The organism is Roseateles sp. (assembly GCF_039595595.1).
GTDB lineage: Bacteria > Pseudomonadota > Gammaproteobacteria > Burkholderiales > Burkholderiaceae_C > Roseateles.
The window spans coordinates 1-56,967 of record NZ_JBCNLG010000007.1; the positions used below are offsets into that span (position 1 = coordinate 1).

Annotated in this window: 47 protein-coding genes (1 of these 47 only partly in view); 20 read left to right on the plus strand and 27 right to left on the minus strand. The window is 69.6% G+C overall.

Annotated features, from left to right (window positions below; all coding sequences use genetic code 11):
• Window positions 1-177: 177 nt before the first annotated feature.
• The 8 genes from ABDW61_RS10765 to ABDW61_RS10800 form a co-directional block, all read right to left on the minus strand.
• On the minus strand, window positions 178-1,611 hold the full coding sequence (locus ABDW61_RS10765) for a DUF2325 domain-containing protein (protein ID WP_343638557.1): 1,434 nt from the start codon (window positions 1,609-1,611) through the stop codon (window positions 178-180).
• 13 nt (window positions 1,612-1,624) lie between these two features.
• A complete protein-coding gene (locus ABDW61_RS10770; RefSeq protein WP_343638558.1) occupies window positions 1,625-2,356 on the minus strand; it encodes an energy transducer TonB in 732 nt (243 codons plus the stop codon).
• Window positions 2,353-3,138 carry an ATP-binding cassette domain-containing protein gene (locus ABDW61_RS10775; RefSeq protein ID WP_343638559.1) on the minus strand — a complete coding sequence of 262 codons (786 nt, stop codon included), beginning with the start codon at window positions 3,136-3,138 and terminating at the stop codon, window positions 2,353-2,355. The genes ABDW61_RS10770 and ABDW61_RS10775 overlap by 4 nt, the downstream gene beginning before the upstream one ends.
• A complete protein-coding gene (locus ABDW61_RS10780) occupies window positions 3,138-4,211 on the minus strand; it encodes an iron ABC transporter permease (RefSeq protein ID WP_343638560.1) in 1,074 nt (357 codons plus the stop codon). The genes ABDW61_RS10775 and ABDW61_RS10780 overlap by 1 nt, the downstream gene beginning before the upstream one ends.
• Window positions 4,212-4,233: 22 nt before the next feature.
• Window positions 4,234-5,115 carry an ABC transporter substrate-binding protein gene (locus ABDW61_RS10785; protein ID WP_343638561.1) on the minus strand — a complete coding sequence of 294 codons (882 nt, stop codon included), beginning with the start codon at window positions 5,113-5,115 and terminating at the stop codon, window positions 4,234-4,236.
• Complete coding sequence (locus ABDW61_RS10790) at window positions 5,109-6,203, minus strand: ChuX/HutX family heme-like substrate-binding protein (protein ID WP_343638562.1); 1,095 nt, start codon at window positions 6,201-6,203, stop codon at window positions 5,109-5,111. Before ABDW61_RS10790 ends, ABDW61_RS10785 begins: the two co-directional genes overlap by 7 nt.
• Before the next feature lie 16 nt (window positions 6,204-6,219).
• A complete protein-coding gene (locus tag ABDW61_RS10795; protein WP_343638563.1) occupies window positions 6,220-8,409 on the minus strand; it encodes a TonB-dependent hemoglobin/transferrin/lactoferrin family receptor in 2,190 nt (729 codons plus the stop codon).
• 156 nt (window positions 8,410-8,565) lie between these two features.
• Complete coding sequence (locus ABDW61_RS10800; protein WP_343638564.1) at window positions 8,566-8,790, minus strand: hemin uptake protein HemP; 225 nt, start codon at window positions 8,788-8,790, stop codon at window positions 8,566-8,568.
• Between the two features lie 213 nt (window positions 8,791-9,003).
• Here ABDW61_RS10800 and bfr point away from each other — a divergent pair, with 213 nt between their 5' ends.
• The gene (bfr, locus tag ABDW61_RS10805; RefSeq protein WP_067068504.1) at window positions 9,004-9,480 is read left to right on the plus strand and encodes a bacterioferritin; all 477 of its coding nucleotides are present in this window, start codon (window positions 9,004-9,006) and stop codon (window positions 9,478-9,480) included.
• Between the two features lie 210 nt (window positions 9,481-9,690).
• The gene (locus ABDW61_RS10810) at window positions 9,691-9,924 is read left to right on the plus strand and encodes a (2Fe-2S)-binding protein (protein ID WP_343638566.1); all 234 of its coding nucleotides are present in this window, start codon (window positions 9,691-9,693) and stop codon (window positions 9,922-9,924) included.
• Between the two features lie 127 nt (window positions 9,925-10,051).
• On the opposite strand, the gene ABDW61_RS10815 is transcribed toward ABDW61_RS10810, so the two are convergent.
• Window positions 10,052-10,312, minus strand: a complete 261-nt coding sequence (locus ABDW61_RS10815) for a hypothetical protein (RefSeq protein ID WP_343638568.1) — start codon at window positions 10,310-10,312, stop codon at window positions 10,052-10,054.
• Between the two features lie 207 nt (window positions 10,313-10,519).
• Here ABDW61_RS10815 and ABDW61_RS10820 point away from each other — a divergent pair, with 207 nt between their 5' ends.
• The 4 genes from ABDW61_RS10820 to ABDW61_RS10835 all read left to right on the plus strand — a co-directional run bounded on the left by ABDW61_RS10820 (window position 10,520) and on the right by ABDW61_RS10835 (window position 15,926).
• Complete coding sequence (locus tag ABDW61_RS10820) at window positions 10,520-12,151, plus strand: gamma-glutamyltransferase family protein (RefSeq protein ID WP_343638569.1); 1,632 nt, start codon at window positions 10,520-10,522, stop codon at window positions 12,149-12,151.
• A 123-nt stretch (window positions 12,152-12,274) separates the two neighbouring features.
• Window positions 12,275-13,555: a hypothetical protein gene (locus ABDW61_RS10825; RefSeq protein ID WP_343638570.1), complete on the plus strand. Its 1,281-nt coding sequence runs from the start codon at window positions 12,275-12,277 to the stop codon at window positions 13,553-13,555.
• Between the two features lie 359 nt (window positions 13,556-13,914).
• A complete protein-coding gene (locus ABDW61_RS10830; RefSeq protein ID WP_343638571.1) occupies window positions 13,915-15,297 on the plus strand; it encodes an MFS transporter in 1,383 nt (460 codons plus the stop codon).
• A 23-nt stretch (window positions 15,298-15,320) separates the two neighbouring features.
• A complete protein-coding gene (locus ABDW61_RS10835) occupies window positions 15,321-15,926 on the plus strand; it encodes a GNAT family protein (RefSeq protein ID WP_343638572.1) in 606 nt (201 codons plus the stop codon).
• Between the two features lie 11 nt (window positions 15,927-15,937).
• Here ABDW61_RS10835 and ugpQ read toward each other — a convergent pair whose 3' ends face one another.
• The 5 genes from ugpQ to ugpB all read right to left on the minus strand — a co-directional run bounded on the left by ugpQ (window position 15,938) and on the right by ugpB (window position 21,009).
• On the minus strand, window positions 15,938-16,714 hold the full coding sequence (gene ugpQ / locus ABDW61_RS10840; RefSeq protein ID WP_343638574.1) for a glycerophosphodiester phosphodiesterase: 777 nt from the start codon (window positions 16,712-16,714) through the stop codon (window positions 15,938-15,940).
• 47 nt (window positions 16,715-16,761) lie between these two features.
• A complete protein-coding gene (locus ABDW61_RS10845) occupies window positions 16,762-17,859 on the minus strand; it encodes a sn-glycerol-3-phosphate import ATP-binding protein UgpC (protein ID WP_343638575.1) in 1,098 nt (365 codons plus the stop codon).
• Between the two features lie 62 nt (window positions 17,860-17,921).
• Entirely contained in the window at window positions 17,922-18,770 is an 849-nt protein-coding gene (gene ugpE, locus ABDW61_RS10850; RefSeq protein ID WP_343638576.1) for a sn-glycerol-3-phosphate ABC transporter permease UgpE, read from the minus strand.
• Between the two features lies 1 nt (window position 18,771).
• Window positions 18,772-19,659, minus strand: coding sequence for a sn-glycerol-3-phosphate ABC transporter permease UgpA (ugpA, locus tag ABDW61_RS10855; protein ID WP_343638577.1), 888 nt, complete (start codon window positions 19,657-19,659; stop codon window positions 18,772-18,774).
• A gap of 27 nt (window positions 19,660-19,686) precedes the next feature.
• The gene (gene ugpB / locus ABDW61_RS10860; RefSeq protein WP_343638578.1) at window positions 19,687-21,009 is read right to left on the minus strand and encodes a sn-glycerol-3-phosphate ABC transporter substrate-binding protein UgpB; all 1,323 of its coding nucleotides are present in this window, start codon (window positions 21,007-21,009) and stop codon (window positions 19,687-19,689) included.
• Window positions 21,010-21,451: 442 nt separating this feature from the next.
• Here ugpB and ABDW61_RS10865 point away from each other — a divergent pair, with 442 nt between their 5' ends.
• Window positions 21,452-25,336 carry an FAD/FMN-binding oxidoreductase gene (locus ABDW61_RS10865; protein ID WP_343638846.1) on the plus strand — a complete coding sequence of 1,295 codons (3,885 nt, stop codon included), beginning with the start codon at window positions 21,452-21,454 and terminating at the stop codon, window positions 25,334-25,336.
• Between the two features lie 78 nt (window positions 25,337-25,414).
• Here the strand turns inward: ABDW61_RS10865 and ABDW61_RS10870 are convergent, their stop codons facing one another.
• The 4 genes from ABDW61_RS10870 to ABDW61_RS10885 form a co-directional block, all read right to left on the minus strand.
• A complete protein-coding gene (locus ABDW61_RS10870) occupies window positions 25,415-27,349 on the minus strand; it encodes a Cache 3/Cache 2 fusion domain-containing protein (RefSeq protein WP_343638579.1) in 1,935 nt (644 codons plus the stop codon).
• Window positions 27,350-27,553: 204 nt separating this feature from the next.
• Entirely contained in the window at window positions 27,554-28,555 is a 1,002-nt protein-coding gene (locus tag ABDW61_RS10875) for a tripartite tricarboxylate transporter substrate binding protein (RefSeq protein WP_343638580.1), read from the minus strand.
• Window positions 28,556-28,688: 133 nt separating this feature from the next.
• Window positions 28,689-29,204, minus strand: a complete 516-nt coding sequence (locus tag ABDW61_RS10880; protein WP_343638581.1) for a hypothetical protein — start codon at window positions 29,202-29,204, stop codon at window positions 28,689-28,691.
• A gap of 412 nt (window positions 29,205-29,616) precedes the next feature.
• Entirely contained in the window at window positions 29,617-31,662 is a 2,046-nt protein-coding gene (locus ABDW61_RS10885; RefSeq protein ID WP_343638582.1) for a M13 family metallopeptidase, read from the minus strand.
• Window positions 31,663-32,071: 409 nt separating this feature from the next.
• Between ABDW61_RS10885 and ABDW61_RS10890 the strand changes: the two genes are divergently transcribed.
• From ABDW61_RS10890 to ubiE, 4 genes are all read left to right on the plus strand, one after another.
• Window positions 32,072-33,880 (plus strand): S8 family peptidase, encoded by a 1,809-nt coding sequence (locus ABDW61_RS10890; protein ID WP_343638583.1) that lies wholly within the window; start codon window positions 32,072-32,074, stop codon window positions 33,878-33,880.
• Window positions 33,881-34,193: 313 nt separating this feature from the next.
• On the plus strand, window positions 34,194-35,582 hold the full coding sequence (locus ABDW61_RS10895; protein ID WP_343638584.1) for a S8 family serine peptidase: 1,389 nt from the start codon (window positions 34,194-34,196) through the stop codon (window positions 35,580-35,582).
• An 85-nt stretch (window positions 35,583-35,667) separates the two neighbouring features.
• Window positions 35,668-36,087: a DUF971 domain-containing protein gene (locus ABDW61_RS10900; protein WP_343638585.1), complete on the plus strand. Its 420-nt coding sequence runs from the start codon at window positions 35,668-35,670 to the stop codon at window positions 36,085-36,087.
• A gap of 38 nt (window positions 36,088-36,125) precedes the next feature.
• Window positions 36,126-36,857 (plus strand): bifunctional demethylmenaquinone methyltransferase/2-methoxy-6-polyprenyl-1,4-benzoquinol methylase UbiE, encoded by a 732-nt coding sequence (gene ubiE / locus ABDW61_RS10905; protein ID WP_343638586.1) that lies wholly within the window; start codon window positions 36,126-36,128, stop codon window positions 36,855-36,857.
• Window positions 36,858-36,933: 76 nt separating this feature from the next.
• Here ubiE and ABDW61_RS10910 read toward each other — a convergent pair whose 3' ends face one another.
• A complete protein-coding gene (locus ABDW61_RS10910; protein WP_343638587.1) occupies window positions 36,934-37,188 on the minus strand; it encodes a hypothetical protein in 255 nt (84 codons plus the stop codon).
• 61 nt (window positions 37,189-37,249) lie between these two features.
• Entirely contained in the window at window positions 37,250-38,314 is a 1,065-nt protein-coding gene (locus ABDW61_RS10915; protein WP_343638588.1) for an NAD(P)H-dependent oxidoreductase, read from the minus strand.
• A gap of 301 nt (window positions 38,315-38,615) precedes the next feature.
• Here ABDW61_RS10915 and ABDW61_RS10920 point away from each other — a divergent pair, with 301 nt between their 5' ends.
• Window positions 38,616-39,338: a PEP-CTERM sorting domain-containing protein gene (locus ABDW61_RS10920; protein WP_343638589.1), complete on the plus strand. Its 723-nt coding sequence runs from the start codon at window positions 38,616-38,618 to the stop codon at window positions 39,336-39,338.
• 19 nt (window positions 39,339-39,357) lie between these two features.
• Window positions 39,358-41,829 carry a CehA/McbA family metallohydrolase gene (locus tag ABDW61_RS10925; RefSeq protein ID WP_343638590.1) on the plus strand — a complete coding sequence of 824 codons (2,472 nt, stop codon included), beginning with the start codon at window positions 39,358-39,360 and terminating at the stop codon, window positions 41,827-41,829.
• Between the two features lie 39 nt (window positions 41,830-41,868).
• Here the strand turns inward: ABDW61_RS10925 and ABDW61_RS10930 are convergent, their stop codons facing one another.
• Window positions 41,869-43,371, minus strand: a complete 1,503-nt coding sequence (locus ABDW61_RS10930) for a PLP-dependent aminotransferase family protein (protein ID WP_343638592.1) — start codon at window positions 43,369-43,371, stop codon at window positions 41,869-41,871.
• Window positions 43,372-43,571: 200 nt separating this feature from the next.
• Between ABDW61_RS10930 and ABDW61_RS10935 the strand changes: the two genes are divergently transcribed.
• Entirely contained in the window at window positions 43,572-44,393 is an 822-nt protein-coding gene (locus ABDW61_RS10935; RefSeq protein ID WP_343638594.1) for an MBL fold metallo-hydrolase, read from the plus strand.
• On the opposite strand, the gene ABDW61_RS10940 is transcribed toward ABDW61_RS10935, so the two are convergent.
• The 6 genes from ABDW61_RS10940 to ABDW61_RS10965 all read right to left on the minus strand — a co-directional run bounded on the left by ABDW61_RS10940 (window position 44,354) and on the right by ABDW61_RS10965 (window position 51,349).
• Window positions 44,354-45,892, minus strand: coding sequence for a TolC family protein (locus ABDW61_RS10940; RefSeq protein WP_343638848.1), 1,539 nt, complete (start codon window positions 45,890-45,892; stop codon window positions 44,354-44,356). The two genes, ABDW61_RS10935 and ABDW61_RS10940, sit on opposite strands and share 40 nt — an antisense overlap.
• Before the next feature lie 8 nt (window positions 45,893-45,900).
• Complete coding sequence (locus ABDW61_RS10945; protein ID WP_343638595.1) at window positions 45,901-46,785, minus strand: HlyD family secretion protein; 885 nt, start codon at window positions 46,783-46,785, stop codon at window positions 45,901-45,903.
• 68 nt (window positions 46,786-46,853) lie between these two features.
• Complete coding sequence (locus tag ABDW61_RS10950) at window positions 46,854-47,072, minus strand: DUF1656 domain-containing protein (protein WP_343638596.1); 219 nt, start codon at window positions 47,070-47,072, stop codon at window positions 46,854-46,856.
• Window positions 47,069-49,243 carry an FUSC family protein gene (locus ABDW61_RS10955; RefSeq protein ID WP_343638597.1) on the minus strand — a complete coding sequence of 725 codons (2,175 nt, stop codon included), beginning with the start codon at window positions 49,241-49,243 and terminating at the stop codon, window positions 47,069-47,071. Before ABDW61_RS10955 ends, ABDW61_RS10950 begins: the two co-directional genes overlap by 4 nt.
• Window positions 49,244-49,268: 25 nt before the next feature.
• Window positions 49,269-49,775, minus strand: a complete 507-nt coding sequence (locus ABDW61_RS10960) for a MarR family transcriptional regulator (RefSeq protein WP_343638598.1) — start codon at window positions 49,773-49,775, stop codon at window positions 49,269-49,271.
• Window positions 49,776-49,990: 215 nt separating this feature from the next.
• Window positions 49,991-51,349: an MFS transporter gene (locus ABDW61_RS10965; protein WP_343638600.1), complete on the minus strand. Its 1,359-nt coding sequence runs from the start codon at window positions 51,347-51,349 to the stop codon at window positions 49,991-49,993.
• A 214-nt stretch (window positions 51,350-51,563) separates the two neighbouring features.
• Between ABDW61_RS10965 and cyoA the strand changes: the two genes are divergently transcribed.
• The 6 genes from cyoA to ABDW61_RS10995 all read left to right on the plus strand — a co-directional run.
• The gene (cyoA, locus tag ABDW61_RS10970; protein ID WP_343638602.1) at window positions 51,564-52,640 is read left to right on the plus strand and encodes a ubiquinol oxidase subunit II; all 1,077 of its coding nucleotides are present in this window, start codon (window positions 51,564-51,566) and stop codon (window positions 52,638-52,640) included.
• Window positions 52,641-52,706: 66 nt separating this feature from the next.
• The gene (cyoB, locus tag ABDW61_RS10975; protein ID WP_343638604.1) at window positions 52,707-54,701 is read left to right on the plus strand and encodes a cytochrome o ubiquinol oxidase subunit I; all 1,995 of its coding nucleotides are present in this window, start codon (window positions 52,707-52,709) and stop codon (window positions 54,699-54,701) included.
• A gap of 38 nt (window positions 54,702-54,739) precedes the next feature.
• Complete coding sequence (gene cyoC / locus ABDW61_RS10980; RefSeq protein ID WP_279755936.1) at window positions 54,740-55,348, plus strand: cytochrome o ubiquinol oxidase subunit III; 609 nt, start codon at window positions 54,740-54,742, stop codon at window positions 55,346-55,348.
• Window positions 55,345-55,740, plus strand: a complete 396-nt coding sequence (cyoD, locus tag ABDW61_RS10985) for a cytochrome o ubiquinol oxidase subunit IV (protein WP_279755911.1) — start codon at window positions 55,345-55,347, stop codon at window positions 55,738-55,740. Before cyoC ends, cyoD begins: the two co-directional genes overlap by 4 nt.
• Window positions 55,740-56,516, plus strand: a complete 777-nt coding sequence (locus tag ABDW61_RS10990; protein ID WP_343638606.1) for an SURF1 family protein — start codon at window positions 55,740-55,742, stop codon at window positions 56,514-56,516. The genes cyoD and ABDW61_RS10990 overlap by 1 nt, the downstream gene beginning before the upstream one ends.
• A gap of 10 nt (window positions 56,517-56,526) precedes the next feature.
• A protein-coding gene (locus ABDW61_RS10995) for an ATP-binding protein (protein ID WP_343638608.1) crosses the window boundary here: on the plus strand, window positions 56,527-56,967 show its 5' end (the start). The gene runs 960 nt beyond the window's last position; 441 of the gene's 1,401 nt are visible here — the first part of the coding sequence; it begins with the start codon at window positions 56,527-56,529; its stop codon lies off the right edge, out of view.

Consider the following 56,967-nt stretch of genomic DNA (forward strand, 5'->3'; position numbering starts at 1 on the left):
CTCGGATGCCCTGCGCACTCCTCAAGCTCAGACGAGCCCTCGGAGAGCCCGTGGGCGCTTCGCTGGGGACGTGCTTGGCCTAAGCTCGTGGCGGGCACCAGTCAAACCGCGTTTCCACACGGCCTCAGCCTGAAGCGGCAATCAAACCGGACAGATGCCACCGGCCGGTCGAGTGATTCACCCTTGCTGGCCCGACGGCTGGGGCATTGCTTCCGCGCTCTCCGCGTTCCCCAGCGAGCCAAGCGCGCGCCGAAGCCCGCTCGCGCTCGGCGACTCGATGTAGACGCATTTCTTGTTATGCCGCTTGCAGTGATCCTTCACGCGCCAGTACGCGTCGTGGCTGATGCACCCCGTCTGGCAGATCACCAGATCCGCGGCCGCCAGGCTCGCGTCGAGCTTCGCGACCGCGTCTTCCTCGCCGCCGTCGTGGTGGAGGAACCTCCCTCCCGTGCGCTCGATCAGTTGCCGGTAGATCGGCACCACCGCCGCCCTGCCACCGACGCACAGCACTGACCGCTCGTCGAGCGACGGCAGCGCCGCCTCGGGCATGGCGGCCGCCTCGCCCGGACGTGCCGATTCCGCCTGCGCTTCCAATTGCCGCTCCATCTGCGACAGCGTCTGCTGCAGCTCCTCCGCCCGGCGCTGCTCGCGTTCCGCCTGCTGCCGTGCAGTCAACACCGCGCGTTCCAGCTGATGAATCCGATCCTGCTGCGATTGCAGCTGCTTCGCCTGCTCATGCCGATGGCGCAGCCCCGGGATGCTGGCTTCCAGCTGCTGCATCTCATCGCGCAATCCCGCCGTCAGCGTGTCGCGCGCCATCAGCTCGCCACGCAGCCGCAGGCACTCCGCCTGCGATGCCTCGAGCGCCTGCGCCCGCTCCGCCAGCAGCCGCGTGCTGCGCGACTGCGCCTGCGCCAGCTCGCGCGTCAGCACCGCGTTCTCGTCCTCCAGCGCCTCCATGCGCTGCAGGTCCGCGCGGTTCGCCGCGCCCACCTGGTGCTGCAGCATGTGGATGTCGCGCAGCACCTGCTCCTGCAAGGCCGCATCGCAGCGCGCATGCGTCAGCGCACCCCACAGCGCACCGCCGACATCGTTGCCCTGCTGCGCCGCGTTCCACCAGCGCGTCAGCGCCTCCGCCGTCTTGTGCTGCGACGACTGCTTCAGCGCGATCGCGAAGCGCTGGTCCAGCTCCTTCTGCAGCAGCTCCGAGACCGCGCTGCGCCGCGCGCATTCGTTGATCGCGCCGCAGTGAAGCTCGTAGTCATTGGCCAGCGCCTGCCCGCCGAGCACCTTGCCCAGCTTGCGCCGCAGCACCGGCATCGGCAGGCACACGCCGATCACCGGGCACAAGGCCTGCGACGGCAGTTCCCACAGACGCCGCCGGCGCGAGCCGCGCGACACCGGCGTGTCGTCCGCAGACGCCGATGGCGACGCGCTCCTCGGCGCATCGCCGCGCGCCAGTGCTTGAGCCAGCGGCAGGCCCGCGACCGCCGCCGGCACCGCGTCGCCTTCCTGCATGAAGACGCCCGCGCCAGTGACCGGTCCCGCCGGCAAGGCCTCGGGACGGGCCAGCAGATTCAGCATCGACAGGGAAGAGGGCTTGTCGCACATCGAGATGGACTCCTCATTGCAAGGTGGACGGCTGGAGCGCGAAACGCACCGGGTACTCGACCCAGCTCACCAGACGCTGTTCACCGCGCCGGGCCGGGATGTAGGGACAGGATTCGGCGACGCGGCGCGCCGCCTCGTCGAGCAGACGCCAGCCGCTGCCGCCGGAGATGACGACCTCGGACGCACGCCCCTCCACATCGACCTTCACGCGCAGTACGACCCGGCCCTGGATGCCGCGCTCGCGCAGCAGCGCGGGATAGTGGCGCGCGGTCTGGCGCTCACTGCAGACGCGGTGATCGGCGGGCAGCGCCGCGGGAGTCTCGGAGGGCAAGGCCGCCAGGGGAATCTCCGCTGCCGGCGCGGCTTCGGGCACGGTCGCAACCGCGACCGTCGTGGCCGGCGCCGCAGCCACCGCCATCGCGGTCACGGGTCGCGTGGCGCTGGTGACGCTCTGATCGATGGCAGCGGCCGGCGTGATCTGAACCGGAGGAGGCGGGATGTCCGGCATCGGAGGCACGCTCAGCATCGAGCGCGGCAGCGCGATCTGCGACGGCGGAGCCGCGACCGCGGGCGCATTCGCCGAGGGCAGCAGCCGGGCGCTGATCGTGACCGGCGCGGGCGCCTTGGGGCTCGGCGCGAAGGCGCTCGCGAGCGCCAGCAGCATGCCCGCGTGAATCGCGCCGGCGATCGCCCAACCCGTCCATCGCGGCGGGCCGCCGCGCAGCCGCAGCGCCGGCGCGCTCACGTCCTCGCCTCCATCGCACCCAGCATCGGCAGGATCGCCAGGCCATGCTCATCCTTGAGCATCCGCAGGCGCGTGTCGTAAAGCTGCTCCAGCAGCGGCAGCGTCGCCGGCAGCGCGTCGCAGTCCGCGAGCAGTCGCCCCGCCTTCATCAGCCACAGCCGGTCGAAGTGGTTCATCGCGAGGTTCAGGTCATGCAGCACCGCGATCAGCGTGTGTCCGCGCGCCTGCGCGAACGCCGACATCGCCGCCATCAACGACACGCTCAACCCCGGATCGAGCGCGGCCACCGGCTCGTCGACGAGCAGCAGGCCATCGCGCGAATCCCAGGCCTGCGCCAACACGCGGGCGAGTTGCACCCGCGCCTGCTCGCCGCCCGAGAGCGTGTCGAAACGGCGGCCGTGGAGATGCTCCGCCTGCGCGTGCATCAGCGCTTCGCGCACGATCGCGTCCTGGCGGCCATCGCCCTGACGCGCGACGCGTCCGAGCGCGACGACCAGTTCCACCGGCAGCCCGAAGGCGACCCCATGCTGCTGCGGCAGCACCGCCCGGCGCCGCGCGAGCTCGGCCGGCGACCAGGACGCCAGCGGCTGTCCGGCGAAGTGCAGCGAGCCGCCGCCAGGGCGCAGCTCCCGCGCGATCAGGCGCAGCAGCGTCGACTTGCCCGCGCCGCTGGGGCCGAGGATCGCAATGCGTTCGCCCGCATCGACACGCAAGCTCAACGGACCGATCGCCGTGGCGCCCAGCGCCACGCGCACGTCCTGCAGCGTCAGCAACGCGGTCATCAGGCGCTCCCCATGCGGCGCACCGCGCCGCGCAGCAGGACCAGGAACCACGGCGCGCCGATCAGCGCGCTGAACACGCCGACCGGAATCTCCGCCGGCACCGTCAGCGTCCGCGCGAGGGTGTCCGCGACCACCAGCAGCAGCGCCCCGGCGAGCATCGCGTTCGGCAGCACCTGGCGCTGGTCCGCGCCGACGAGCTGCCGCGCGAGGTGAGGCGCCATCAGACCGATGAAGCCGATGCCGCCGCACCACGCCACCGCCAGCGCCGACAGCAACGCAACCATCGCGATGCATTGCCAGCGCAGCCGTTCGACATCGATGCCCACGTGCGCCGCCGCGGCCTCGCCCAGCGCGAGCGCGTTCAGGCGCGGCGCCACGCGCAGGGCGATGGTGCCCAGCGCCAGCAGCGCGCCGCTCATCACCGCGGCCATGGTCCAGTTGGCGCCGGCCAGCGAGCCCAGCGTCCAGAAGTTGATCGCGCGCAGTTGCTCGTCGCTGGCGATGAAGCTGCACAGGCCGACGATCGCGAAGGTCATCGCCTGCAGCGCGAGTCCGCAAAGCAGCAGTGCCGCGATCGATCCCGGCGCGAGCCAGCGCGACAGCCGGTCCAGCGCGAAGCACACCGCCACCGCGCCGGCGAAGCCGACCAGCGGCAGCAGCCACAGCCGCATCTCGGCGGGCAACGCCGTGTGCAGGCCGGCAAAGACCGTCAGCGTCAGCGCCACCGCGGCGGCGGCGCCGCTGGTGACGCCCAGCAGGCCAGGCTCCGCCATCGGATTGCGGAACAGCGCCTGGCTCAGCGCGCCCGACAAGCCGAGCGCCGCGCCCACCGCGAGCGTCAGCCCGAGGCGCGGCAGCCGAAGCTGCCACAGCACATGCGCGCCGCCGCTCTTGGGCGCTTCGCTCCACGGGCCATTCAGCCAGTCCGCGGCGGCGATCGGCACCGCGCCGAACTGGGCGGCGGCGATCACCGTCAGCACCAGCGTCAGCGCGAGCAGCATCGGCCGCGGCCACGCGCGGCGCGTCCGCCGGGCGGCGACGGGCGAGGGCAGGGCGGATCCGAGCGTGTTCATCGCCTCGTCCGGGCCGCGGCGTTCACGCCGTCCTGGCCGTGCCCGCCGACGCATGCAGGCCCTGCGCGAGTGTGGCCAGCGCGCGTGGCGCGCGCGGACCGAAGCCGAGCAGCGCCATCGTCTCCATCACCAGCACGCGCTTGTTCTGCCCGGCCGGCGTCTGAGCCAGGCCGGGGAGCTTGAGCAGTCCCTCGATGCCGCCGCTGGCCTCGACACCTTGCGTCGTCGCGAGGATCACGTCGGGCGCCGCCGCGATCGCCGCCTCCGGCGACAGCATCTTGTAGCCCTGCGTGTCGCCGAGCGCGTTGACCGCGCCCGCGTAGCCGATCATCGCGTCGGCCGCCGTGGCGGCGCCCGCGATGCGCGCCTGGTTCGCGGCGTTCGACAGCACGAAGAGCACGCGCGGGGCGCGATGACCGGCCGCCAGCCTGGCGACCTGCGCGCGGCTCGCCGTCCACTCGGCTTGCAGCCTCTGGGCGAGCTGCTCGGCCTGCGCCGGCCGGCCAAGCAGGTCGCCCAGGCGCCGGGTGCGCTCGATCACGCCCTCGAAGCGGTGCTCGGCGCGCAGCACGTGCAGCGGCACCTGGGCCGATTCGAGCTGGCGCAGCACCGCCGGCGGACCGGCGTCCTCGGTGGCGACGATCATCGTTGGCGCCAGCGACAGCAGACCTTCGGCGGCGAGCGTGCGCGCGTAGCCGACATTGGGCAGCTTCGTCGCCGCGGCCGGGTACAGCGAGGTGCTGTCCACACCCACCAGCTCGGCCTGCGCGCCGAGTTCGTAGATGAGCTCGGTCAGCGCGCCGCCGACGCTGATGACGCGCTGCGGCGCCGCCGCCGCTCGGCCACCGACCGTCAGCAGCGCCACCACTGGCGCGAGCGAGAGCGCTTGACGCCGGCTCAGCACGGCACCGCCTCCGGCGCGCCTGCGACCAGGCTCTCCAGCAGCTTGCGCCAGTCGCAGCGCTCGGCCTGGCCGGGCTTGCGTTCGCCAAACATCATCGCGATGGTCCGGCCCTTGGCGTCGAACAGCTCCAGCGAGCACACCAGTCCGTCCACCGTGGGCTTGCGCACGATCCAGGCGCTGGCGATGTGGTCCTCGCGCAGATGCAGGTTGAATCCCGGATCGAGCACGTTGACCCACGGACCCATCATCGCGACCTTGTGCACCGGGCCGCTGTGGATCTGGATCATCCCGGCATTGCCGACGAAGACCATGAGGGACACGCCTTCCTGCGCCGCGCGGCTCAGCAGCTCCTGCGCGCTGGACACCGGCACCGGCTGCGCGAAGCGCGGCTCGGCCAGGCGCAGCGCCTGCGTGCGGCTCAGGCCATGGCGCTTGAGCAGGCCGAAGAAATCGTGCGTGTCGCGCAGCGACGCCCATTCGCCGCGGAAGCTGGCGACGTCGATCGCCTCGTCCGGCGACTCCGCCGGCTCCTGCCAGGCCGCGCCGGGTTCGAGGCCCGGCTGCTGGTCCTCGGCCGCGAAGCGCTCGACCAGCGCCTCGTAGGCCGCCAGCTCGCTGTCCGGACGCAGGAAGATCTTGTGGATGGCCTGGCCGGCCGCGTCGAAGAACTGCAGGCTGCGCTGCTCGGCGCCATCGGACAGCCGCTCGACGACGGCGAAGCCGTGGCGCCAATGGCTGTAGAAGAGGCGCAGGTCGATGTCGCCGCCCAGCACCAGGCCGACCAGCCGCTGCGGCCCCTGCGCGCTGGCGCCGCGGTAGACGCCGACCTTCTCGTGGACGCAGGACTCGTTGCGGGTCAGCGCCATCAGCGGGCCCAGCGGCTCGAGCGCGCCGATCAGGTCCTGCCACTCGGCGCGCAGGCGGCGCGCGCGCAGCGGCGACTCGCCGTCCGCGAACGGGCCGGCGTGCGCGGCGAGCAGCTCGCCTTCGGACACGCTGAGCGCGCTGGCGATGTCGCGGTGGCGGGCCTTGCGCTCCTGGCGCGCGGTGGCGAAGGCCTGTCGCAGGGCAGTGAAGCTGGCATGCATGGAAGGGGACTCCTGGTCAGAAATCGGCGCGCAGGGACAGCTGGAAGGCGCGGCCCGGCGCGGTGAAGGCATCGATGGTCGACAGCGAGCGGGCATCGTTGGCGACGCCGTTGACGTCGCTCCAGCGCCAGTACTTCCGGTCGAAGACATTGGTCACCGCGGCGGTGACGCGGAAGGTCTTGTCGAAGCGGTATTCGCCGCCGAGGTCGATGACGTCGTACTTCTTCGGCGTGAAGAGGGTCGCCGAACTGACGTCCGACGGCTTCTTGCCGGAGCTGTGGACCCAGGTCGCATCCAGCGACCACGGCCCGGTGTCGTAGCGCGCGCCGAGCTTGCCGCGCAGCGGCTGCACCGTATCCAGCGGCGTCTCGACGCCATTGCGGATGCTGTGCCCGCGCGACTTCGCGACCGAGGCGTTCAGGTTCAAGCCCGGCATCACGTCCCAGACGAGGCGTGCCTCGACGCCCTTGATGCGGGCCTGCTCCAGGTTGACGTACTGGAACACCGCCGGGTCGTTCGGGCGGAACGAGCCGCTGACGATCTCCTGCGAGATGAAGTCGCGATAGCGGTTGTCGTAGGCGCTGAGCTGCCAGCGCAGCGTCTCGTCGAAGCGGCCGCGCAGGCCCAGTTCCCAGCTGTTGGCGTGCTCGGCCTTGAGGTTGGGATTGGCGATGCTGGTGTAGCCCGCCGCGGCATTCGAGAAGCTGTTGTTGACCTGGTCCGGCGCCGGCGCGCGGAAGCCCTGCGCCCATTGCACGTAGGGCTGCAGCAGCGGCGAGGCGCGCCAGATCACGCCCAGCCGCGGCGTGACGGCCTGGTCGCTCAGCGTGGCCACGGCGCCGGTGTAGCCGCCGCTCTGGGGCGCGAGCTTGTAATGCTCGAAACGCAGCGCGGGGATGACGCTGAAGTCGCCGGCCTCGATCTCGTCCTGCACGAAGGCGCCCGCCAGCGTGTAGGTCGTGTCGGGGAAGGGCTTGTTGGGGAACTCGCCGCTGTTGGGCGTGCCGTCGCGCAGCGCGCGCACCTGGTTGCGGCTCGCATCCAGGCCGTAGGTCAGGCGCTGGTTCGCGAGCTGCGTCTGCGCCTGCGTGCTCAGCCCGATCAGGCGCTCCTTGTAAGTGCCCGTGCGGGTGCGATCCGCGGCGGTGCTGCGGTCCTCGAAGGACCATTGCCGCGTCTGGCTGTCCTGCAGGTACACCTTGGTCGTGACCTGCTGGATCCAGGGCGCGTTGAGGTCCTCGTAGCGGTGCTCCAGCGAGACGCGGCCGCGCTCGAGCTTGTCGCTCGCCCGCGTGCCCAGGACGGTGCCGCTGGCGGTCACGGCACTCAGCACGTCGGTGTCGGTCTTGCGCTGGCGGTACTCGACCGTGCCCATCAGCCGATGGTTCGCGTTGACGCGATAGCCGAGCTTGGCCATCAGGCTGTCGGTGTCGATGTCGGACGGATTGGGCTTGGTGCGCAGTTCGTTGGGACGGTTGTCGTCGCCGCGATTCTTCGTCTCGTGGCCGCGCCGCACCGAGGCCTGCACCAGGCTGCTCCAGTCGCCCGATCCGAAGGCGAGCGCGGCGCTCGCGTACCTGGAGCTGTCGACCGTCGCCAGCCCGATCCGCGCAGTGCCGGCGAAGGTCTTGCCGTCGACCAGCAGGTCCTCCGGCGACAGCGTGCGCAGGCTCAGCGCGCCGGCCAGGCCGTCGCTGCCGTAGGACGTCGACGTCGGCCCGCGCAGCACTTCGGCGCCAGCCAGGCTCGACAGGTCGACGAAGTCCGCGCGGCCGCTGTAGAAGGGACCGAACGAAAAACTCTGCGGCACGCGGATGCCGTCCACCATCATCAGCACGCGGTTGCCCTCGAGGCCGCGGATGTTCAGGCCCTCGTTGCCCGCGCGGCCCAGCGACGAACTCACCGCCGTGAAGCGCGGCGCCATCGCGGGAACATCGATGTCGACTTCGTCGGAAAGCAGGTCCTTCAGGTCGCGCGCGTCGCGGCGATCGAGCTGCTTGCGGTTCTTCACCGTCACCGTGTTGGGCACGGCATCGGTCGAACGTTCGGTCCGGGTCGCGGAGACGGTCAGCTCACCGAGCTGCTGGGGTTTGTCGGCGGCGGAGTCATTCGGGGAGGGCGGCGTGGTCTGAGCCATCACCGGCGCGAAAGCCAGCGGGAACGCGAGCGATAAAGCGAGCGCGACAGGCGTCGGGCGCAGAAGCATGGTGTCGAAATCCTTGTAGTTCTTGGATCTCGCACGGGCTGGCACGGACGCGGGCTGGTGCGGGCGGTCCTCTCGGACGGCCGGGAGTCGGGAAACGAAGGGAACGCCGGGCGCGGGCCGGTCCTCGGCCGGCCGCCGTCCGGCGGGCTCAGGCCATCACTTGGTCAGGATGAGCTTGCCCAGCGACGTCACGCGCAGCCGGTAGAGCTGGCCGGCGTGCTCGATCTCGACCTCGCGGTCGTTGCCCATCAGCGCCTGGCTGCTGATGCGCCGGCGCTGGATCAGCGGGGCCGCTTCGCGCGGCGATCCTGCGGCGACCCGCGCGCCGTCCAGCGCAACGGCTTGCAGGGCCTCGATGTGGGGGTGGTGATGGGCGTTCATGGACTCATCTTAATGAGAACCATTCGCAATAGCAACCGATGATCGCGGCGATTGATCTTTTTGTTCTTTTCTTGATCGGAGGGGGCGGTGTCGAGAGGCGAAACGTGGCTGCGAACGCTTCGCATGCAGAGCGGGCAGGGTGGGTCTTGTCCCCATTCGCCGTAGGGATGAGGACAATGCGCGCCATTCCACACGGACTCTGAGGAGAAGAAGATGAAGGGCGACGCCAAGGTCATCGAGTACTTGAACGCGCAGTTGAAGAACGAGCTCACCGCGATCAACCAGTACTTCCTGCATTACCGGATGCTGAAGAGCTGGGGTTTCGAGAAGCTGGCCAAGCACGAGTACGCCGAGTCCATCGAAGAGATGAAGCACGCCGACAAGCTGATGGACCGCATCCTGATGCTGGAAGGCCTGCCGAACCTGCAGGACCTGGGCAAGCTCTACATCGGCGAGAACGCCGTCGAGGTCCAGCACTGCGACCTGAAGATCGAGATGGGCAGCCATCCACTGCTCAAGGAAGCCATTGCCTACTGCGAAAGCGTGCGCGATTACGTGTCGCGCGAGGTGCTCGAGGAAATCCTCTCCGACACCGAAGAGCACATCGACCACCTGGAGACGCAGATCGAGCTGATCGCCCAGGTTGGCGAACAGAACTGGCTGCAGAGCCAGATGGGCGACGCCAGCTGAACGCCAGCCACGCCCGTCCCGGGGACCCAGCCCGCGCCAGGCCCCGCAGCCCCGCCTCGGCGGGGCTTTTTTTCGTCCGCGCGGTGCTGGCGTGGCGTCGATCACGGCCAGTTCTCCGACATGGCGCAGGGGCACTGCGATCTAATTGAGATGAATTCGCGTTTGCGTTAGGATCGCGGCCATCCCAGGTTCATCCTGACTTGCCGCCCCATGATCGTCTGCCTCTGCCACCGAGTTTCCGACCGCGACATCCGCCGCAGCGTCGCCGACGGCGTGCACAACTTCGACGTGCTCCAGGACGAGACGCAGGTCGCCTCGGCCTGCGGCAGCTGCCACGACTGCGCGCGCGAGGTGTTCGACGAGGCGCTGCGCGCCTGCGCCGCAGCCCACGGCGTGACTTGCGCCAGCCCGGCCCGCGTCATCCCGATCGCGCTGGCGGCCTGATCCGACATCGGCTGCCTGGCCGAAGCGGCCAGCCGCAAAGAACAAAACCGCAGACCGGTTGCCCGGTGCTGCGGTTTTTTTTTGGTCGCCAGGGACGCCGCCGAGGCGCCCCGGACTCCGTGGCCGATTACTTGGCGGCGGAAGCGCCGTCGGCGGGCTTCTCAGCCTTGTCGGCCTTCTTGTGGGTCTTGTGAGCGGTCTTTTCGCCGGCCTTGTGGTGCTTGCCCTTGTGCTCGGCCTTGGCGTCGGACGCCGGCGCGGCGGTCGCCGCCGGAGCGGCTTGCGTGGCGGGGGCAGCCGGGGTGGCGGTGCCTTGGGCCATCGCGGCGCCGGCAATCAGCAGGGCGGGGATCAGGGCCAGGGTCTTGACGGTCTTGAAGGCTTGCATCTGGTTTACTCCAGCGGGTTGAACAAGGTGAGCAGACAACGGCGCGGCGACACGATGTGTTGACACCGATCCTCAGCTTTGCAATGCGTTACGAGATCCGCACGGGTCCTTCACGCGTCAGGTCTTGCGCGCTGTCGCCGCCGCGAGCGCTCGGGCAAGATCGCCCGCACGCCCGCTGGGCATCCGACCAGCTCCTGGAGACTCTCGATGACCGCCATCCCCCATGCCTTCGACTGGACCTGCGGCTACGCCAGCCAGCGCAGCCCGGTGTTCGCGCGCAATGTCGTGTCGACCTCGCATCCGCTGGCCGCGCAGGCCGGTCTGCGCATCCTGGCCCAAGGTGGGAATGCGGTCGACGCCGCGATCGCGACGGCCGCCTGCATGACGCTGGTCGAGCCCTGCAGCAACGGACTGGGTTCCGACGCCTTTGCGATCGTGTGGGACGGCCGTTCGCTGCAAGGGTTGAACGCCTCGGGCATCGCGCCCCGGGCGTGGACGCCGGACTACTTCGATCGCAAGCATGGCGCCGGCACGGCGATGCCCCGCCGCGGCTGGGACACGGTGACCGTGCCGGGGGCGGTGGGCGGCTGGGTCGCGCTGAGCGAGCGCTACGGCAAGCTGCCCTTCGCCGATCTGATGGCTCCGGCGATCGAGATCGCCGAGCGCGGCTACGCCGTCCCGGTGGTGGTGCAGGGCAAGTGGCGGATGGCGTCCGAGGTCGCTGACCTGGTCTCGCAGCCCGGCTTCGCGCAGACCTTCCTGCCGCACGGACGCGCGCCGCGGGTGGGCGAGCAGTTCCGCTTCCCCGGCGCGGCCCGGACGCTGCGGCTCATCGCCGGCACCCGTGGCGAGGCCTTCTATCGCGGCGAGATCGCCGAAGCCACCGCCGCCTTCGCGCGCGAGACCGGCGGCGCGATCACCGCCGCCGACTTTGCCGCCTATGCGCCGCAATGGGTGGACACGATCTCGATGGACTACGCCGGCCACACCTTGCACGAGATCCCGCCGAACGGGCAGGGCATCGCCGCGCTGATCGCGCTCGGCATCCTGAAGCAGTTCGACCTGGCCGCGCTGCCGGCCGACTCGACGGCCTCCCAGCATTTGCAGATCGAGGCCATGAAGCTGGCGTTCGCGGATGTCTACCGCCACGTCGGCGATCCTCGGGCGATGAAGGTCCAGGTCGACGAGCTGCTCGATCCCGGCTATCTCGCCACGCGCGCCAGGCTCATCGACAGGAACAAGGCCCAGGACTTCCAGGCCGGCAATCCGGTCAAGGGCGGCACGATCTACCTGACCGCGGCCGACGAGAGCGGCATGATGGTCAGCTTCATCCAGAGCAACTACATGGGCTTCGGCTCCGGCGTGGTGGTGCCGGGCTATGGCCTGTCGCTGCAGAACCGCGGTCACGGCTTCACCCGCGAGGCGGGCCACGCCAACGTCGTCGAGCCGGGCAAGCGGCCCTTCCACACCATCATCCCGGCCTTCCTGATGAAGGACGGCCAGCCGCAGATGAGCTATGGCGTGATGGGCGGGAACATGCAGCCGCAAGGGCACATGCAGACGCTGGTGCGCATGCTCGACTACCGCCAGCACCCGCAGGCCGCCTGCGACGCGCCGCGCTGGCGCTTCAACGAGGGCCGGTCGATCAACGTCGAACCGACGATGCCGCCCGCCACGATCGAAGGCCTGCGCGCGCTCGGTCACCAGATCGGCGACATCCACGACAGCTACCAGGACTTCGGCGCCGGCCAGTTCATCTGGCGCCTGGGTGATCCGGCGGTCGACGGCTACGTCGCCGCGAGCGATCCGCGCCGCGACGGCGCGGCGGTCGGCTGGTAAGACCTGACGTCGCCGGGGCGGCACGCGCAGCGTTCCGCATCGACATCGCTTCCATCGCAAGGTGAACCATTCGGCTGCTTCTCCCTAACTAGGGGCTGGTCAATCCTTGCTGATGGAAAGCCCATGAATGAGTTGATCAAGCCCCTCTTCCTTGCAGTCGTCGTCAGCCTGGCGGCATGCGGAGGCGGCGATCCAGCCCCATCCCCAACCCGCGCTGTCGAGGCCTTCGAGACCCCGGTGGAAACGGGAACGCCGTATCCCGCCGAGGTGGTCCACCGGACCGTGCTGGGCGTGCTCGTCTCCACGCCGTCGCGCCGCAATCAGCGCTCGGTCGATGAACTCCACAGGATGCTCTTCGCGAGCGAGGCGCCGAGCCTGAGGTCCTTCTACCGGCTCGCGTCGGGCGGCCGCCTGAATGTGACCAACCGGGCGCTGCTGCCACCGGACGCTCCGGTCGCGGGGGAGGTCATCGAGGTCACGATTCCCGAGCCGTCGGGGCTCGACTGCTCGACCGACACCTGGGCCGCCGCGGCGAAGGCCGAGGCGATCAAGCATGGACACGATCCCTCCGGCTATGGCACGACCTTCTACATCACCCCCCGGGTGACCGGCTGCTCCAACGGCGTCGGCACGGTGGGCGCGATCGGCAAGGCCAATCACGGCATGCGCGTCGTCTATTTCGACAAGTCGGACACGCCCGACACCTCGCCGCTGACCTTGCGCACGCTGGTCCACGAAATGGGACACAACCTCGGGCTGGGCCACGCGCGCACCGTGACCTGCCTGGACGCGGCGGACCGGCGGGTGTCCATGTCGGACCGCTGCACCGAAGATGCCCAAGGCGATCCGACCGACGCCATGGGCTCGACCGGCCGGGTCTCGCATCCCGGCCCGAAGCCGGGCAATGACTACAGCCCGATGGACACGAATCCCCGGCTCTTCGCCGCCTCGCGCGCGCACGATCTGGGCTGGCTGGCGCCGGACGAGGTCCTCACGGTAAGCGGGCCCGGAACATTCCGGCTGCGGCCGCTGTACTGCGCCATGGCCAACGGCGCGCCGCGCGCGCTGCGCCTGGCATCGACGACGCCCGGCCGCGACTACTGGCTGGAGACCCGCGTCCCCTGCGGCGGCCCCTACGACAACTTCCGCAACGGCTCGACGCATCACACGGTGCCGGAAACGACCGTCCACGGCCTGCTCATCCGGCAGGCCACCGCGGGCCCGGGCCCCTCGGCCAGCACCTGGCTGCTGGATCTGCACCCCGGCACGACCAACGCCAGCAGCGGATTCGTCGATGCGGCGCTCAGTCTGGGCGAAGTCTTCGACGACCCCTTGCCGGGCGGCCAGCGCTTCGAGGTCACGGCCGTCGAACCCGACGGCACGATCCACGTCCGCCTCTGGTGACGACATCAGCGACAGGGTGTCCTGCCCTGTCTTTCCTCACTTGTCGATAGCAAAGAAGCGCTGATAGCATCGGCGCCTTCTTCCTCCCCGGAAGCTCTCACGCCACGATCCCCGATCGGAGCCCGCCGATGACCAAGCTGCTCGACCGCACCAAACACGACGCCCTGGCGTCGGTGCGCGCGCCTGGCATCCGCGGGCTGGCGCGACGACCGTAGGCGTCCAGCGCGACGCCTTGCCGGCTCGGCACGAGCCGGCGCACCAGGTCCCTGCTTTCCGCGATCGAGGCGCCTTCCGCGCCGCGACCGCCCGGTCCGTCTCGGCGCACGACGCCAAGCCCGGACCGCTTCCGGAGTTCCGTCATGCTGCCCAAGAGGCCTTCCACGTGGGTCGACCGTCTGCTCGACCGCTTCCTCGATCTGCTGCGGCTGCCCGCCGGCGACCTGCTGCGCAACCTGGTCTACCGGCGCCTGTGGACCTCGATCCTGATCAGCTCGCTGGGCGGGCAGATCACGCTGCTGGCGCTGCCGCTCACCGCGGCCGTGCTGCTGCACGCGTCGCCGACGCAGATGGGCCTGCTCACCGCGATGGAACTGGTGCCCTTCGGGCTGTTCTCGCTTCCCGCCGGCGTCTGGCTCGACCGCGTGCGCAAGCTGCCCGTCTACATCGTGGGCGAACTGACGCTCGCCGTGGCCGTCGGTTCCGTGCCGCTCGCGCACTGGATGGGCTGGCTCGGCATGCCGTGGCTCTACTTCGTCGGCTTCCTGCTTGGCACCGTCTACACGATCGCCGGCAGCGCCTCGCAGATCGTGCTCACGCAGGTCGTCAGCCGTGACCGGCTGGTCGAGGCGCACGCGAAGAACGCGCTCGCCTCGTCCGGCGCCGAGGTCGCCGGCCCCGGCGTCGCCGGCGCGCTCATCAAGCTGGTCGGCGCGCCGCTGGCGCTGGCGGTCGACGCGCTGCTGCTGGTCATCTCCGCGGCGATCCTGCGCGGCGTCCGGGTCAACGAGACCCTGCACCGCCTGGACGGCGCGCACTTCTGGCGCGATCTCAAGGCCGGCATCGCCTTCGTGCGCGGCAAGCGCATGCTGGTCGCGCTGGCCTGCGCGGTCGGCGGCTGGCAGATGTTCAACCAGGCGGCGCAAGTGGTGCAGATCCTCTTCGCCACGCGGGTGCTGGGGCTGTCGGCGCAGAGCGTCGGCCTGTCCTACATCGCGCTCGGCGCCGGCACCGTGCTGGCGAGCGCCATCGGCCACCGTGTCAGCGCGCGCATCGGCCCCGGCCCCTGCCTGGTGAGCGGCTTCGCGCTGTGCGGCATCGGCTGGGCGGCCCTGTGCGTCGCGCCGGCCAACGCGCTGGGCGTGGCCGCCTTCGCGTTCACGCTGTTCATGTTCGGCGTCGGCGCCGTGTTCATCTTCATCAACTTCCTGTCGCTGCGGCAGGCCGTCACGCCGGGCCCGCTGCTGGGCCGGATGACGAGCACGATGCGCTGGCTGATCCTCATCCCCGCCGGACCCGGCGCGCTGATCGGCGGCTGGCTGGGCGAGCACGTCAGCCTGCGCGCGGCGCTGGCCTTCGCGGGTGTGGGCGCGCTGCTGCTGGCGGGGCTCGCCTGGCAGGTCCGGGCGATCCGCACGGTGAAGACGCTGCCCAAGGTCGAGGACGAAGAGCCCGTGCTTGGCGCCGAGGCCATGCCCGGCGCGCCGCCCGCAGCCGCGAACCTGCAACCCGTCAACGGCAACTGATCGCCCCATCCCTCATGCGTCCCATGTCCGCCGACGATCCCATCCTCATCGAAGTTCCCCACCGCCTGGAGACCGAACGCCTGGTCCTGCTCAGCCCGCAGGCCGGTGACGGCATCGCGCTGAACCGCGCGGTGCTCGAGGCCCGCGAGCACCTGCTGCCGTGGATGCCCTGGGCCCACGAGGTCCCGAGCGTCGAGCAGTCCGAGGCCGTCGCCCGCCGCATGCAGGCGCAGTTCCTGCAGCGGCAGCACCTCGCGTACCACGTGCACGAGCGCAACGCCGATGGCCACGCGGGCCGCCTGATCGGCGGCGCGGGGCTGCATGCGCTGGAATGGCGGGTGCGGCGCTTCGAGATCGGCTACTGGCTGGGCCCGGCCCATACCGGGCGCGGCCTGGCCAGCGAGGCCGTGCGGGCCCTCGCGCGCATGGGCTTCGAGCGGCTGCGCGCCAGACGCATGGAGATCCGCACCGACGCGCGCAACGCCGCCAGCCGCGTGGTCGCGGAGCGCTGCGGCTTCACGCTCGAGGGGCAACTGCGGCAGGACGCGCTCGATGTCGCCGGGCAGTCCTGCGACACCTGCATCTATGGCATGACCTCGCTCGACGAACTGCGCGGCCCGTCCCGCTGAGCGGGCGGTCCTCAGGCGGTCGGGCTGAAGCGGTCGACCGCGTCGGTGATGATGCCGTCCACGCCATTGGCGATCAGCCATTGCGCGGCCGCGGCGTCGTTGACGGTGTACACCAGCGCCTTCATCTCCGCCTCATGCAGGCGCGTCACCAGCGCCTGGTCCATCAGCGCGTAATGCGTGATCACGGCGCGGCAGCCCAGCGACTGCGCCAGCTGCAGCCAGCCGTCGCCCTCGAGCTTGTCGAGCAGCAGCCCGCGCGGCACCTGTGGCGCGGTCTCGCGCGCGCCGCGCAACGCCTCCGGCTGGAAGCTGCTGAACAGCACCGACACCGGCGCGGTCTCGCCCCACAGGCGCAGCACCTCGCGGCCGACGACCTCGCCGGTGCGGAACTCGTCGCCCGGCGTGGGCTTGATCTCGATGTTCAGCGCGTGCTGGTTGCGGCGCACGAAGGCCGCGACCGCGTCGAGGCTGGGCGGCGGCTCGCCGGCGAAGGCGCGGCTGTGCCAGCGCCCCGCGTCCAGCCGCGACAGCTCGCTCCAGGTCAGGTCAGCGGCGCGGCCACGCATCGGGGTCGTGCGGTCCAGCGTCGCGTCATGCAGCAGGAAGGGCACACCGTCGGCGCTCAGCTTCACGTCGCATTCGAAGGCGTGATAACCGTGGCGCGCGCCTTCGCGGAAGGCGGCCAGCGTGTTCTCCGGCGCCAGCTTGCCCGCGCCGCGGTGCGCCACCCAGAAGGGCAGGGACCAGGGCCACGTGGGCTCGTCGAGCGGATGGGTCGGGGCGGTCATGTCGGTCTCCCTGTCTGCGGCGCGATTGGCGGCGCCGTTGGTGGCGCTCAGTCCACGCGCTGCCCGGTCGCCGGGTCGAACCAATGTAGCCGCTCGCCCGGCGCCTTCAACAGCACCGTGTCGCCGGGACTGGGCGGCGTGTCGGTGCCATCGATGCGCAGCGTGAAGGGAGCGCCGCCGAGACGGCCGTACAACAGGCGTTCCGCGCCCAGCATCTCGACCATGTCCACCGTCAGCGGCCAGGCGGCCGCGTCCGCCGCCGCGGCCTGGCCGTCGTGTGGCAGCGCGTGCTCGGGCCGCAGGCCCAGGATCAGCTCGCCCTCGCGCGGCGCCGGACGGGGCAGATGCAGCGCGCTGTCCCCGATGACGAAGCGAGCACCCGCGGCATCCGATTCGGCGCGCCCCTTCACCAGGTTCATCGCCGGCGAGCCGATGAAGCTCGCCACGAAGGTCGTGGCCGGCCGGCCATAGACCTCCTCCGGCGTGCCGAACTGCTCCATGCGGCCGCCGTTCATCACGACGATGCGCTGCGCCAGCGTCATCGCCTCGACCTGGTCGTGGGTGACGAACAGCGAGGTCACACCCAGCTCGCGGTGCAGCTTCTGGATCTCGAGCCGGGTCTGCACGCGCAGCTTGGCGTCGAGGTTGGAGAGCGGCTCGTCGAACAGGAACACCTGCGGATCGCGCACGATCGCGCGGCCCATCGCCACGCGCTGACGCTGGCCGCCGGAGAGCTCGCGCGGCTTGCGCTGCAGCAGGTGGCCGAGCTCCAGGATGCGCGCGGCCTTGTCGACGCGCTCGCGGATCTGCCCGGCCGGCAGCTTGCGGATCTTCAGGCCGTAGGCCATGTTCTCGAACACGCTCATGTGCGGGTAGAGCGCGTAGTTCTGGAACACCATCGCGATGTCGCGATCGGCGGGCTCGACCTCGTTGACGACGCGGCCGCCGATGGCGATCTCGCCGCCGCTGATCTCCTCCAGCCCCGCGACCATGCGCAGCAGCGTGGACTTGCCGCAGCCCGACGGGCCGACGATGACGACGAACTCGCCGTCGGCGATCTCGGCGTCGACGCCGTGGATCACCGGATTCGCCTTGGCGCCGGTGCCATAGCGCTTGACGACGTTGCGCAGGGAGATGCTGGCCATCGGACTCTCTCTTCTCTTTCTCGTCTCTCTTGTCGCTCTTGCCTGGCGTGCCGTGGACCGGCTTACTTCTCGGCGTCCACGAGGCCCTTCACGAACCATCGCTGCATCAGCACCACGACCAGCGCCGGCGGGATCATCGCCAGCATCGCGGTGGCCATGATGACGTTCCAGTCGTTGGCCGCGTCGCCGCCGCCGATCATCCGCTTGATGCCGATGACCACGGGGTACATGCTCTCGTCGGTGGTGACCAGCAGCGGCCACAGGTACTGGTTCCAGCCGTAGATGAACTGGATCACGAAGAGCGCCGCGATGCTGGTGCGCGACAGCGGCAGCAGCACGTCGCGGAAGAAGCGCAGCGGCCCAGCGCCGTCGATGCGCGCGGCCTCGACCAGCTCGTCGGGCACGGTCAGGAAGAACTGCCGGAACAGGAAGGTCGCCGTCGCCGAGGCGATCAGCGGCACCGTCAGGCCGGCATAGCTGTTGAGCATCTTCAGGTCGGAGACGACCTGGTAGGTCGGCCCGATGCGCACCTCCACCGGCAGCATCAGCGTGACGAAGATGGCCCAGAAGAAGAAATTGCGCGCCGGGAAGCGGAAGTAGACGATCGCGAAGGCCGACAGCAGCGAGATCGCGATCTTGCCCAGCGCGATGACCATCGCGCAGACGAAGCTGATCCACATCATCTGGCCCACCGGCGCCTTCGAGCCGGCGCCGTTGCTGCCGAACAGCGCCGCCGAATAGGTCTCCAGCAGATGCCCGCCCGGCAGCAGCGGCATCGGGGCCTGGACGATCTCCGCGGCGGTGTGCGTCGAGGCGACGAAGGCGATGTACAGCGGGAACGCGACGATCAGCACGCCGAGCACCAGGACCAGGTGCGACAGCATCGTGAGGGCGGGGCGGCGCTCGACCATGTCAGTACTGCACCTTCTTTTCGACGAAACGGAACTGGAGCACGGTCAGCGTGATCACGATGGCCATCAGCACGACGCTCTGCGCGGCCGAGCCGCCCAGGTCCAGCGCCTTGAAGCCGTCGTAGTAGACCTTGTAGACGAGGATGGCGGTGTCCTTGCCGGGGCCGCCCTGGGTGGCCGCGTCGATGATGCCGAAGGTGTCGAAGAACGCGTAGACCACGTTGATCACCAGCAGGAAGAACGAGGTCGGCGACAGCAGCGGGAAGGTGATGGTCCAGAAGCGGCGCCAGGGGCCGGCGCCGTCGATCGCGGCGGCCTCGATGAGCGACTTGGGAATGGACTGCAGCCCCGCCAGGAAGAACAGGAAGTTGTAGGAGACCTGCTTCCACACCGCCGCCATCACGACCAGCGCCATGGCCTGCTCAGGGTCCAGCAGGTGGTTCCAGGCGATGCCCAGGCGCTGCAAGCCGTAGGCGACCACGCCGATGGACGGTGCGAACATGAACAGCCACAGCACGCCCGCGATCGCCGGCGCCACCGCGTAGGGCCAGATCAGCAGCGTCTTGTAGACCGGCGCGCCGCGCACGACGCGGTTGGCCATCGTGGCCAGCAGCAGCGACACCGCCAGCCCCAGCACCGCCACCAGCAGCGAGAACACGGCCGTCGTCTTGAACGAGGCGAGGTAGCTGTCGTCCTCCAGCAGATGCTGGAAGTTGGCCAGCCCGACCCACTCGGTCGACAGGCCGAAGGCGTCCTGCTGCTGCAGGCTCTGCAGCAGCGCCTGCGCGGCCGGCCAGAAGAAGAACACGCCGATCACCAGCGCCTGCGGCGCCAGCAGCAGCCAGGGCAGCCAGCGCGAGCGGAACACCACGCGTTTCTGTTGGGACATCCTTGGCGTCGCCTCGATCGCGCGGGGTCAGGACTTGTTGGCCTTCTGGAAGCGCTCGAGCAGCTCGTTGCCGCGCTTGACCGCCGCATCCAGGCCGTCCTTGGGCGACTTGCGGCCGGCCCAGACCTGCTCCAGCTCCTCGTCGATGACGGTGCGGATCTGCGCGAAGTTGCCCAGCCGCACGCCGCGCGACTTGTCGGTCGTCTTGCGGATCATCTGCTGCACCGCGACGTCGGTGCCGGGGTTCTGCTTGTAGAAGCCGCTCTTCTCGGTCAGTTCGTAGGCGGCCTTGGTCACCGGCAGGTAGCCGGTGCGCTTGTGGCTGTCGGAGGCGACCTGCGCCTGCGCCAGGTACTGGAAGAACGCGGCCACGCCCTTGTACTCGGCCGGCTTCTTGCCGGACATCACCCACAGGCTGGCACCGCCGATGACGGTGTTCTGCGGCGCGCCGGGCACGTCGGGGTAGTAGGGCAGGGTCGAGATGCCGAAGTTGAACTTGGCGTTCTTCTTGACGTTGGCGTAGAGGCCGGAGGAGCCGGTCATCATTGCGCACTCGCCCGAGAAGTAGCTCGAGTCCGCGCTGTTGCCGCGGCCCTTGTAGACGAACAGCCCCTGCTTGGCCATGTTGGCCAGGTTCTCGATGTGGCGCACGTGCAGCGGCGAGTTGAACGCCAGCCGCGCATCCAGGCCGCCGAAGCCGTTGTTCTTCGTTGCGTACTCGACGTTGTGCCAGGCGGAGAAGCTCTCGAGCTGCGTCCAGCTGACCCAGCTCGTGGTGAACGGGCACTTGGAGCCCGCGGCCTTGAGCTTGGCGGCGGCGGAGGCGACTTCCGGCCAGGAGGTGGGCGGCTTCTCGGGGTCGAGGCCGGCGGCCTTGAACGCATCCTTGTTGTAGTGGAAGACCGTGGTCGAGCTGTTGAACGGGAAGCTCAGCATCTGGCCGTTGGGCGCCGTGTAATAGCCGGCGACGGCGGGGACGTAGGCGGCGTTGTCGAACTTGACGCCGGCCTGCTGCATGACCTGGCCCACCGGGACGATGGCGCCCTTGCTGGCCATCATCGTGGCGGTGCCGACTTCGAAGACCTGCAGGATGTGCGGCGCGTTGCCGGCGCGGAAGGCGGCGATGGCGCCGGCCATCGACTCGTCGTAGCTGCCCTTGTAGGTCGGGACGATCCGGTAGTCCTTCTGGCTGGCGTTGAAGTCCTTGGCCAGGTCGTTGACCCAGTCGCCGAGCGCGCCGCTCATCGAATGCCACCACTGGATCTCGGTCTGCGCCGAGGCGGCGAGGGGGGACAGCAACGCGGCCAGCGCGATCGCCGCGGCCGGCAGGGAGGTCTTGACGGGCTTCATGGGTCTCCGATGCTCGATGGGGTTGGTTTGCGCGGCGATCCGGAGCACGTCGGTGAAGACGGTCCGGCGACGGCCGGCGAGCTTATCGGGGCATTGTGACATTGGCGAACAAGGGTCCCTCCCGGGATCGCTCTCTAGATCGCTCCAGGATCGCTGCGCAGAGTCCCTTGGCCGGGATTGCCCTCTGGCGCTGGGTTAGGATTCCACCCATTGCCCAGTCCGGGCCGGCCGCTGATCGCGGCCATTCGCGAACGCCACATCCAAGCCCGTGTCCGACGGGGGCGGGGACCACAAGTCCGGGGCGCTGTCCGGACGCGGGCCCCACGCTTTTCCCCAGCCTGGCATCGGCGTTCCGCAGGGACGCCGGGTTGCCGCAACCCCGGTGCGCGAGCACCTGGCCGCCATGAACGCACCGCATCCGCCGATGCCCGCCGACCCCGCGATGGCCGGCGAAACGACCCAGCCGCACGCGACTGCCGCCCGGCTGCGCGAGATCCCGTACAACTACACCTCCTTCTCCGATCGCGAAATCGTCCTTCGCCTGCTCGGTGCCCGCGCCTGGGAGCTGTTGGACCAGTTGCGCGGCGAGCGCCAGACCGGGCGCTCGGCGCGCATGCTGTACGAGGTGCTGGGCGACATCTGGGTGGTGCAGCGCAACCCCTACCTGCAGGACGACCTGCTGGACAACCCCAAGCGCCGCGAGGCGCTGATCGGCGCGCTGCGCCATCGCCTGGGCGAAGTGCAGCGCCGCCGCCATCCCGAGGACGACGCGCAGCGCGACGCCTGGGTCGGCGAGTTGCTGACCGCGGCCGAGGCCGCCGTGGCCGCGTTCTCGCACCAGTTCGAGCAGGTGGCCGAGCTGCGCAAGCGCGCGCTCAAGGTCTTCGCGAAGACCACCGCGAAGGACAACATCAAGTTCGACGGCCTGTCGCGCGTCTCGCACGTGACCGATGCGACCGACTGGCGCGTCGAGTACCCCTTCGTCGTGCTGACGCCCGACACCGAGGCCGAGATGGCCGCGCTGGTGGCGGGCTGCTTCGAGCTCGGCCTGACGGTGATCCCGCGCGGCGGCGGCACCGGCTACACCGGCGGCGCGGTGCCGCTGGTCTGGAACAGCGCGGTGATCAACACCGAGAAGCTCGAAGCCATGCGCGGCGTCGAGATGAAGACGCTGCCCGGCGTGGAGCGCGAGGTCCCGACCATCTGGACCGAGGCCGGCGTCGTCACGCAGCGCGTGTCCGACCTGGCCGAGCTGCATGGCTTCGTGTTCGCGGTCGATCCGACCTCGGCGGAAGCGTCGTGCATTGGCGGCAACATCGCGATGAACGCCGGCGGCAAGAAGGCCGTGCTGTGGGGCACGGCGCTGGACAACCTCGCCTCGTGGCGCATGGTGACGCCGGACGCGAAGTGGCTGGAGGTGGTCCGGGTCGGACACAACCTGGGCAAGATCCATGACGTCGAGGTGGCGAGCTTCGACCTCCACTACTACGACGCCACGGGCAAGACGCTGGAGCGCACCGAGCGCCTGGACATTCCCGGCCGCACCTTCCGCAAGGAGGGCCTGGGCAAGGACGTCACCGACAAGTTCCTGGCCGGCCTGCCCGGCATCCAGAAGGAGGGCTGCGACGGCCTGATCACCAGCGCGCGCTGGATCGTGCATCGCATGCCGGCGCATGTGCGCACGGTCTGCCTGGAGTTCTTCGGCAATCCGAAGGACTGCGTGCCCTCGATCGTCGACATCAAGGACTTCATGTTCGGCGAGATGAAGAAGCCCAATGGGGCCATCCTCGCGGGCCTGGAGCATCTGGACGACCGCTATCTGAAGGCGGTCGGCTACGCGACCAAGAGCAAGCGCGGCGGGCTGCCGAAGATGGTGCTGATCGGCGACATCGTCGGCGACGACGCCGATGAGGTCGCGCGCGCCACCAGCGAAGTGGTGCGGCTGGCCAATGGCCGCTCGGGCGAGGGCTTCGTGGCCGTGAGCGCCGACGCGCGCAAGAAGTTCTGGCTGGACCGCAAGCGCACGGCGGCGATCTCCAAGCACACCAACGCGTTCAAGGTGAACGAGGACGTGGTGATCCCGCTGCCCCGCATGGGCGAGTACACGCTGGGCATCGAGCGCATCAACATCGAGCTGTCGCTGCGCAACAAGCTGGCGCTGGTCGGCGCGCTGCGCGAGTTCTTCGCCAACGGCAAGCTGCCGCTGGGCAAGAGCGACGACGCGGGCGAGATCCCCAGCGCCGAACTGCTCGAGGACCGCGTGCAGCAGGCACTGACGCTGCTGGACGGGGTCGAGCGCCAGTGGCGTCAGTGGATGCAGGAACTCGACGTCGAGCGCGACGGCGAACGCTCGTTCTTCGAGCAACTGCAGGACTACACGCTGCGCGCGAGCTGGAAGCGGCAGATCCTCAAGCCGCTGCAGGACGTGTTCGCGGGCGCCTCGTTCGCGCCGATCCTGGACGAGTGCAAGCGCATCCACAAGGAGGTGCTGCGCGGCCGGGTGTGGGTGGCGCTGCACATGCATGCCGGCGACGGCAATGTGCACACCAACATCCCGGTGAACTCCGACAACTACGAGATGCTGCAGACCGCGCACGAGGCGGTGGCGCGGATCATGACGCTGGCGCGCTCGCTGGACGGCGTGATCTCGGGCGAGCACGGCATCGGCATCACCAAGCTGGAGTTCCTCAACGACGAGGAACTGGCGGGCTTCGCCGGCTACAAGGCCAAGGTCGACCCGGAAGGGCGCTTCAACAAGGGCAAGCTGCTGCGGCCCGGCACCGGCGGCCATGGCAGCCAGAACACCTTCGCCGACCTGACCAACGCCTACACGCCCAGCTTCGGTCTGATGGGACACGAGTCGCTGATCATGCAGCAGAGCGACATCGGCGCGATCAGCGAGTCCATCAAGGACTGCCTGCGCTGCGGCAAGTGCAAGCCGGTCTGCGCGACGCACGTGCCGCGCGCCAACCTGCTCTACAGCCCGCGCAACAAGATCCTGGCGACCTCGCTGCTGGTCGAGGCCTTCCTCTACGAGGAGCAGACCCGCCGCGGCGTGTCGATCAAGCATTGGGAGGAATTCGAGGACGTGGCCGATCACTGCACGGTGTGCCACAAGTGCGTGAATCCGTGCCCGGTGAAGATCGACTTCGGCGACGTCACGATGAACATGCGCAATCTGCTGCGCAAGATGGGCAAGAAGAGCTTCAGGCCCGGCAACGCGGCCGCGATGCTGATGCTCAACGCGACCAATCCGGAGACGATCAAGGTCGCGCGCGCGGCGATGGTCGGTGTCGGCTTCAAGGCGCAGCGCCTGGCCAACAGCCTGCTCAAGCGCGTCGCGCGCAAGCAGACCGGCGCGCCGCCGGCCACGGTCGGCACCGCGCCCGTCAAGGAGCAGGTGATCCACTTCATCAACAAGAAGCTGCCGGGCGGATTGCCGAAGAAGACGGCGCGCGCGCTGCTCGACATCGAGGACAAGAACTACGTCCCGATCATCCGCAATCCGCAGAAGACGTCCGCCGATGCGGAGGCCGTCTTCTACTTCCCGGGCTGCGGCTCGGAGCGGCTGTTCAGCCAGGTCGGGCTGGCGACGCAGGCGATGCTCTGGCATGCGGGCGTGCAGACGGTGCTGCCGCCGGGCTACCTGTGCTGCGGGTATCCGCAGCGGGGATCGGGTCAGTTCGACAAGGCCGAGCAGATCATCACGGACAACCGCGTGCTGTTCCATCGCGTGGCCAACACGCTGAACTACCTCGACATCAAGACGGTGGTGGTCAGCTGCGGCACCTGCTATGACCAGCTGCAGGGCTACAAATTCGAGGAGATCTTCCCCGGCTGCCGCATCGTCGACATCCATGAATACCTGCTGGAGAAGGGCATCCAGCTCGATTCGAAGCAGGCGTATCTCTATCACGACCCCTGCCACTCGCCGATGAAGCTGCAGGAGCCGATGAAGACGGTGAAGGCGCTGGTCGGGCCGGAGGTGATGAAGAGCGAGCGCTGCTGCGGCGAGAGCGGCACGTTGGGCGTGACGCGGCCGGACGTGTCGACGCAGGTGCGCTTCCGCAAGGAAGAGGAACTGCGCAAGGCGGAGGCGCAGCTGCGCTCGGCGGGGAAGGTGGGCGCGCAGGAGAACCTGAAGATCCTCACCAGCTGCCCGTCCTGCCTGCAGGGCCTGAGCCGCTACGGCGGCGACCTGCAGAACGGGCTGCTCGAGGCGGACTACATCGTCGTCGAGATGGCGCGCAAGATCCTGGGCGAGCACTGGATGCCCGAGTACGTGGCCAAGGCCAACAACGGCGGCATCGAGCGCGTGCTCGTGTGATGCCTGTTCCCTCACCCCCTGTCGGGGGCGAGGGAGTTGCTCGGAGCGGCGGAACGGCGGTCGCGCGCGCTCCCGGGTTCAGACCCTGAACTGCCCGACCTGCGCCACCAGCCGGTGCGCCTGCTCCCGCAGGCTTTCAGCGGCGGCCGTGCTTTCCTCGACCAGCGCCGCGTTCTGCTGCGTGCCCTGGTCGAGCTGGGCCACCGCGCCGTTGATGCGCGTCACGCCCTGCGACTGCTCGCGCGCCGCGGTCGAGATCTCGCCAATGATGTCGGTCACCCGGCGCACGCTGGACACGATGTCGCGCATCGCCTCGCCGGTATCCCCGACCAGCTTCGCGCCCGACTCCACACGTTCACCGCTGGCCGTGATCAGCCCCTTGATCTGCTTGGCCGCCTCCGCGCTGCGCTGCGCGAGCTGACGCACTTCCGACGCGACCACCGCGAAGCCGCGGCCCTGCTCGCCGGCGCGCGCCGCCTCGACGGCCGCGTTCAGCGCCAGGATGTTGGTCTGGAACGCGATCGAGTCGATGGTGCCGATGATGTCGCCGATCTGGCGGCTGGCGGCGCTGATCTCGTCCATGGTCGTGACGACCTGCGCCACCACCTGGCCGCCGCGCTGCGCGGCGCGGTCCGACTCGCCCACCAGCGAGTGCGCCTGCGCGGCCGACGCCGCGGTCTGGCTCATGGAGCTCGCCAGTTCCTCCAGCGCCGAGGCCGTCTCCTGCAGATGGCTGGCCGACTGCTCGGTCCGCGACGACAGATCCCGGCTGCCCGCGGCGACTTCCGCCGACGCCGTGCCGATGCTGTCCGACGCCTGGCGCACCTCGTTGATGGTGCGCGACAGCTGCAGCCGCATGCGCTCGATGCCGTCGGCCAGCGCGCCCAGGTCATCCTGCTGACGCACGCTCACCGGCCGGGTCAGGTCGCCCGCGGCGACCGCGCCCACGGCCTCGTTGAGGTCGGCGAGCGGCTGCCCGACCCAGCGGCCCAGCATCCACGTCACGCCCACGCCCAGCAGCACCACCGTGGCGAGCATCAATCCCCACAGCACCCACAGCGTCGTGTTGTGCGCCGCCAGCGCCTGCGCGCGCGAGGCTTCGGCCACCACCCACCAGCCGGTCGCTTCCGACTTGCGCGCCACCGCGAAGGCGTCCTGGTACTTCTCGCCGTAGACCGCCTGGACCTGTTCCAGCACGCCGTCCTTGTCGCCGGTCAGCGTCTTGACCAGTTGCTCCGCCTGATCGGCCGGCATGACCTCGGACAGCTTCTTCCCCTGGGCGCGCGGATGCGCGCGCAGCAGCGCGTCGGCCGGGGTCTTGCCGGGGTCGAGCAGATACAGGCCGCCGCTCTCGTAGAGCTTGACCGCGTCGGCCATCTTCACCAGCTCCTGCTGCAGCCCGCGCATGTCGAAGCCGATGTACAGGACGCCCACCGTCTTGCCGCCCGCGTCCTTGATCGGCGAATAGCGCGTCATGTAGGGGACCTTGAACAGCGTCGCCGGGCCGACATAGGTCTCGCCGGCCGACACGCGCGCATAGGCCGCGCCCGCGCGGTCCAGCGTGGTCCCAACGGCGCGCGAGCCGTCCTCCTTCTTCACCGAGGTCGTGACGCGGATGAAGTCGTCCGTGCCCTTGCGCGCGAAGATCGTCGCGTTGCCGCCGGTCAGCCGCGTGAAGCGATCCACCGCGTCGAAATTGCCGTTGAGCTTCTGGCCGTTGAAGGCCAGTTCGCCATCGCCCTCCAGCGTGAACGCGCCGCCGGCGAAGTCGCCAGCCAGCACGTCGTAGAGCCGGTTGGCCGACTCGCGCGCCGTGCGGTCCAGCGCGTCGGCCACGCGCGCGACCGAGGCGGCCTCGGCGGACATGTAGTCCAGCGTGCGCTGCTGCGCCTGCTTCGTCAGCACCCAGGACAGGGTGCCGCAGATGATGATCAGCAGCGCCGCGATGGCGGCGCTCGACCAGAGGGAAACGCGACGGGCCACCGTCGCGCGCACGGCGTTGTTGTTGTTCATGACTGGCGGCCCCGGGGCGAAGCGGGGCGGGAGTGACAGGGGTCCCCTAGCGCGTCGTTGTCGTTTTGTCTTTGCGCTTTGTCAGACTTTATTCGCCTGGAAGGGAATCGGGTCTGTTTCGCCTACCGCCCTTCGAGGGTTAACCCGAGTTATTGCCGCTGCTCGTGAAGTAATGCGCGGCTCGCCCATCGCTTGACGTTTACGTCACTCGGCCGTGATGCCCCGGTTGTGGATCAACGCATGCCACTTCTGCGTCTCCGCCTGGATGAAGCGGGCGAGCGAGGCGGCGTCACCGGGCGCGACTTCCAGGCCGAAGTCCTCCAGCCGCCCCTTCAGCTCGGGCTGGCCCAGCGCCTTCGCGAGTTCCGCGCCCAGCCGCGCCACGATGGGCTCCGGCGTGCCTTTGGGGACGAACAGGCCCTGCCAGGCGCTGACGTCGACGCCGCTCACCCCGAGCTCCTCGAAGCTGGGCACCTCGGGCAGCGCCGCGATGCGGCGCGGCGCCAGCACCGCCAGCGCCTTGAGCTTGCCGGCGCGCAGGTGGGGCAGGGCGGCGGCCGTGTCGAGGATGCCCATCGGCACGACGCCGGCGATCAGGTCCTGGGTCGAGAACGCCGTGCCGCGATAGGGCACGTGGACGATGTAGCTGTGGGTGCGGTCCTTCAGCAGCTCCATCGCCAGGTGATGCGGGCTCCCGATGCCGGGCGAGGCATAGCTGTACTTGCCGGGCCTGGCCTTGACCGCCTCGAGCCACTGCTTCGCCGACGCGAAGCCAGCGCCGGGATTGACCACCAGCAGCAGCGGGAAGCGCGCCATGAAGCCCACCGGCGCGAAGTCGCCCGGCGAGTAGGGCAGCTTCTTGTAGAGCGCGCTGTTGAAGACCATCGCGCCGTTGTCGCCGGTGAGCAGGGTGTAGCCGTCGGGCGGCGACTTGGCGGCGTTGTCGGTGCCGATGATGCCGGCCGCGCCGGGCCGGTTGTCGATGACCAGGGTCTGGCCGAGCGCCTTGCCCAGCACTGGCGCGAGCTGGCGCGCCAGGAAGTCGGAGCCGCCGCCGGCCGGATAGGCCACCACCCAGCGGATCGGCTTGGAGGGCCATGCATCGGCACGCGCCGGTCCGGACCAGCCCAGCGCCATGGCCGCCGAGCCCGCGGCTCCGGACATCAACAGACTGCGGCGGACGGGGTCGATCGTGCGAGCGGACATGGATGGGTCTCCTGTGGGAAGCGGCCAGCATAGCCAGCCGCGCCCCGGAGCCGCTCGGGCACTATCCCGCAGTCGCCCACGCCATCGCTCTCGCGATCGCGATTGCCGTCGCCACCGTGGCGAGGCGGCGCTCTCAGCGGCCCTCGACCATCGCGGCGCTGGCCGCCATGCCGGCGGCGCCCGCGGCCGGGGGCGCCAGCTCGATCAGCGCGACACGCTGGTCGATGTCGCCGGCCGAGGCCTGGTTGCGGAAGGAGATCTGCATCACGTAGAGCGTGTCGCGCGCCGGGCCCGAGCACTGCAGCTCGCGCACCGCGCGCTGGACGTCGCGGCGGTAGACCCACGGGCCCTTGGCCTGCGCGACCTCGCTGACGGTGTTGCCGTTGAGGCGGAAGCTCACCGTGGACACGCCCTCGGCGCCATGCAGGTACTGGGTCCGCGCGAGCTTGTCGCCGAGCGCCTGATCGATGCCGGGACAGCTGGCGCGGACGTCGGTGCGGGGCAGCTCGCCGGGGCGGCGGCCGGAGATCTCGACGCGCTGCAGGTCGTCGGGCGCGGCCTGCGCGGCGCCGGCGGCCAGCACGGCAAGGAGCGCGCCGAATGTGGCGCGGACGAGGGTCGTGTGGAAGGGGCGGTGGGTCGCTTGCATGGTCGTGCTCCTGAGGACTGAGGGACCGTCGCGGCCCGCGTCGGTGCGGCCTGTCGTATCGGTCTTTTTTCAGCGTAGGCATCGCAGGTCCGGCGACCAAGCGACGAGCGACCAAGCGTCGAAGGCGAGGACCGGAGCGCAGGAAACGCGCGACGAAACGCAGCCGGGAGCGACGGCCTGGAACTGGACTTTCCCCAGTATCCATGGGGCCAAAAGTCATGCATGACCTTGAGCGGCGCGCCGCGCGGCGACGCGATGACAAGACCTGTCCCCGCGCGTCGAGCCTCGATGAAGCCATCGATGAAGCCGGCGAGCCATGACTTCCGCGGCGACGTGCCGGAAGGCATGGGTCCGCAATGGCACGGGGCCCGCCACGCTTCACGGCGCGCGGGCCCCGACCGGGATCAGCGCGTCACCAGACCTGGATCGGATCGGCCGCCACCATCGGGTCACCGCTCTTGCAGTTGAAGGCCTTGGCGAACTCCGGCATGTTGGACATCGGCGCCAGCACGCGGTACTTGCCCGGCGAATGCGGATCGGTGCGCAACTGGTTCAGCAGCGCCGCCTCGCGCGTCTTGTTGCGCCACACCATTGCGTTGGACAGGAAGAAGCGCTGCTCCGGCGTGAAGCCGTCGATCTTCTCCGCCGCCTTGTCCGGACCGGCGCGGCGCAGCGCGTTCTGCAGCGCGTCGAAGGCGATCGGCATGCCGGCCATGTCGGAGATGTTCTCGCCCAGCGTGAGCCGCCCGTTGATGTGCGTGCCCTTGATCGGCTCATAGCGCTCGTAGAGCGCCACCACGCGGTCGGCGCGGGCCTGGTAGTGCTGCGCGTCGGCGGCGGTCCACCAGTCGTTGAGGCTGCCGATGCTGTCGAACTGGCGGCCGCGGTCGTCGAAGTGGTGGACGATCTCGTGGCCGATCACCATGCCGATGCCGCCGTAGTTCACGGCGTCGTCGGCCTTGGCGTCGAAGAAGGGCGGCTGCAGGATGCCGGCCGGGAAGGTGATCTCGTTCAGGCCGCCGGCCTGCGCGTTGACGATGTAGGGCGACATCGTCCAGCGCGTGCGGTCGCTCGGGCGGTCCAGGTCCTTGATCTGCTCGCCGTGGAACCAGGCCGCCGCGCGCAGCTGGTTGCCGGCAAAGTCCTTGGCGTCCAGCGTCAGACCGTCGTAGGCCGGCCAGGTCGCGGGCGCGCCGATCTTGGGCTGCATCGCCTCGAGCTTCTCCAGCGCCTTGACCTTGGTCTCCGGGCTCATCCACGTCAGGTTCTGGATGCGCGTCTTCATCGCGGCCTTGACGTCGCCGATCAGCAGCGTCGCGCGGCGCTGCGCCTCGGGGGAGAAGGCCTTGGCCACGAAGGCCTCGCCCAGCGCCAGGCCCAGCGGATTGCCTCCGGTGCGGCCGCCGATCAGCAGGATGACCTCCTCGTCGCGCGGCGCGTGCTGCTCCTGGCCGCCGATGGCGACACCGTGATAGTCGAAGTCGGCATCGGCGAAGGCCTTGGGCAGCCGCGCGGCGCTGTTGGACAGCACGCGCACCCGCAGGTAGGTCTGCCAGGCGGCGAGCGGGATGTGCTCCGCCATCAACGCGACGCGGGTCATGAAGTCGGGCTGGGCCACGATCAAGCGCTCGACGCCGCCGGCGCGCGTGTCGCTGCGCGTCAGCGCCTTGAGGTAGGCCTCCCAGGCCAGACCGGGCGCCTTGCCGGCCAGTTCCGGCGTCGTCATCGGGTTGTAGACCTTGAGCGGATCGCGCAGCTGCGCGCGCGGCGTGGTGGCCTCCGCCAGTTGCGCCTCGAAGCCCATCAGCGCGTCCAGCGCCGCTGGCGTGGCGTCGAAGCCGGCCGACGCCAGCAGCCGCTGCGCGTACAGCCGGTAGGCGGCGCGCAGCTTCTTGGCGATGTCGGTGTCCTTGAAGTAGTCGTCCCGGTCCGGCAGGCCCAGGCCCGATTGGCTCAGCGTGAGCACGTTCACGCGCGTGTTCTTCACGTCCGCGCGCACGGAGGCGCCCACCGGCGCGGCGATGCCCACGCGGCCCAGCTGGGCCAGGACGAAGGGCAGGTCCTCGGCCGACTTCATCGACGCGACGCGGTCCAGCAGCGGCTTCACCGGCTTGAGGCCCTGCGCCTCGATCGCGGCCAGGTCCATGCCGCTGGCGTAGTAGGCGGCCGCCTGCTTCAGGCCCGGCGTCTTGCGCAGTTCCGGCTTGGCCACCAGCTCGGCCAGCGCGGCCGCCAGCACGCGGTCGTTGTTGACGCGCAGCGCGTCGAAGCTGCCGATGCGGGTGCGCTCGGCTGGCACTTCGGTACGGGCGACCCAGGGACCATTCACGTAGTCATAGAAGTCGGCGCAGGGCGGGACGTCCGGCGAGAAGCTCGCGACGTCCAGCGCGCGGGCCGGCGAGACGGCCAGGGCGAGGCTCGAGGCGGCTGCGGCGGCAATCAGGCGTAGAGGAAACATGGTTATTTGTCACCAATGTGTGGCGAAAACGACAAGCCGCACAGGCTAAACGAGCCCCTCCACCCCCGCCATCGGCGCCGTCCCGCGCATGCCTTCCGGCACCCCGGGCACGCCGTTCGCGCAGGTCCGCAAATCGCGCGCAAACCTTACGAATCAGACGTTTAGCCGTAAGAAAGGGGCGATTAGCAGACCAAAGGCTGCAATCTGACACAAAAAGGTTATAGGGGTATTCCTTCCTGTTAACTGTTGCAGGTGGGGCGGTTGCCGCCCGATGGCCTTCCTAAACTGCGCCGACGTCATCGGCAGAGGGGCCGGTCGACGTGCCCCCAGAGGTGTCAACGCGCCAGGGCGTGGGGGGCGAGGGGCGCCGGTCATCCCGGCGCCGATGGATGAAACGGAGATGACAAGCATGTTGCGATTGAACAAGCTCAGCTTCGCGCTGGCTCTGGGTCTCGCCGGTCTGGGGGTTGCCCAGGCGGGTGTGTCGTCGGTGGACATCGACAAGGCCCCCCAGCAGCACGATGAGCAGACCGACCGTCTGATCGTGAAATACAAGGACGGCAGCACCGTGGTGCAGCAGCGCCTGGGCGTGGCGGTGCAGTCGCAGGCGGTGGCCAGCGACGCGATCGGCGCCCGCACCGCGCAGCTGCAGCAGCTGGCCGCGCCGCTGGGCGCGCAGATGACGCTGCTGCGCCAGATGGGCACCGGCGCCCACGTCTACAAGCTGGGCAAGCGCCTGTCGCTGCAGGAGCTGCGCCAGCTGGGCGAGCGGATCAAGGCCTCGGACGCCAACGTCGAGTACGTCGAGCCCGACCGCAAGATGTATCCGCTGTTCACGCCGAACGACCCGTCGTTCTCGTCGCAATGGGACCTGAACGAAGCCACCGCGGGCATCCGCGCGCCGGCCGCCTGGGACCAGGCCACCGGCACCGGCGTGGTGGTCGCGGTGATCGACACCGGCTATCGGCCGCATGCGGACCTGTCCGGCCAGATCGTGGCCGGCTACGACCTGATCGCGGACACCGCCGTCTCGGTGGACGGCAACGGCCGTGACAACGACCCGAGCGACCCGGGCGACTGGCACGCGGCGGGCACCTGCAGCACCCAGGACAAGGGCGCGAACTCGAGCTGGCACGGCACGCACGTGGCCGGGACGATCGCGGCCAAGACCAACAACGGCACTGGCGTGGCGGGCATCGCCTTCAACGCCAAGGTGCAGCCGGTGCGGGTGCTGGGCAAGTGCGGCGGCTACACCTCCGACATCGCCGACGGCATCACCTGGGCCTCGGGCGGCAGCGTCTCCGGCGTGCCGGCCAACGCGACCCCGGCCAAGGTGCTGAACCTGTCGCTGGGCGGTGGCGGCACCTGCGACACGACCACGCAGACGGCGATCAACGGCGCGCGCTCGCGCGGCGCCAGCGTCATCGTCGCCGCGGGCAACGAGAACCAGGACGCCTCGAACTCCAGCCCCGCGAACTGCTCGGGCGTGGTGGCGGTGGCGGCGACCGACCGCTACGGCGCGCGGGCGTACTACTCGAACTACGGCTCGATCGTGGCGCTGGCCGCGCCGGGCGGCGACGTCCGCTCCAGCGCCAGCAACGGCATCCTGTCGACGCTGAACGCTGGCACCACCACGCCGGGCGCGGACAGCTACGCCTACTACCAGGGCACCTCGATGGCCACGCCGCACGTGGCCGGCGTCGCGGCCCTGATGTACAGCGCCAAGCCGTCGGCCACGCCGGACCAGATCACCGCCGCGCTCAAGAGCAGCGCCCGCGCCTTCCCCGGCACCTGCAGCCAGTGCGGCTCCGGCCTGCTGGACGCGAATGCCGCGGTCACGGCGATCCTGGGCGGTGGCGGTGGCGGCACGGTCGCCGAAACCGAGCCGAACAACTCGATCTCCGCGGCGCAGTCGATCACCGCGCCGGTGACGGTCAACGGCAGCATGACGTCGGGCAGCGACACGAACGACTACTTCAAGGTCGTGCTGCCCGCCGGCAAGACGCTCAGCGCGACCCTGACGCCGGCCAGCGGCAAGGACTTCGACCTGTATCTGGTGGACGGCTCCGGCACGCAGCTCAAGGCGAGCGAGAACGGCGCCGGCTCGGTGGACAGCTTCACCTACCAGAACACCGGCGCGTCCTCGGTCACCGTCTATGTGCGGGTCCTCTATTACTCGGGCACCAGCGGTTCGTACACGCTGGGCCTGAGCTGGTAAGGAGCCGCCAGCCCGTTACCACTCTCCTCGTTTGGTAAGCCGGGTGCCCTGGGCCCGAACGGGGCTCCCGTTGAATCCCGCCGGTGAAAGCTGGCGGGATTTTTTTTTCATGGCCGCGCCGGGCGGGCCACTAGTCCGCTCCATCCCGGGAGCTGCCATGTTGTCGTCCGTCCCTGCCTCTGCCTCTGCCTCTGTCCCTGTCCCTGTCCCTGTCCCTGTCCCTGTCCCTGTCCCTGTCCCTGTCCCTGTCCCTGTCCCTGTCCCTGCCCCCCTCACCGCGGCCGCGCTGGCGGCCGCCCTGGTCTGCGCCGCCGTGGCGACGCCGGCCCTCGCCGATCCGGCCGCGCGCTGGAGCGACGACAGGCCGGCGCGCCGACTGCTGATCGGGGAGAGCCGCGATCCCGCCCGGGTGGGCGCCGTCTCCGCTGCGCAGGACCAGCAGACCGGAGGCAACCTGGCGCGGGAACTCGGCCTGTCCCCGGAGCAGGTCACCGTGCGGCGTCGCCTGTCGACCGGTGAACTGGTCGTCGAACTGACGACGCCGGTCGAGGCACGGCGCATCGGCTGGATCGAGCCGGCCAGCCTGGGGCCGGGGATCGCCGATGCCCCGCCTGCCACGATCCGCGTCGACCGGTGGGTCCAGCCGGACAGGGTCGACTTCCGCCAACTGGCACTCGAACCCCGTTACGTGGAGCAGTGGAATCTCCATCGCATCGAGGCCTGGGCGGCGCTGGATTCGCTGGACGGCCGCGGGGTGCGCGTGGCTGTCCTCGACTCGGGGCGGATCGAGCATCCGGAGCTGCAGGGCCAATGGGATACGGGCTGGGACTTCGTCACCTTCCCCCGGGCGCGGGCCTCGTCCGGTGGGGATGGCCAGGAGGGTGTCCCGAACGAACCCGTGCCCGCCCAGCCGCGGCCGCGAGGCCGTCCGCCCGGACACGGACTGGCGGTGGCGGGCGTGATCGCCGCGCGGCTCGATCGGGCGGGGCTGGTGGGCATCGCGCCGCGCGCCCGCATCCAGCCGGTGCGTGTCATCGATTCGGCCGGTGGCTGGGAGTCCGACTTGATCGACGGCATCGTCTGGGCCGCCGGCGGCGCTGTCGCCGGCGCCCCCTTCAACGTGCCGGGCGCGCGGGTGCTGAACCTGTCGATCGGCACGCGCGGTCCGTGCAGTCCGCCCCTGCAGGCGGCCATCGACTTCGCACGGGCGCGCGGGACCGTGGTGGTGGCCTCGGCGGGCAACGATGGGCGCGATGTGAGGCACCGGTCACCGGCCAACTGCAGGGGCGTCGTGGCCGTGGCCGGCGCGACGCGGCGCGGCGCCCTGTGGCCCGGCTCGAATCGGGGCGCCGGCATCACGGTGAGCGCGCCGTCCGGCGACAACGGGCCGTGGGCGCTTCCGGGCGATGGCGTGCCCACGGCGGCCCTCGAGTTCGCCGATGGCGCCTGGCGGCCCGTCGTCGCGTGGCAGGTGGGCACCAGCCTGTCGGCGCCGCATGTCTCCGCGGTGGTCGCGCTGATGCTGCAGGCGCGGCCGCACGCCAGCCCGGATCAGATCGAGGAGGCGCTGCGCGGCAGCGCCACGGACATGCCCGGCTGTCCGGGCTGCGGCGGCGGCCTGCTCAACGCGCGCCAGGCTGTCGAGTTGATACGCAACCTGGTGGACTATCACGATCTGCTCCAGGGCCGCCGCCGGCCCTGAACCCGCGGCGGCGGCGCGGCAAGTCCGGCCCGCTACACTGCGGGCCTCGATTTCCTCGCGATTCCGCGACCTTCACCGCGACCCCATGGCCGGCCTCCACAGCAACTCGCCGCTCCCGACCGACATCGTCGTGCACCAGCAGTCCAAGGTGCTGGAGCTCGCCTTCGACGACGGTGCCCGCTTCCGCATTCCCTTCGAACTGATGCGCGTGTACAGCCCCTCGGCCGAGGTGCAAGGCCACGGCCCGGGCCAGGAGACGCTGCAGACCGGCAAGCGCGGCGTCGGCATCGTGGCGGTGCAGCAGGTCGGCCATTACGCGCTGCAGCCGCTGTTCTCCGACGGTCACGAGAGCGGCCTGTTCACCTGGGCCTATCTCTATGAGCTGGGCCGGGACCAGGACCGCCTGATGCGCGAGTACGAAGACAAGCTCGCCGCGGCGGGCCTGGACCGCGACGCGGCCATGCCCGCCAAGCCGGGCGGCCACGGCAGCTGCGGCAGCCATTGACCGCGCTTGACCCGCGCCCCATTCAGCAGGACCCCACCATGAGCTCCACCCATTTCGGCTTCGAGACCGTCGACGAGACGGTCAAGGCCCGCCGCGTGCGCGGCGTGTTCGACTCGGTCGCCTCGCGCTACGACGTCATGAACGACCTGATGTCGATGGGCCTGCATCGCGCCTGGAAGCGCTACACGCTGGCCGTGGCCAACCTCAAGCCGGGCGACCGCGTGCTGGACATCGCGGGGGGCACCGGCGACATGGCGCGGCTGTTCGCGAAGAAGGTGGGCGAGCGCGGCATGGTCGTGCACACCGACATCAACGAGGCGATGCTGCGCACCGGCCGTGAGCGCCTGATCGACGAAGGCCTGGTGCTGCCGACCAACCTCTGCGACGCGGAGGCGCTGCCATACAAGGACGGTTCGTTCGACCTGGTCTGCGTGGCCTTCGGCCTGCGCAACATGACGCACAAGGACAAGGCGCTGGCCGAGATGAACCGCGTGCTGCGTCCGGGCGGCCGCTTGCTGGTGCTGGAGTTCTCGCAGGTGGCCGAGCCGCTGCGCAAGCCTTACGACTGGTACTCCTTCAAGGTCCTGCCGCGGATCGGCTCGCTGATCGCGGGCGACGCCGACAGCTACCGCTACCTGGCCGAGTCCATCCGCATGCACCCGCCGCAGGCGGAGCTCAAGGCGCTGATGAAGTCGGTGGGCTTCGGCCATGTGGACGTGCACAACCTGACCGGCGGCGTCGTGGCGCTGCACGCGGGCATCAAGTGCTGAGCGGCTGACGCGATGGCGCACGAAGCAGGGCCCCGGATGGGGCTCTGTTGCATTGGGGGATCGCCCGCGCGGGGCGTCAGCAGGAGGCCTTCCACTCCCGCAGTTCGGTCGCGAGGATCGGATGTCCGTCCTGCTCGGCGCGCCGGGCGAGTTCGTCGACGTTGGCGTCGGTGACGAACTCGTGGCCGACGCCCTTCACGAGCTGGCCATAGACGCTGTCCAGGTCATCGGCGTCGATGCCGGCGTCGGAGGACGGAAACGGCGGCACGTCGGGCGGCAGCTCCGGCTGCAGCTGGGGGGCCGGACGGGAAGGGGAGTGGGATGCGGCCATTGGAATGCTCCTTGGATCGATGAGGTCGAGGGGGGAGATCGAACGCAGTGGCGAGGTGCCGTCATTTCTGCCGGACGGCCTGGCGATTGGAATGGGGCAGCTTGCCCTCCCGCAACTGCTTGACCGCGTCGCTGACGCGGTCGGCCACGGCGCGGACTTCATCCTGGAGGGCCTGGTCGCGGTCAAGCGCCTCGTGGCTGTCGTAGTACGGCTGGTAGTAGCCGAGATAGCGATCGAGCCGGGCGAGCGCGCCCGCGTCGACGAGCCCCATCCAGTCCAGCCAGTCGGAGAGGTTGCGGCGCTGCGATTCGACGCCGGCGACATCGCCGTGCACGACCAGGCCGTAGACGCGCCTCGCCAGGTGCTTGGGGTAGTCCCAGCCGCGGGCTTCGAGGGCCTTGGCTTCGGCGACGGTCTTGCCGTGGGTGCTGGTGGGATCCGGATTGCCGCCATCGGCGCAGACGAGCCGGTCGATCATCAGCTTCAGCGCGCTGGGCGATTGATACCAATAGGTCGGGGCGAAGAGGATCACGCCATGCGCCGAGACCCAGCGCTCGTAGATCTCGTTCATCCAGTCGTTGGACTGGCCGAGGGCGTGATTCGGATAGCAGCTGCAGGGCCAGTGGCACAGCGGCATCGCGGTGGAGACGCAGCCCTTGCAGGGGTGGATCTCACGGCCGTACTCCGAGGTCATCAGGCTGAGGTCGAGCACGTCGACGATGAGGTCGCGGCGGCTGAGCTGCTCCTTGGCGATCTGGGTCAGGCGCCAGGTCTTGGACATCTCGCCGGGGCAGGTGCCGTCGTTGCGATCGCTGCCGCAGACCAGCAGCACGCGCGAGCGGGTGGCGGGGTCGCTCCAGCGCTGCTGCGCGAGTTGCAGGCGCTGGTGCGCGTCGAGCCATTCGACCGAGGTCTCGTAGGCGGGGTCCTTGAAGCCGTTGCCCGCGGGCCGTGTCACCGGCGACTTGCGGCCTTCCTTCATGGCCTGGAAGGCGATGGCCTCGAGGCGCGCGATGGCGTCGGCCTCGACGTGGAAGGCCGGATCGTAAAAGCGCCGCATGAAGCGCTCGTGGAACTGCTCGCGAGTCAGCTCGGGCGGCTGCTGACCCTTGCGGATGTCGGTCATCGAAGGCCCTTGGGGTGCGGTGATGAGCCCAGTATTCAAGCCCGCGTCGACAGCAGCCGTCGGACGGCGGAGGGTTGTGGGCAGGGGTGCAGTCCTACGCTCCCAGCACTTTCGACCCCTCGAACACGGGGTGGGTGTTCCCGACCCCCGGGCTTCCCCGCAACCTGCTTGTCACGAAGCGACCCTACGCTCCAGCCGATGCGCGTTGTCAAGCGCAGCCATTTGCGGAATTGCTGACAAAGTTTTGCCGTAAACGTTTGCGCAAACATTTGTTTTGACTATTGACAGTCCGAGGGTCGCCATGAAATTCAAATCCATCCTGCTCGCGGCAGGCGTCTTCCTGACGTCCGCCGCCTATGCCGACACGGTCGCGCTCTGGACCTACAGCGCGGACCGCAACGGCATCGTCTCGACCAAGCCGACCTACACCGACCACGGCGGCGCGAGCTTCAGCACGCTGGGCAACGTGACGACCACCTTCGTGAGCCAGTCCGGCTCCTCGGACACCAACGCCAACAGCCAGGCCATGAACACGGCCGGCTACGCCGCCCAAGGCACCGGCAACAGAACCAGCGGCGTGCAGTTCTCGGTCGACACCACCGGCTTCGACCACATCGTGCTGAGCTTCGATCAGCGCAACAGCGCGACCGCCTCCGCCTGGACCGCGCTGCTCTACACGATCGACGGCGAGAACTGGCTCGAAGCGACCACCTTCCGCATGGTCCGTGACAGCACCTTCGTGAAGGGCCTGGGCTTCGATTTCACCGACATCCTCGGCGTGGCCGACAACGCCAACTTCGCCATCCAGCTGGTCAGCATGTTCGCGCCGAACACCACCAGCTACGCCGGCACCGGCGGCAACTACGGCACCGGCGGCACCATCCGCTACGACATGGTGCAGTTCGCCGGCGCGCTGATCCCGGAGGTCGATGTGCCTCAAGTGCCCGAACCCGCCTCGATCGCGCTGGCCCTGGCCGCCCTGGGCGTCATGGGCGTGACGATCCGCCGCCGCAAGCAAGCCTGAGCAAGCCAGAGGAGCCCCCATGAACGTCCGCACCCTGTTCCCCCTGTCCGGACGCGCCGTGCTGCGCGTCACCACGCTGAGCGCCATGGCCGTCGTGCTGACGGCCTGCGGCGGCGGCCTGAGCAGCGGCGACAAGCCGCAGGCCCAGGCGCAGGCCGCGTCGCCCGACGACCGCGCCGCCGCGTTGAGCGCCGATCCGTCCGCCAAGTACCCGGACCACCATGAGTTCGACGCCGCCCTCGACGTGCCGTTCAACGGCGCCGAAACCACCGGCGCACGCGACTTCACCGTGCATCTGGACTACGTCGGCGCGCCCGCCGGCACGCTGCTGGCCTACCGCGTTGAACTGCGCTCGCCCAGCGGCGCGCTGGTCAAGCGCTGGACCGGCGTCGAGCCGTACGCCGGCGACGTGAAGTCCGTGCCGCTGAAGTGGGCCGGCCGCGGCGACGCGGGCCTGGCTGACGGCGTCTACACCGCGACGCTGACCGCGCTGAGCGCCAAGGCTGGCACCGTGCTGAAGAGCTCGGGCACCGAGGCGCAGTTCGCCGAGTTGCTGGCCGCGCAGCAGGCTGGTGAGGTGCAAGGCCACGAGGTCGAGCAGAGCTGGAACTTCGCCATCGGCAAGCCGGCCAGGATCGCCATGGGCACGCTGCGTCCGCTGGCCATCGGCGCCGCGGGCGAAGCCAACCAGCGCGCGCGCGCGCAGTCGGCGGCGGTGGGCGCGGGCTCCTGGCCCTACACGATCTACTACGGCAGCTTCCACGGCCAGACCAACGACTCCGACGGCGGCGGCGCGATCGGCAGCTGCAGCTCCTCGCAGCCGGCCCAGACCGGCGCCTACGGTCCCGACGCGGCTTTCCCGTACGCGAAGAACGCCGGCCTGGACATCTTCGCCAACACCGACCACAACCACTACTTCGACGGCTCGTCGAGCACCAACACCAGCGGCAGCGCGACGGCGGCCAAGGCCCGCTACCAGCGCGGCCTGCAGATCGCGTCCGACTACACCGCCGCCAATCCCGGCTTCCTGGCCGTGTACGGCATGGAGTGGGGCGTCATCAGCAACGGCGGCCACCTGAACATCTTCAACAGCAACGAGCTGTTCTCGTGGGAGTACAACGCGCAGAACGAGCTCTTCGGCGACCGCTACATCGCCAAGAGCGACTACGCGACGCTCTACTCGGTGATGCGCGCGCAGGGGCTGATCGGCCAGTTCAACCATCCGGACTCGAGCGGCCAGTTCATCATCAACGGCACCGACATGGCCTACAGCGCCGATGGCGACGAGGTCATGGTGATGTCCGAGGTGATGAACACCTCGGCGTTCTCGTCGAACACGACCGAGAGCGAAACCTCGCGCAGCTCCTATGAGGGCGCGTGGAAGAAGCTGCTGGAGCGCGGCTTCCACGTGGCGCCGGCGACCAACCAGGACAACCACTGCGCCAACTGGGGCAAGTCCTACACCAACCGCACCGCGGTGCTGATCCCGACGGGCACGCCGCTGAGCAAGGCCGCGCTGATCGACGCGCTGAAGGCGCGCCGCGTGTTCGCGACGATGGACAAGGAGTCGCAGCTGATCTTCAGCGCCAACGGCAAGCTGATGGGCGAGCGCTTCGACAATGCGGGCGCGCTGTCGATGAACGTCGGGTTCTACAACCCGAGTGGCCGCACGGTCGTGACGACGGAGATCTGGGAGGGCGTGCCGGGCCGCAACGGCACCGTCACGCTGCTGGCCAGCAGCCCGACCGCCACGATCACGCCGGCGAGCGGCAAGCACTTCTACTACGCCAAGGTCACGCAGGACGACGGCAAGGTGCTGTGGTCGGCGCCGATCTGGGTGAACCAGGGCACCAGTGGCGGCGATACGACGCCGCCGTCGGTGACCGCCTCGGTGAGCGGCACCAGCACGCTGACCTTCTCGGCCAACGCCAGCGACAACGTCGGCGTGACGCAGGTCGAGTTCTGGCTGGACGGCGCGCTGCGTGAGGTCGACACGACGGCGCCGTATGCGATCACCGTCACCTCGACGCAGTTGGCCAACGGCTCGCACAGCCTCGTGGCCAAGGCCTACGACGCGGCCGGCAACACGACGACCTCGACGCCGGTGAGCTTCACCGTCAACAACGTGGTCGACGCCGCGGACGAGGTCGAGCCCAACAACGCGATCTCCAGCGCCAACGCGGTGGGCAGCCGCAACCAGCTGACGGGCTTCATCAGCAGCGAGACCGACGTCGACTTCTTCAAGGTCACGCTGGCCGCGAACCAGCGTCTGCGCGTCGACATGACGGGCCCGACCTCGTCGAGCATCGACTACGACCTGTACGTGGTGAAGTCGACCGGCACCGGCCTGGCGCGCTCGGAAGCGGTGGGGAGCACGGAGTCGCTGACGTACCAGAACGGCGCGTCGGCGCAGACGGTCTACATCAAGGTGATGTCGTACACCGGATCGAGCACGACCTCGCCCTACAAGCTGACCATCAGCTATCCCTGAGGAGGGAACAGGGCCGCTGGCGAGGGCTGGCGGTCCCGCTCAACCGAGGCAGCGCGAGAGACGCCTGATCGCGTCGTCCATCTGCGCGGCCTCGATGCGGCCGTAGCCGAAGAGCAAGGCGTCGTCGCGAGGCGCGACCTCACGCGGCGTGACGGCGTAGCGCGCGAGCGTCTCGACGCGCACGCCCTGTTCGATGGCGCGCAGGGCGATCTGACGCGGCGAAGCGCAGCGTCCCTTCAGCCGGATGGCCATGTGCAGGCCCGCCTCGCCAGGCAGTGCCTCAGCCGCCGCGCCGAGGTGACGTTCGACCGCCGCGACCAGCGCCTCCCGCCGGCCGCGATAGATCGCCTGCATGCGCCGGGCATGCCGCAGGAGATGACCTTCCTCGATGAAGGCGGCGACCGCCGCCTGCGTCAGCGTGCACGAGTGCCAGTCCGCCGCCTGCTTCGCCGCGGCGAGCGCGCCCAGCGCCCAGCGCGGCGCGACGATGTAGCCAAGCCGCAGCGCCGGATACAGACTCTTCGAGAAGGTCCCGACGTAGAAGACCCGGCCCTCGCGGTCGAGCGTCTTCAGCGCATCCAGCGGCCGGCGGCCAAAGCGGAACTCGCTGTCGTAGTCATCCTCGATGACGACGGCGGGTGTGTCATGCGCCAAGTCCATCAGCTGGCGGCGGCGCTCGGCGGAGAGCGTGACGCCGCGTGGAAACTGATGCGACGGCGTGACGCAGACGATGTGGCTGCCAGCGGGAATGCGGTCGACGACCAGGCCCTCGTCATCCACCGCGATCGGCGCGAGCCGCGCGCCCGCGCCCATGAACGCTGAACGCAGCGGCGGGTAGCCAGGATCCTCGATGGCGACGGCTGTCTGGCCAGACGCCACCAGCACGCGCGCCAACAGGTCGAACGCCTGCTGCGCACCCTGCGTGACGATCACGTCCTCCGGCGCGCAGGCCACCGCTCGCGTGGCCGAGACATGCGACGCGATGGCGGCGCGCATGCGCGGCAACCCCTGCGGCGCTCCGTACTCCGCCGCCGAGCGCTCCGCCTCGCGCAGCGCCCGCCCGGTCAGGCGCCGCAGGACCGCGAAGGGCAGCGGCGCGATCTCGGGAACGCCCACGGTGAAGTCATGCTTCAACGCCACGGCCGGCGCAGCCGTGATCACCTTCGCTGGCGCCGCCGGGGCAAACCATGCAGACCTCAACCAAGGACCCTTCGGCGCCACCGCCTCGCCAGCAGCAATCGCCGCGCGCTTGCGCACCCTGGGCAGCGCGTCAGCCACCGACGTCCCGCCCTTCCCCCGAGCGACGACATAGCCCTCACTCGCCAGCAGGTCGTACAGCGCAATGGCCGTGTTGCGAGAAACCCCCAATGCAGCCGCCAGCACGCGCGTCGACGGAAGCCTCAAGCCCGCCGTGAGGCGACCACCCACGATCGACTCCCGCAGCGCACGGTGCAACGCCTTCAGCAATTGCCCCGGCACCGCCGACACGGCCTCGGAAAGCACACCGATGACGGCAGATTCTGGCTCTATTGAATTGCTCATTTATGGCGCTGGAATGGGGCCAAAGAATGAGCGATTCTCACAGCCTGTGAGGACGCGGGAGACCGCCCTCATGCACAGGCACGGGCGTTGGCCGCCAGTGCATGGGGCCCCGGCGGCAAGCGCCGAAACCCCAAGCACTGCCGTCCCCAACCACCTTCGCACTGACACGGCTTTGCGACCGAGGACATCGAGGAACTGTCATGCCGAAATTCATCTGCCAGACCTGCGGAACGCAACATGCCGAGGCCGCAGAACCACCCGCGCTCTGCCGCATCTGCTCCGATGAGCGCCAGTACGTCGGCTGGGGCGGGCAGACATGGACCACCCATGAAGCACTCGCCGCGGCCCATCGCCTGCGCATCGAGCCCGACGGCGATCTGCTCGGCATCGGCATCACGCCAGCTTTCGGCATCCCGCAGCGCGCCCTCCATCTCCAGACCGACGCCGGCAACATCCTCTGGGAATGCGTCAGCCTCGTCACGCCCGAGGCCATCGACGCCCTCAAAGCCCGCGGCGGCATCGACCTCATCGCCATCTCGCATCCCCACTTCTATTCGTCGATGATCGAATGGAGCGACGCGTTCGGCGGCGTGCCCATCTACCTCCACGAAGCCGACCGCGAATGGATCTCCCGCCCCGCGCCGCAACTCCACCTGTGGAGCGGCGACCAGCTGCAACTGTCCAAGGACGTCACGCTCCATCGCTGCCCCGGCCACTTCCCCGGCAGCACCGTGCTGCACTGGCATAAGGGCCCCGGCGGCAAGCCAGTGCTGCTCGCCGGCGACGCGCTGCACGTGGTGCAGGACCGCCGCCACGTGACCTTCATGTACTCGGTGCCGAACTACATCCCCGCCAACCCGGCCGACGTGCGCCGCATCCAGGCACGACTGGACGGCCTGCCGTTCGACGACGTCTACGGCTACACCTGGGGCCTGAACATCATCGGCGGCGGCCGCGCCGCCGTCGACGAGTCCTTCGAGCGCTACTTCCGCGCGGTCGAAGGCAGGCGCGCCGCCGCCTGAGTCCCGGCCGTGGCCCGGGCCCCGGCGCCGGCGGATTCCCATCCGCCGCCCAGCGCCAGGAAGAGCTGCACCTGCTCGTCGATGAGCGTGGCCTCGGACGCCGCCAGCGCCGCGTCGTTCGCGGCGAGCGCGCGCTCGGCATCGAGCGCGTCCAGGTAGCCCACCTTGCCGCCCTGGTAGAGCCGCCGCGCCTGGCGCGCGACGAGCGCCGCCTCATCGCGCGCGCCTTGCAGCGCCGCCCGGCGGTCGAGCTCGCGGGCGTACTGGTTGAGCGCGGTCTCGGTCTCGCGCAGCGCATTGAGGACCACCCCATCGAAGCGGGCCGCCGCTTGCCGCGTGCCGGCCTCGGCCTGCGCGATGCGGGCGTCGGCGATGCCGTTGTCCGGCAGCGTCCAGGAGATCAGCGGTCCCAGGCTCCAGCTCAGGGTGTCGCTCTTGCCGAAGCCGGCCAGCGTGCCCGACGAGCCGGCGGACAGGCCCAGCGTGATCTTGGGATAGCGGTCCGCGATGGCCACGCCGATGCGCGCGGTCGCGGCATGCAGTTCGCGCTCGGCCTGGCGGATGTCGGGACGGCGGCGCAGCAGTGCGGCGCCGTCACCGACCGGGATGGCGCCAGCGACGTGGGGCGCGATGTGGCATTGGGCAAGCTCACGCGGGAAGTCGGCCGGCAGCTCGCCGGTGAGCGTCGCAAGCCGGTACAGCGCCGACTGCCGCTGCGCGATCAGCGGCGGCAGCGCGGCCTGCAGTTGCTGCACTTGACTGCGGGCACGCGCGGCATCGATCTCACCGACGCGGCCGGCGCGCTGCAGTTTCTCCGTGACCTCGAGCGCCTCGCGCTGCAGCTCGACGGAGTGGGTGGCCGAGTCGAGCCGCTGGCCCGTGGCGCAGGCCTCGGCATAGGCGCGGGCCGTGCCGGCCGCGACATTGACCTTGACCAGGTCGAGCGCCGCCGCGGCCGCTTCCGCGCTGGCGTGCGTGGACTCGATGGCGCGCCGGATCTGGCCGAAGAGGTCGAGCTGGTACGAGAGCCCGACGCCCGCGCTGTAGCGGTAGGTGTCGGGCGGCACGTCATCCTTCCTCAGCATCGAGAGGCCCGACGGATGGCCGAAGCTGGGGCCGCCATTGACGCTGATCGAGGGCTTCTCGCCGCCGCGCGCCTCGGACTCCAGGGCCTGGACGCGCTCCAGGTTGGCCGCCGCCTGGCGCAGGTCGGTGTTGCGCGCGAGCGCCTTCTCGACCAGCGCGTCGAGCGTCTCGTCCTGGAACAGCCGCCACCAGTGCGGCGGCAGCGGCGCGCTGTCGAATGGCGCGGGCGCAGCGGCCTCGGCAGGCCCCGCCGACTGTGCCGACCGTGCCGCTCGTTGCTGTTCCAGGAAGGGCTGAGCCGCCGCGGGCTTCATGACGGCGGCCTCCGCGGGCACCTGGTAATCCGGCCCCTTCGGCGCGGTCGAGCACGCCGCGAGCGCCGCCGCGGCCAGGATCGTCAGCGCGCGCTTCATCGGGCCGCTCACGATTTCGCGCCCCCAAGCACCTGCACCGTGACCGTCTGGCCGGCGACGAGCCGCTCGCCCTGCGGCAGCGGATCGAGCTTGACCCGCACCGGCACGCGCTGCGGCAGGCGCACCCAGTTGAAGGTCGGATTGACGCTGGGCAGCAGGTTCGCGCTGGTGCTGCGGTCGCGGTCGGCGATGCCGGCAGAAAGGCTTTCGACGCGGCCCGTGAGCGCGCGGCTCGCGCCCATCGGCTTGACCTCGACGGCATCGCCGATGTGGATGCGCGCGAGCTTGGTCTCCTCGAAGTAGCCCTCGACGTAGAGCGAGTCCGCGTCGACCAGCGCCAGCACCGGATGCCCGGCGCTGGCGTAGGCGCCCTGGCGCAGGTCGAAGTTGGTGATCGTGCCGGAGGAGGGCGCGCGGATCTCGGCGCGCGCAAGGTTGAGCCGGGCCGAGTCGACGGCGACCTCGGCCTGCGCGACGGCGGCGCGCGCCTGCTCGGCGCGGCTGCGCGTCTGCTCGCGCGACTCCTGCGAGACCAGGCTGCCCAGGCCGCTGTTGCGCTCGGCCTCGCGCAGTGACTGGGCGAGCGCGACCTTCTGCGCGGCGAGCTGCGCCTGCGCCTGGCGCAGCGCGAGCTCATAACGCGCGCGATCGATCTCGAACAGCAGCGTGCCAGCCGCGACGCGCTGGTTGTCCCGCACCGGCACGGCGGTGACGAGGCCGGAGACGTCCGGCGCGATCTGCACGACGTTGGCGCGGACGCGGCCGTCACGGGTCCAGGGCTGGAGCTCGTAGCGGTCCCAGAGTTGGTGGGCCGCCCACAGGGCGCCGCCGACCGCGGCCAGCGTGACCAGCATCGAGACGGTGCGTCGCAGGGGGAAGGAAGAGGCTTTCATGGCAGGGGTCCGGCGGGGCCGGGGTCGTTCATTCGTTGATTCGGTGGGCATGCGGGCAGCGATGGTCATTACCCCGGCCCGTGCAGCACGCGCAGCGAGGCGTCGCTCAGGCCCCAGAGCAGCAGCAGGTAGACCGCCAGGTCGAAGAGCGCCGGATGCCAGATCCAGCGGTAGGCGCCGGCACGGGCCAGCAGCCGCCGCACGGCGGAGAGCGCGATCAGCGCGAGCGCCGCGAGCGGCATCAGCCACGGCAGGTAGAGCCCGAAGAAATCCACTGCGCCGGTCATGGCCGGGCCTCCTTGTCCTTGTCCTTGTCCTGGATGCCCGCGGGCAGTGCCGGCGGCGGCGCGTCCGGGAAGAGGCTGCGCCGCAGGCCGAGCAGCGCGCCGGCCGCGGGATGGGCCTCGGCGGGCAGATCGCCGGAGCCGGCATAGGCGGCGATCAGTCCTGCAAGCGCCTCGTCCAGGCGCTCCAGCAGCGAGGGCGGCGGCGCATCGAGCGCCTCAGGCCGGCCGTCGATGCGCGCGCGCAGCCAGTCGCCGAGCGCGTTCAGCAGCGGCGGCAGCGGCCCTTGCGCCAGGGCGGGCAGCCTGCTGCGCACGCCCTGCAGCGCGACGAGGTCCGCGCCGATGCGCAGGTCGCGCAGCGCGTCGTCGGTGGGTACGCCGGGCACCGAACCGCCGGACTGCGCGACACGCGGCGCCAGCAGCGTGATGCGGTCGAGCATGCGCAGCAGGTAGGCCTGCCCGCGGCCCGCCGAGCGCGGCAGGCGCGCGAGGTCGTCGAGCTCGCGCCAGGTCGCGCGCTGGATGCGGCGCGCGCTCCAGTCCGCGCCCACGGAACGCATCAGCCGCGTGACGCGCGCCGCGACGAAGACGCCAGTCAACTGGCCCGACATCGAATTCAGGAAGCTGGTGAGGTCCGCCTGCGCGGTGTCGTGCATGACCAGCGTGCCGATGACGCCGAACAGGAAGGGCAGCGCCGCCCCGACGGTCGCCGGCCGGCCGATGAAGGCGCCAACGACGAGGAAGACCGGCGCGCAGACCGCCATCAGGGTCCACATGTCCCGCACCAGCGGCAGCAGCACCAGCACGTAGAGCGCGCCGAAGGGCATCGACCAGAGCGTCCAGGCGAGGAAGCCGTTGATGGCCGGCACCGGGTCGTCCATCGCCGCGAAGAAGCAGCAGAAGATCGCCGCCATCATCGCGGCGGCCGCGCCCATCGGCCAGCCGGTGAGGATCCAGAAGGCGCAGCACACCAGGATGGCGATCAGCGCCGCGGCGCCGGACCACAGCGCCATGCCCAGGTCCAGGTGCAGCTTCGGCCCGCTCGGCGCGGGCGCCGCTCGCGAGGGCATCGGCGCGCCGCGCAGGCCGCGGTCGATGTCCGCGCGCAGCTGCACGCAGTGCAGCCAGCCGTCGAGCAGCGCCCCCAGCCGCTCCGCCAGCGCCACGCGCAGCAGCCGCGCCCAGGGATCGCCGGCCAGGCGGTCGCGCGCGTCCGCGCCGGTCAGCGCGTCGAGCTGTGCTCGCAGCGCGGGCCACTGCGCCTCGGCCTGATTGGCGGGCAGCGTCAGCCAGGGATCGATGCGGTCGAGCAGCGCGCGCACGTCATCCGGCATGCCGCCCTGCGCCTCGAGCGCTCGCAGGCGATCCTCGACGCCGGCCAGCAGTGGCGTCAGCGCGGCCACGTGGTCCTGCATCGCATGGACCGCGCCGGCGGTCCAGCGCAGGTGGCTGGTGTCGAAGGGAATGTGGGTCGAGAGCACCCGCAGCTGCGAAATGTCGCCGGCGACACGGCGCCGGTCGGCGCCGCCATCGCGGCGCGCGGCGATGTCGGCCAGCCAGGCGCGGGTGTCGCCCAGTGTGCGATCCAGCAGCCCCAGCACCGAGCCCGTCAGGCTGTTGGGCAGCACCAGGCTGTGCACCAGCGTGGCCGACAGCACGCCCAGGCCGATCTCCTCCAGGCGCGCGACGGCGGTGTCGAAGAGGGTCAGCGGCGTGTCCACCGCCGGAAAGCCGATCAGCGCCGCGGTGTAGCCCGCCAGCATGAAGGCGTAGGCGCGCGGCGTGCGGTCCCGCAGCGACAGCACCAGGCAGCCCGCGACCCACAGCGCCAGCGCCAGGCTGAGCAGCTCCGGCGCGTTGGCCAGGCCCGGCACCATGAGCACCGCGGCCACGCCGCCCACCAGCGTGCCGATGACGCGGAAAACGCCCTTGGAGCGCACGGCGCCGGCCATCGGATGGGCCACGATGTAGGCCGTCATCAGCGCCCAGAAGGGCCGCGGCTGGCCGGCCCAACTCGCCAGGAAGACCGCCAGCATCGCCGCCGCGAAGGCCTTGAGCGAGAAGATCCATTCGGCGCGCGTGAAGCCGGGCCGCAGCGCCGCTGGCAGCTTCAGCGGCTTCGGCAGCGCGGGCAGCCGGATCGCGGGGAAGGAGAGGGCGGGGAACTTCATGGCCGTCGTGGTGGAGCCGGCGCCTTCACTTGCGCCGCGGCGGCATGGCCGGCGTCGGCGCGCCGACGCGCTCCGCCAGCGTGGAGAAGACGCGCAGCGCCGCCTCGACGTCCGCGTCCGCGATGCCTTCGTAGAGCTCGTTGCGCAGGTCGCGCAGCGTGACCTCGATCTGCTCGCAGGCCTGGGCGCCCAGCGCCGTCAGGTGCAGCGTCTTGGCGCGGCGGTCGTCGGGATCCTCGTGCCGCTCGATGTAGCCGCCGGCGAGCAACTGGTCCAGCGAGCGCGTCAGCGACGGCCCCTCGATGCCCAGCAGCGTCGCCAGCTCGCCCTGGCGCATGCCGTCGCCCTGCCGGCCGATCATCACCAGCGGCCAGGCCAGCGCCTGCGACAGGCCCACGTGCGCCATCGCCAGGTTGGCGCGGGCGCGGTACGCCCGTTCCAGCACCGGCAGCATCATCCCGACCATCATCAGCGCCGCTTCCCGCGCGGTGCGCGTCAGCGAGCGGGCCGGCTTGTCCTTGGAGGAGTTCATGTCCGCGAGTTTAAATAGTTAGCTTGCTATCTATTTGAGTGGGGTTATTGGCGCAGCCACGCCTCGCCCGCGCCTCAGTTGCGCCTCAACTGCGCTTCAGGTGCCCCCATCGCCAGTCCATGGCGCCAGAACGCACAACGGCCGGTCTGTCGACCGGCCGTTGTTATTTCGCGTCGCGGGTTGTCAAGCCCGTGTCGCGGGTTCGGGGCTCAGGATCAGTCCTTGTCCTTCATCTGGAGCATGCGGTTGGTGCGCAGCGCCACCAGCGTGCAGACCGCGCCCGAGAGCAGGTAGGCCGAGACCGCCCACAGCCCGTAGTGCGCGGACAGGCCCAGCGCCACCAGTGGCGCGAAGGCCGCGCCGATGATCCACGCCAGGTCTGACGTGAGCGCCGCGCCCGTGTAGCGGAAGTGGGGCAGGAAGTTGGACGTCACCGCGCCCGCGGCCTGGCCGTAGGACAGGCCCAGCAGCACGAAGCCGACCAGGATGAAGATGTTCTGGCCCATGGTGCCGCTGTCCAGCAGGATGGGCGCGAACAGGCTGAAGATGCCGATCGTGGTCGCCAGCGTGCCCAGCGTGCTGCGCCGGCCGATGCGGTCCGCCACCATGCCGGAGACCGGCATCGCCGCCGCCGCCAGCAGCGCCCCGATGACCTGCACCGTCAGGAACTGGGTGACGTTCTGGTCGCCATACAGCATCACCCATGACAGCGGGAACACCGTGACGATGTGGAAGAGGGCGTAGCTCGCCAGCGCCGCGAACGCGCCGATGAAGACGTTGGCGCCCTGCTGCGAGAACAGCTCGCCGGCGTCGCAGGGGTCGAGTTCATGCTCCTCCAGGTTCTTCTCGTACTCGTGCGTCACGACCAGGCGCAGCCGCGCGAACAGCGCCACCACGTTGATCGCGAACGCCGCGAAGAACGGATAGCGCCAGCCCCAGCTCAGGAAGTCGATGGTGGCCAGGCTGCTCCACAGGTAGGCGTACAGCGCCGCGGCGATCAGGAAGCCGATCGGCGCGCCGAGCTGCCCCAGCATCGCGTACCAGCCGCGGCGGCCCTCCGGCGCGTTCAGCGCCAGCAGCGACGGCAGCCCGTCCCACGACCCGCCCAGTGCCAGACCTTGCCCGATGCGGCAGGCGGCCAGCAGGGCGATGGCCGCACCGCCCCAGGTGTTGAATCCAGGCAACACCGCGATCGTGCAGGTCGAGATGCCCAGCAGGAACAGCGCCACCGTCAGCTTCACGCTGCGGCCGAAACGGCGCTGGATCTCCATGCCGACCATGGTCCCGATGGGCCGCACCACGAAGGCCAGCGCCAGCAGCGCGAAGGCGTACAGCGTGCCCTCCAGCCGCTCCATGTGCGGGAAGAAGATGGACGGGAACACCAGCACCGAGGCGATCCCGTAGACGAAGAAGTCGAAGTATTCCGAAGCCCGCCCGATCACGACGCCCACGGCGATGTCGCCCGGGGCGATGGCGTCCTGCTCCTCCTGCGTCGCCACCCCGCTGCCTCGCGGCAGCGGCTGGCCCACGGTGGAGAGGTGTTGCCCGGCTGTCGAAAGGGTGCTGCTGTTCATACGTCTCCTACCTGGGACAAAATGTCCAATAGTTGGTTTGAGTCAATCGGGCAAAATCTGCGCCCGGCGTGCAACGGTCGACAACTGTCGTTTTCCCCTTTATCGCTTTCCCTCCGGAGGAAACCCCCAGGTTTCGGACGGCGGGAACCCACCGCCCAGTGCGGCGGTCAAAGGGGCTCCGCGTGAACTACGCCTGCTGGTCTGCTGAAGTCCCATGTACCTCAAAGCTGCTCTGAAAACAAGTCTCGCCCGTCCACTCGCCCGTCTCGGGCTGCTGGCCCTGGCGCTGCCCCTGTCCGCCTGCAACATGGTCGTGATGAAACCCTCGGGCGACATCGCGAACCAGCAGGCGCAACTCATCGTCGCCTCGACGCTGCTGATGCTGTTGATCATCGTCCCGGTGATCATCCTGACGCTGGTCTTCGCGTTCCGCTACCGCGCGTCCAACACGCAGGCGACCTACTCGCCGGAGTGGGACCACTCGACGCGCCTGGAACTGGTCATCTGGGGCGCGCCGCTGCTGATCATCATCGCGCTGGGCGCGATGACCTGGATCTCGACGCACAAGCTCGATCCGTTCCGCCCGCTGGAGCGCCTGGACGCGCAGCGCGCGATCCCCGCCGGCGTGGAGCCGCTGACCGTCGAGGTCGTGGCGCTGGACTGGAAGTGGCTGTTCATCTATCCCGAGCAGGGCATCGCCACCGTCAACGAACTGGCCGCGCCCGTGGATCGTCCGATCCACTTCAAGATCAGCTCGTCGACCGTGATGAACGCGTTCTACGTGCCCGCGATGGCCGGCATGATCTACGCGATGCCCGGCATGCAGAGCCAGCTGCACGCGGTGATCAACAAGCCCGGCGTGTATGACGGCTTCTCGGCGAACTTCAGCGGCGATGGCTTCTCGCACATGCGCTTCAAGTTCCACGGCCTGTCCAACGACGAGTTCACCGCCTGGGTCGAGCGCAACAAGGCCGACGGCGTCGCGCTGACCAAGGACCTGTATCTGGACCTGGAGAAGCCGTCCGAGCGCCAGCCGGTGCGCCGCTTCGCCAGCGTCGCCCCGGGCCTGTTCGATGCGGTCGTGAACCGCTGCGTCGACGGCTCCAAGATGTGCATGGGCCAGATGATGGCGATCGACGCCGCCGGCGGCGGCGGCAAGGGCGCCATCGACGGCCTGGCCAGCAAGGCCTGGAGCAATGAGCAGCGGCGCATCTTCGTCGCTTCGCTGTGCACGCCCGACAACGCGGGCCAGTACGCCTCCCAGTGGCAGGCCTCGGCCACCCGTAACTGACCCGCAGGACCCGGCGCCGCGCTGTGACCAGACGCGCCGGGCCCGCAAGCACCATCGAGATCCAAGATGATTGACGCTCAAAAGCTCATCTTCGGGCGCCTCAGCCTGGAGGCGCTTCCGCTCCACGAGCCGATCCTGATCGGCACCTTCGCCATGGTCGCCCTGGGCGGCCTCTTCGTCCTCGCCATGATGACGAAGTTCAAGCTCTGGGGCCCCTTCTGGCGCGACTGGGTGACCAGCATCGACCACAAGAAGATCGGCATCATGTACATCGTGCTGGGCCTGGTCATGCTGCTGCGCGGCTTCGCCGACGCGGTCATGATGCGCGCCCAGCAGGCCATCGCCTTCGGCGACCAGCTCGGCTTCCTGCCCCCGCACCACTACGACCAGGTCTTCACCGCCCACGGCGTGATCATGATCTTCTTCGTGGCGATGCCGCTGATCACGGGCTTCATGAACTACGTGGTGCCGCTGCAGATCGGCGCCCGCGACGTGGCCTTCCCCTTCCTGAACAACTTCAGCTTCTGGATGACCACCGGCGGCGCCGTGCTGGTCATGATGTCGCTGTTCATCGGTGAATTCGCGCGCACCGGCTGGCTGGCCTATCCGCCGCTGTCGGGCCTGCTCGCGAGTCCGGGCGTCGGGGTGGACTACTACATCTGGTCGCTGCAGGTGGCCGGCGTGGGGACGACGCTCTCGGGCATCAACCTGATCGCCACCATCATCAAGATGCGCGCGCCGGGCATGACCATGATGAAGATGCCGGTCTTCACCTGGACCTCGCTGTGCTCGAACATCCTGATCGTGGCCTCGTTCCCGATCCTGACGGCGGCCCTGGCGCTGCTGTCGCTGGACCGTTACGCCGGCACCAACTTCTTCACGACGGACCTGGGCGGCAACGCCATGATGTACGTCAACCTGATCTGGATCTGGGGCCACCCCGAGGTCTACATCCTGGTGCTGCCGGCCTTCGGCATCTTCTCGGAGGTCGTGTCGACCTTCAGCCAGAAGAAGCTGTTCGGCTACGCCTCGATGGTCTATGCGACCGTCGTGATCACGATCCTGTCCTACCTGGTGTGGCTGCACCACTTCTTCACGATGGGCTCGGGCGCCAGCGTCAACTCGTTCTTCGGCATCACGACGATGATCATCTCGATCCCGACGGGCGCGAAGATCTTCAACTGGCTGTTCACGATGTACCGCGGCCGCATCAAGTTCGAGGTCCCGATGTACTGGACCGTGGGCTTCATGGTCACCTTCGTGATCGGCGGCATGACGGGCGTGCTGCTGGCGGTGCCGCCGGCCGACTTCGTGCTGCACAACTCGCTGTTCCTGATCGCGCACTTCCACAACGTGATCATCGGCGGCGTGCTGTTCGGCCTGCTGGCGGGCATCTCGTACTGGTTCCCGAAGGCCTTCGGCTATAAGCTCGATCCGTTCTGGGGCAAGTGCTCGTTCTGGTTCTGGCAGATCGGCTTCTTCGTCGCCTTCATGCCGCTGTACGTGCTGGGCCTGATGGGCGTGACCCGCCGCATGAGCCACTTCGACGATCCGTCGCTGCAGATCTGGTTCCAGATCGCCGCGCTGGGCGCGCTGCTGATCGCCGCCGGCATCGGCTCCTTCCTGATCCAGCTGGTGGTGTCCTTCCTCAAGCGCGACCAACTGCGCGACGTGACCGGCGACCCCTGGAACGGCCGCACGCTGGAGTGGTCGACCTCGTCGCCGCCGCCGCAGTACAACTTCGCGTTCACGCCGGTGGTGCATGACCACGACGCGTGGCACGACATGAAGACGCGCGGCCATCAGCGCCCGGTCGGCGGCTTCAAGGAGATCCACATGCCGAAGAACACCGGCGCGGGCGTGATCCTGGCGGGCCTGTCGACGCTGTTCGGCTTCGCGCTGATCTGGCACATGTGGCTGGTGGCCGGCGTCGCCTTCGCGGTGACGGTGATCGCGGCGATCGTCCACACCTTCAACTACAAGCGCGACTACTACATCCCCGCCGATGAAGTCACGCGCACGGAGGATGCCCGCACCCAGGTGCTGGCCGCCCAGGCCTGAATCCGCAGCGAGCGATATCCAACATGCAAGCAACGACCATGACGAACAACACCGGCGCGCCGGTGTTCTACGACAACGGCGATCACCATCCGCAGCACGGCACGCTCCTCGGGTTCTGGATCTACCTGATGAGCGACTGCCTGATCTTCGCGGTGCTGTTCGCGACGTATGCGGTGCTGGGCCGCAGCTACGCGGCCGGCCCGTCGGGCGCCGACCTCTTCGACCTGCCGCTGGTGGCGCTCAACACCGGCTTCCTGCTGTTGTCCTCCATCACCTATGGCTTCGCCATGATCAAGATGCTGGCCAACAAGAAGCAGGGCACGCTGGCCTGGCTGGCGGTCACCGGCATCCTGGGCCTGTGCTTCCTGGCCGTGGAGCTCTACGAGTTCGCGCACCTGATCCATGAGGGCGCGGGTCCGCAGCGCAGCGCGTTCCTGTCCTCGTTCTTCACGCTGGTGGGCACGCACGGCCTGCACGTCACCTTCGGCACGATCTGGCTGGTGACGCTGATGGTCCAGGTGACCAAGCTGGGCCTGACCAAGGAGAACAAGCGCCGCCTGATCTGCCTGTCGATGTTCTGGCACTTCCTGGACGTGATCTGGATCGGTGTCTTCACCTTCGTTTATCTGATGGGAGCGCTGCAGTGAGCGACCATGACCACAAGCACGACGACCACGGCCACGGCCATGGTCACGACGATCACGACGACGTCGGCTACCACGCCACCGTCAAGGGCTACGTGATCGGTTTCATCCTGTCGGTGATCCTGACGGCGATCCCGTTCTGGCTGGTGATGGGCAAGGTCATCGCCTCGCCGGCGACCACGGGCATCGTGCTGCTGGCCTTCGCGGCGGTGCAGATCGTGGTGCACATGATCTATTTCCTGCACATGAACTCGAAGGTCGAGGGCGGCTGGTCGATGCTGTCGCTGATCTTCACGATCGCCGTCGTGGTGATCATGCTGGCCGGATCGATCTGGGTGATGTTCCACCTGAACAGCAACATGATGCCGATCCACGACATGCGCAACATGCCCTGATGGACGAGGTTCATCCGGAACTGCCGCGGCCGCGCCGCAGCACTGCCTTCTGGGCGCTGCTGCTGGGCGCGGCCCTTTTGTTTGCGGCCTTTGCCGCGCTGGGGGCGTGGCAGCTGCAGCGGCTGGGATGGAAGCAGGACCTGATCGCGCGCGTGGAGCGGCGGCTTGCCGCGGAGCCGGTGCGCGCGCCCGGCGCGGACCGCTGGCAGACGATCACCAAGGCGGAGGACGAGTACCGCAAGGTCGTGCTCACCGGCACCTTCGACCACTCGCGCGAGACGCTGGTGGGGGCGAGCACCGAGCTGGGCACCGGCTACTGGGTGCTGACGCCGCTGCGCACGGTGCGCGGCGACTGGGTGCTGGTCAATCGCGGCTTCGTGCCGCCGGAATTCAAGACACGCGCGTCGCGCACGGCGTCGGAGACGCAGGGCGAGGACCGCGTCGTCGGCCTGCTGCGGCTGTCGGAGCCTGGCGGCGGCCTGCTGCGCCGCAACGTGCCGGAGCAGGATCGCTGGTACTCGCGCGATGTCCAGGCGATCGCCAAGGCGCGCCATGTGGTCGAAGGACCGGTGGCGCCGTACTTCGTCGACGCGGCCGCGGCCGATGACCAGACGCGCTGGCCGCGCGGCGGGCTGACGGTGGTGCGCTTCAACAACCATCACTTGCAATACGCGCTGACCTGGTTCGCGATGGCCGCGATGACGGCGGGCGTGGGCGTCTGGCTGTGGCGTGTCGAGCGCCGCAGGGCGCTGGGTTTGCCGGGCTCGAAGGACTGAGGCGCGGACCATGCTGAGCCGTCCCGATCCGGACGACGACCACCCCGACGACAGCCGTTACCTCGACGGCGCCGGGGCGCTGGCGCGTGGCGACACCTCGGGCGCGGGCCGGGCGCTCGAGGCGGGACGCAACAACCTGCAGCAGTTGGTGCAGCTGCGCTGGCTGGCGGCGGCGGGGCAGTTCGCGACGGTGCTGTCGGTCCACTTCGCGCTGCACATCCGGCTGCCGATGCCGGAGATGCTCACGCTGCTGGCGGTGCTGGTGCTGTTCAACGTGGCCTGCTGGCTGCGCACGCGCTGGGTGCCCAGCGTGCGCAACGCCGAGCTGTTCGCCGGGTTGCTGGTCGACATCGCGGTGCTGAGCGGGCAGCTGTACTACAGCGGCGGCGTCACCAATCCCTTCATCTTCCTGTTCCTGCTGCAGATCGCGGTGGGCGCGGTGCTGCTGCCG

Bases quoted from the DNA above. Each gene is read 5' to 3' on its own strand.
- ABDW61_RS10960 (WP_343638598.1), bottom strand. From the start codon at position 49,775: ATGAACTCCTCCAAGGACAAGCCGGCCCGCTCGCTGACGCGCACCGCG.
- ABDW61_RS10945 (WP_343638595.1), bottom strand. From the start codon at position 46,785: ATGAAAGCCTCTTCCTTCCCCCTGCGACGCACCGTCTCGATGCTGGTC.
- ABDW61_RS10800 (WP_343638564.1), bottom strand. From the start codon at position 8,790: ATGAACGCCCATCACCACCCCCACATCGAGGCCCTGCAAGCCGTTGCG.
- ABDW61_RS10765 (WP_343638557.1), bottom strand. From the start codon at position 1,611: ATGTGCGACAAGCCCTCTTCCCTGTCGATGCTGAATCTGCTGGCCCGT.
- ABDW61_RS10780 (WP_343638560.1), bottom strand. From the start codon at position 4,211: ATGAACACGCTCGGATCCGCCCTGCCCTCGCCCGTCGCCGCCCGGCGG.
- ugpB (WP_343638578.1), bottom strand. From the start codon at position 21,009: ATGAAGCCCGTCAAGACCTCCCTGCCGGCCGCGGCGATCGCGCTGGCC.
- ABDW61_RS10865 (WP_343638846.1), top strand. From the start codon at position 21,452: ATGGCCGGCGAAACGACCCAGCCGCACGCGACTGCCGCCCGGCTGCGC.
- ABDW61_RS10775 (WP_343638559.1), bottom strand. From the start codon at position 3,138: ATGACCGCGTTGCTGACGCTGCAGGACGTGCGCGTGGCGCTGGGCGCC.
- ABDW61_RS10920 (WP_343638589.1), top strand. From the start codon at position 38,616: ATGAAATTCAAATCCATCCTGCTCGCGGCAGGCGTCTTCCTGACGTCC.
- ABDW61_RS10925 (WP_343638590.1), top strand. From the start codon at position 39,358: ATGAACGTCCGCACCCTGTTCCCCCTGTCCGGACGCGCCGTGCTGCGC.
- ABDW61_RS10875 (WP_343638580.1), bottom strand. From the start codon at position 28,555: ATGTCCGCTCGCACGATCGACCCCGTCCGCCGCAGTCTGTTGATGTCC.
- ABDW61_RS10810 (WP_343638566.1), top strand. From the start codon at position 9,691: ATGATCGTCTGCCTCTGCCACCGAGTTTCCGACCGCGACATCCGCCGC.
- ABDW61_RS10820 (WP_343638569.1), top strand. From the start codon at position 10,520: ATGACCGCCATCCCCCATGCCTTCGACTGGACCTGCGGCTACGCCAGC.
- ABDW61_RS10965 (WP_343638600.1), bottom strand. From the start codon at position 51,349: ATGAACAGCAGCACCCTTTCGACAGCCGGGCAACACCTCTCCACCGTG.
- ubiE (WP_343638586.1), top strand. From the start codon at position 36,126: ATGAGCTCCACCCATTTCGGCTTCGAGACCGTCGACGAGACGGTCAAG.
- ABDW61_RS10880 (WP_343638581.1), bottom strand. From the start codon at position 29,204: ATGCAAGCGACCCACCGCCCCTTCCACACGACCCTCGTCCGCGCCACA.
- ugpE (WP_343638576.1), bottom strand. From the start codon at position 18,770: ATGGTCGAGCGCCGCCCCGCCCTCACGATGCTGTCGCACCTGGTCCTG.
- ugpQ (WP_343638574.1), bottom strand. From the start codon at position 16,714: ATGACCGCCCCGACCCATCCGCTCGACGAGCCCACGTGGCCCTGGTCC.
- ABDW61_RS10885 (WP_343638582.1), bottom strand. From the start codon at position 31,662: ATGTTTCCTCTACGCCTGATTGCCGCCGCAGCCGCCTCGAGCCTCGCC.
- ABDW61_RS10935 (WP_343638594.1), top strand. From the start codon at position 43,572: ATGCCGAAATTCATCTGCCAGACCTGCGGAACGCAACATGCCGAGGCC.
- ABDW61_RS10910 (WP_343638587.1), bottom strand. From the start codon at position 37,188: ATGGCCGCATCCCACTCCCCTTCCCGTCCGGCCCCCCAGCTGCAGCCG.
- cyoB (WP_343638604.1), top strand. From the start codon at position 52,707: ATGATTGACGCTCAAAAGCTCATCTTCGGGCGCCTCAGCCTGGAGGCG.
- ABDW61_RS10815 (WP_343638568.1), bottom strand. From the start codon at position 10,312: ATGCAAGCCTTCAAGACCGTCAAGACCCTGGCCCTGATCCCCGCCCTG.
- ABDW61_RS10890 (WP_343638583.1), top strand. From the start codon at position 32,072: ATGTTGCGATTGAACAAGCTCAGCTTCGCGCTGGCTCTGGGTCTCGCC.
- ABDW61_RS10795 (WP_343638563.1), bottom strand. From the start codon at position 8,409: ATGCTTCTGCGCCCGACGCCTGTCGCGCTCGCTTTATCGCTCGCGTTC.
- ABDW61_RS10870 (WP_343638579.1), bottom strand. From the start codon at position 27,349: ATGAACAACAACAACGCCGTGCGCGCGACGGTGGCCCGTCGCGTTTCC.
- ABDW61_RS10950 (WP_343638596.1), bottom strand. From the start codon at position 47,072: ATGACCGGCGCAGTGGATTTCTTCGGGCTCTACCTGCCGTGGCTGATG.
- ABDW61_RS10930 (WP_343638592.1), bottom strand. From the start codon at position 43,371: ATGAGCAATTCAATAGAGCCAGAATCTGCCGTCATCGGTGTGCTTTCC.
- ABDW61_RS10940 (WP_343638848.1), bottom strand. From the start codon at position 45,892: ATGAAGCGCGCGCTGACGATCCTGGCCGCGGCGGCGCTCGCGGCGTGC.
- ABDW61_RS10900 (WP_343638585.1), top strand. From the start codon at position 35,668: ATGGCCGGCCTCCACAGCAACTCGCCGCTCCCGACCGACATCGTCGTG.
- ugpA (WP_343638577.1), bottom strand. From the start codon at position 19,659: ATGTCCCAACAGAAACGCGTGGTGTTCCGCTCGCGCTGGCTGCCCTGG.
- cyoA (WP_343638602.1), top strand. From the start codon at position 51,564: ATGTACCTCAAAGCTGCTCTGAAAACAAGTCTCGCCCGTCCACTCGCC.
- ABDW61_RS10955 (WP_343638597.1), bottom strand. From the start codon at position 49,243: ATGAAGTTCCCCGCCCTCTCCTTCCCCGCGATCCGGCTGCCCGCGCTG.
- cyoC (WP_279755936.1), top strand. From the start codon at position 54,740: ATGACGAACAACACCGGCGCGCCGGTGTTCTACGACAACGGCGATCAC.
- ABDW61_RS10825 (WP_343638570.1), top strand. From the start codon at position 12,275: ATGAATGAGTTGATCAAGCCCCTCTTCCTTGCAGTCGTCGTCAGCCTG.
- ABDW61_RS10830 (WP_343638571.1), top strand. From the start codon at position 13,915: ATGCTGCCCAAGAGGCCTTCCACGTGGGTCGACCGTCTGCTCGACCGC.
- ABDW61_RS10790 (WP_343638562.1), bottom strand. From the start codon at position 6,203: ATGCATGCCAGCTTCACTGCCCTGCGACAGGCCTTCGCCACCGCGCGC.
- bfr (WP_067068504.1), top strand. From the start codon at position 9,004: ATGAAGGGCGACGCCAAGGTCATCGAGTACTTGAACGCGCAGTTGAAG.
- ABDW61_RS10845 (WP_343638575.1), bottom strand. From the start codon at position 17,859: ATGGCCAGCATCTCCCTGCGCAACGTCGTCAAGCGCTATGGCACCGGC.
- ABDW61_RS10915 (WP_343638588.1), bottom strand. From the start codon at position 38,314: ATGACCGACATCCGCAAGGGTCAGCAGCCGCCCGAGCTGACTCGCGAG.
- ABDW61_RS10835 (WP_343638572.1), top strand. From the start codon at position 15,321: ATGTCCGCCGACGATCCCATCCTCATCGAAGTTCCCCACCGCCTGGAG.
- ABDW61_RS10990 (WP_343638606.1), top strand. From the start codon at position 55,740: ATGGACGAGGTTCATCCGGAACTGCCGCGGCCGCGCCGCAGCACTGCC.